Origin of the sequence: Bradyrhizobium sp. SZCCHNS1050 (genome assembly GCF_032484785.1) — a bacterium.
Taxonomy (GTDB): domain Bacteria; phylum Pseudomonadota; class Alphaproteobacteria; order Rhizobiales; family Xanthobacteraceae; genus Bradyrhizobium.
Window position 1 is genome coordinate 626,390 of the sequence record NZ_JAUETR010000001.1, and the last position, 52,040, is coordinate 678,429.

Here is a 52,040-nt window from a genome sequence, read left to right on the forward strand (position 1 = left end):
TACCGGGTGGACGAAGGCCAGCGACATGATCGCCAAGGGCCTCTGCTCGGTGCTGGCCTCCGACTACTACTATCCAGCGCCGCTGCTGGCAGCGTACCGGCTTGCGGCCGACGGCGTTCTTCCGCTGGCGCGCGCCTGGGATCTGATCTCGGGCAGCCCTGCACGCGCAGCCGGGCTGGCGGACCGCGGCACGCTCGCCGAGGGCCGCCGCGCCGATATCATTCTGGTCGACGACCGCGTGCCGTTGCGCCCCCATGTCGTCGCCGTGATCGCGTCCGGCCGGCTGGTCTATCTCACCGAGACCGACCGGCTGAACGCCCGGCCGGCGCGTGCCATGGCGGCGGAGTAGCGAACCATGGCCAATCTTCTGCGCTATGCGATCTATTATGCTCCACCAGCGACGGCGGATCTGGCGGAATTCGGCGCGAGCCTGCTCGGATACGACGCGTGGAGCGGCGATGACCGCAGCTTTCCGAGCGAGATCGTCCGCGCGGTTCCAGACTGGGCTGAGCTGACCGCAGACCCGCGCAAATACGGCTTTCACGCGACCTTGAAGGCTCCGTTCGAGCTGTCCGATGCGGAGAACGAAGCCGCGCTCCGCAGCGCCTGTGCCGCGTTCGCGGCCACGCCGCGAGCCGTCCCGGCCATCCGTCCGATCGTGGACGCGATCAGCGGCTTCATCGCGATGATCCCCGGCGAGCCGTCGCCGGCGCTGCAACAGCTCGCGGCCGATTGTGTCCAGGCCTTTGAGCCATTTCGCGCTCCGATGACGGCCGACGACCGTGCTCGGCGCAAGCCGGATCTGCTGACACCACGGCAGCGCGATCATCTCGATCGTTGGGGTTATCCCTATGTCATGGAGGATTTCCGCTTCCACATGACGCTGACCTGCCGGCTGTCCGACGAACGGCGCCGGCCGATCCTGATGATGCTGCAGGAGAGATTCGCGGCACTGTCACTGACAAAGCTCCGGATCGACAGGATTGTGCTGTTCCGCCAGGCCAATGCCCACGAACGTTTCCGCATCATCGGAGACTGGCCGCTCACGGTCGTCCAGGGGGGATAGCGGCGTCAGTTCGGCATGGCCTGCATAGTGCGGCGGCGCCTCGCGGTCGAAGACCGAGAGTGGCGGCGAGATGTCGGCGCGCTCCCGCGGCAGGGCTCCCCATCCTGCCGCGAGCGCGGCTGAGGTCGCGAGAAATCGTCGATCGATCGACAGGCTCGCGCTTGCATTTGGTGCCGAGACAGTTTCGCTCATGGTGATGAACTCCTCCCAGGCCGATGAAAATCTGCGAGGAGACTATGGTCAGGTCATCGCGCAGCAAGGCGAAATAACAGACGCGATCTGCCGAAAAGCTGACAACACTGTGCGCCGTGCGACACCTTGCACCGTGCCGCGCCGTGATCTGCCGACGGCTTGTCGCCTTCATGCCGCTTAGCGAGTCGCCGTGGTCAAACGTGCATCGCGACGAAGGCGATAATGTCAATTTTGCCACTTCGGCCGCACAAAGAAATTGCACGTCGGGCGTCGTCGAGACCGTCAACACGACGTCGCATGGCGCTTCGACCAAGCGGATATCAACCTCATTTTGCCGTGGCGACGACGCGCGCGCTCCGGCTGTCGTCGCTCGATGTCCGATCGCAATGTCACGAAGCCGACGCTCCAAGCCAGCTCCATCCAAAAGCTCCCCATCGCCACGGCCTCGCACTCGCAGCATGTTGCCGCCACGTGTCGGGTTTTCGACAATCCACTGATACTAAAAACGAATGGCATATCGCTTGCAATGCACAATGCGCCTCGCTATTGCAGCGCAATAATTTTCTTGGAGTGCCCCAATGCTCGGAATCGGAAGCAAGCTGCCATCGTTTGAAATCGTCGGCGTGAAACCCGGCTTTCATCTTCAGGAAGAGAAGGGCGAGAGCGCCTTCGAGACCCTGACCGAGACCAGCTTCCCTGGAAAGTGGAAGATCATCTTCTTCTATCCGAAGGATTTCACCTTCGTCTGCCCGACCGAGATCGCCGAGTTCGCGCGCCTGGCGAAGGATTTCGCGGACCGCGATGCCGTCGTGCTCGGCGGCTCGACCGACAACGAGTTCTGCAAGCTCGCCTGGCGCCGCGACCACAAGGATCTGCACAAGCTGCCGATCTGGCAATTCGCCGACACCAAGGGCGCATTGGTCGACGGCCTCGGCGTCCGCTCGCCCGACGGCGTCGCCTACCGCTACACCTTCATCGTCGATCCCGACAACACCATCCAGCACGTCTATGCGACCAACCTGAATGTCGGCCGCGCTCCGAAGGATACGCTGCGCGTCCTCGACGCGCTGCAGACCGACGAGCTCTGCCCGTGCAACCGCGAAGTCGGCGGCGAGACCCTGAAGGTCGCCTGATCATGTCGATCGAGCAGCTGAAGGACCAGATCCCGGACTTCGCCAAGGACGTCAGGCTCAACCTGTCGTCCATGGCGTCCGACGAGACGCTGTCGCCGCAGGCCAAGTATGGCCTGTTCGTCGCCTGCGCGATTGCGACTCGCAATCCGAGCGTCGTTGCGGCCTTCGAATCGGTTGCGGCCGCGCAGCTGTCGCCCGCCGCTTTGGCGGCGGCGAAATCGGCCGCCGCTATCATGGCCATGAACAACGTCTACTACCGCTTCGTGCACCTTGCCTCGAACAAGGAGTACGCGACGATGCCGGCCCGGCTGCGGATGAACGTCATCGCCAACCCCGGCGTCGCCAAGGCCGATTTCGAGCTGTGGTCGCTCGCGGTGTCCGCCATCAACGGCTGCGGCACGTGCATCGATTCGCACGAGAAGGTCCTGCAGGATGCGGGCGTGCCCGCGGCCACGATCCAGACCGCCGTGCGCTTTGCCGCCATCATCCAGTCGGTTGCCTTTGCGATCGAAGCCGCTGGTGTGTCCGTCGCGCTGGCGGCGGAATAAGAATCGATCGGATATGTGAATGCGGCCGGCATTGTCCGGCCGCATTTGTTTTTCGCCATTCTCGCCTGAGTTGCAGAATTTCCCGGCGCGCCTGCAACTCCTCGGTCCGCTAAGCCCCTGACCTCGCGGCAAAGTCGAGATGGCTGCGGCATCCTGATACTCCAACCGATCTTTCCGCAAAGCGCAGAACTCGCCCCCGGTCTCGCGCATTGCGAGTAGTCACCGATGCGGCGCGCCGGGAAATTTCCATCAAATAGCCTTACCTACTCACCCTTCCCGACAAGAACATTGATCAGCTTAGGGACCAAGCAACATCGATTGTGACCAGGGCGCGCGAAAACAATGGCGTGCATGTCGGAAGGAAACCGGACCTGTCGGTCTCGACGGAAGCGTTGATGCAATGTCCCCGATGTCGCATCGTGTGCGCTTCGGTTGGACCGCGCGCGCCCGACGTCCTGAAGCTATCTCCCACGACCCGTTCGTCGGAGACAGGAGGCTAGTGATGAGTGCTCCAGATCAGAACGATCCGGCGAAACCAGCGCCGCCCTGGGCGAACGAAGAGCTCCGCAGATATGCGCCGCGCCGCCGCCAGACGGAGGCCGGCCCGACGGCATTCGATCCGCCCGCCGACGGCATCCCCCTGCCGCATCATCTGGTCTCCCGGCCAAGCTCCCTGCCGGCGCGGCCAGCGGCCCTTGACCTCGACGATGAGGAGGTGCACCGCGCCTGGAGCGCGAAGCTCGATCCCGTGGTGATGCCCCTGCCGCCGGACGATCCGGACAAATCGTTGCGGCTCAGCAGCATCATCAAGATCGGTGCCGCCGTCGGCATCGCGGCCTCCATCGCCATGATGGTGGTCAACATGGTCTCCTTCGACAACGGCGCAGCGACACCGGGTGGCAAGAGCCCGATCATGCCGACCGCCGTGCTGGAAAGCTTGGCCCAGATCGATCCTGCGGAAGCCAAGGTCGCCCAGGACGACCCGCCGCAGACGGTCGCCGCGCTCGCGGCTCCCAGCGGTACAGAACTGGCGATGCGGCCATGGCCCTCGACGCCGACGTCGCCGGCGCCAGCCGCGGCAGCACCGGCGGTCTCGCCCCCCTCCGCTGCGCTCCCGATGGCCTCGCCTCGCCCGACCGTTCCACTGCCGCGAGACGAGGTCGATGCTCTGATGAAGCGCGGACGCGACCTGCTCGCCGCGGGCGACGTCGCCAGCGCGCGCCTGATCCTGACGCGGCTTTCCGACGCCGGAATTGCGGACGCCTCCCTTCTGCTCGCGCGCACCTATGACCCGGCCGAACTGACGAAATCGCGGTTGCTCGGTGCTGTTCCCGACGCAGCCAAGGCGCGTGCCTGGTATCTCAGGGCTGCGGAGCAAGGATCGCCGGAAGCCAGCCGACGCATCTCGGCTGCGCGCTAACGCATAAATCTCGAAGCGCTCGAGACGCGACCCGGACCGCTCCCTGCGAGACGGGCGGCCGCGATCTGCTGCGCCCGAGAACCAAATATCGATGGGAGGACTGATGATGCACGGCATCCATGCTGCAGTTCGCGCCGGCTTGGCCGCCAGATGGAGCCGACGTCGCAGACCACGGGATGCAAAGATCAGCCCCCCTCGAGCAGCCGCATGCCTCGCCCTGGCTCTGTCCGCTCCGCTGGCGCTGACCGGACATCAAGCGGTCGCCGCGGACAACGAGATCCGCATCGGCAACACCATGCCCTACAGCGGCCCGGCTCTCGCCTATGGCGTCATCGGCAAGACGATCGCGGCCTACTTCAACAAGATCAATGCCGAGGGCGGCATCAACGGCCGGCGCGTCAACTTCATTTCCTACGACGACGGCTATGCGCCGCAGAGGACGGTCGAGATGACCCGCAAGCTCGTCGAGGAGGACAACGTCCTCCTGATGTTCGCCAGTCTGGGCACGGCTCCCAACCTGGCGGTCCGCCCTTATCTCAACGCCAACAAAGTCCCACAATTGTTCGTGGCATCAGGCTCCTCGCAATGGGACCAGCCCCACGACTTTCCGTGGACCATGGGCTTTCAGCCGAGCTACCAGGCCGAGGCGCACGTCTATGCCCAGTACCTGCTGGAGACCCACAGCCGCGGCAAGATCGCGATTCTCTATCAGGACGATGATTTCGGCAAGGATTACGTCAAGGGATTGAAGGACGGCCTGGGTGGCAAGCTTCCGATCGTCGCGGAAGTCACCTACAAGGTGACGGACGCCAACGTCAATCAGCAGATCGCCACGTTGAAGGCCTCCGGCGCCGACATCTTCTTCGACGTGACCACGCCCAAATTCGCCGTGATGGCGATCCGCCGCGCGGCCGAGCTCGGCTGGCGTCCGGACCATATCATCTCGACGGTCTCGGAATCGGTCTCCGCCGTGATGCAGCCGGCCGGCCTGCAGAATGCCGAAGGCATCTTGTCCGCGGGCTACTACTACGAGGGCGAGGAGGCCGCGGCCGCAGGCGATCCATCCTACCGCGAATGGTCCGCATTCATGGACCGCTATTTGCCCGACGTACCGAGAAGCAATGGTCTTGCGACCTTCGGCTACCTCGCGGCAAACGCGATGGTCGCAGTGTTGCGGAATTGCGGCGACGACCTGTCGCGCGACAACATCATGAAGCAGGCGGCATCCCTGAAGAGCCTCAAATTGCCGATGCTGACGCCCGGCATCACCGTCAACACCAGCCCCCATGATCACGCGCCGCTGGAGCAGATGCAGATGATGCAGTTCACCGGCGGCAAGTGGCAGCGCTTCGGTCCGGTCCGGAGCGGTATCGATCCCGGCAGCGTCAGCGATTCCTTCAAGACCATCTTCCGTTACGGCACGGCGAAGCGCGATCTGGCCAACCAGCTGAATGCCAATACCGTCACGCTGATGACCGGCTCGTTCGGCAGCACCTACGCCAATATGGGCGCGGACCTCGCATCCGCGCTCGACAAGGGGACGGAGTTGCGCATCCTTCCCGTGATCGGCCGCGGCTCGGTGCAATCGGTCGCCGACATCCTGCTGCTGCGCGGCGTCGACGCCGGCATCATCCGCAAGGACACCTTGGCCTTTCTCGAGCGCAAGGACTTCGCCAACAACATCCGCGAACAACTGGTCTATGTCACCAAGCTGTTCAACGAGGAGATGCACGTGCTGGCGCCGAGATCGATCGCCAGCCTGAGCGAGCTCGACGGCAAGACGATCGCCGTCGACCTGCCCGACGGCGGCACCTTCGTCACCTCGATCAACGTGTTCGAGCGCCTCGGGATCAGGCCACATCTGCTCTATATCGAGCCGCGGCTGGCGCTGGACATGCTGCGCAAGGGCGACATCGACGCGATCATCACGGTCGAGGGCAAGCCGGTGCAATGGCTGAGCCAGGTCAACGATCCCAATCTGCATCTGGTGCCCGTCGACTACGACAAGGCTCTGCACGACGACTATCTGCCGGCGCAATTGTCCGCCGAGGACTATCCGAACCTCGTCGGCGCCTCGGCGCCGGTGAACACGATCGCGGCCGAGGCCGTGCTGGCGTCGTTCAACTGGCCAGCGGGCAGCGACCGTCACCGCCGGCTGTCTCTGCTGGTCGAAGCCTTCTTCAGCAACATGCAGGCGCTGCAGCGGCCGCCATACCACCCGAAATGGCAGGAGGTGGCGCCGCTGGCGCCGATCGCCGGCTGGACACGGTTCAAGACGGCACAGGACTGGCTCGATCGCAATACGCCGCCTCCCCAGATGCTGGGGGCCAACGCGCAGGCCAATGATCTGCAGGCGAGCGGCGTTTCGGCCGATCCGCGGCTGTTCCGTGAGTTCATGGAATGGCGAGCCAACCGACAGAAGCGCGCCGCTCCGCGGCACCCACAGTAGCCGGGTCGTGCGGTCAAGCCGCGGCCGAGGCAGGGCTGATCCGCACCTGCACGTCGCAGGGACGCGCGAGGTAGGGCGCCGAGGTGACCAGCACGTCCGCCCCCGCCGCAGCATAGGCTGCGGCGTTCTGCGCATTCACGCCACCCGCGGCCGCAATGATCGGCCGCCGCGGCAGCGCCGCGCTGATGGCGATACGCTCCGTCAGCGCAGCGATCTCGGCAGGCGAAAATTTCTCGGCCTGGATGACGTCGAAGCCGGCCACGGCGGCGGCGACGGCCTGCTCGACCGTGGTGACCTCGATCACGAGCCGCTTCTCCGGCGCACTCCGCCGCAACCGCTCGGCGACATCGGCAAGCGGCGCATCGCCGAGAAACGCCCGGTGTTCCGGAAACACCAGCACCGTCTCCGACAGGCCGAGCCGATGCATCACCGCGCCACCCGCCTTCACCGCGGCAACGGCGAACGGCTTGGTTCCGGGGACGTTCTTGCGCGTGCAGGCGACCGCAATGCCAGGCCTGGCCGCACGCGCCGCGCCGACGATCGCAGCCGCCCCGGTGGCGACGCCTGACCAGATCTCGATGAGCGTCTGCGCCACCTTCCAGCTCCGCAACAGGCCTGCCGCCGCGCCCTCTGCACGTAGGATCGGGGCCCCCTCCTCCAGCACCATTCCGCTGCCGGCGAACAATTCGACATGGCAGCCCGTGAGCTCGATCAAGGCCGCCGCGTCCTCGGCTAGGGCCAATACCATGCGGCCGCGCGCAGCGAAGTGCATCAGGCCCGGCTCGGCGCCGATCCCGAGCGTCTCCGTCGTCAGGTCGCCATAGGGGACATCGTCGCGGAGCAGCGCTTCCAGATCATGGTGCGTAGCGGTGGTCGGCGCGCGCGACATCTGCTCTTTCTCCACAGGCTGCATCCTCTATATAAACCCTGGTCGCCGCCCGCCCCCGATCGCCAGGCCCCGCATGATCCCGCACGATCTTCCTGCTTCCGCCGAGCCCAATCAGCCCCGTCTCGCCGCCATTCTCTACGGACCGGGCGACGACGCCGATGCCTTGCTGGACGCCTTTGCCCAGGAGCTGCTGCAACGGGGCGTCCGCGTCGGCGGCATCGTTCAGCGCAATACGAGAGACGAAGTCGGCAAGAAAAGCGGAATGGACGTGATCGATCTCGCCAATGGCGACACGATCTCGATCTGTCAGGACCTCGGCACCGGATCGACGGCCTGCAAGCTCGACACCGCAGGCCTTGCCGAAGCCGGCATGGCCGTTCACCGCGCCATCGCGGCCCATGCCGACCTCATCGTGATCAACAAGTTCTCCAAGCAGGAGGCTTCCGGAAGCGGGTTGCGCGGCGAGCTGGCCGATGCAATCACGTCGGGGATTCCGGTGCTGACGGCCGTGCCGCAGAAATGCATCGACGACTGGCGGACCTTTGCGGGCGATTTCGGCACGCTGCTCCAGCCGTCGCTTTCCGCGATGGAAACCTGGTGGCTCGACCTGCGCGCGCGACAGGCGTCGCGCGGCTGATCGGCGCAGCAATTCGGCGCCACGCTCCTATTTGCCGATCATCACATCCGACGACTTGATGACGGCGGAGACGCTGTCGCCGACGGCAAGCGCGAGTTCGTCCACCGCCTCGTTGGTGATCGCCGAGAAGACTGTCAGTCCCGGGGCGAGCTCCACCTTGACGTGGGCGGTGGTCGTTCCCTTTTCAACCGAGATGATTCGTCCCGGTAAGACATTTCGTGCGCTCAGCTTCACGTGCTGTTCCTCATCCGTTGCAGCCTCGTTGCTGCTGCTCAATGTAAACAGAACGCGTGCCAGAACTCAATGACCTATATCAAACACAATACAGGATTGATGATCCGGCGCTGCGTTTGCGGCACCCCGTCGACCGGCATGATCCGACGGCGTCAGCCGAACTTGAACAGCACGCCGTAGCCGCCGCGCGGATAGCTCCACTCGATGTCGCCGCTGGCCTCGCCGATGACCCGGCAGGTGCCGCATTCGATGCAGCCGTCGACCGTGATCTCGACCTGGCCCTTGTCGTTGAGTTCGTAGCAGCGTGCCGGGCAGGCCTTGAGAAGCGCCTTCAACTGCGGCGTCGGCGTGGTATGCGGACGGACCTTGATATGGGCCCGGCCGGGATCGACCTGATAGCGATTATAGAACAGCTTGTCTTCGACCCTGACTGCGACGTCCGTGCTCATGTCTGATCTCCCTCGCCTGAGCTGTTTCGTTCATTCACCAATCATCGCCACGCCCGAGCAAACCTGAAGGCGTCACCGAACAGGCCGGTCCATGACCTTGCATTCACGAAGGAGCGCACGGTGCTGCTTTCCTTCTCCTTCTTCGGCGTGCCGTCGACGCGCACGAAGTTCTGCATCGCCTTGGAGACGAGCTGCGGATAGGTCAGGAAGAAGTTCTGCGACTGGTTGTGCAGCAGCGCCGGCATGTCCTTGTATTTCTTCAGGTCCTTGATGACGAAGGAGTCCTCCAGCATCTTCTTGTAGAGCGCGAGGTTCTCCTTGGTCATCGGATCGCGGCGCGACTTGACCTGGAAGATCGCCTCGGCCGCGATGCGCCCCGAGGTCATCGCGAGATTGGATCCCTCGCGGTGGACGGCATTGTTGAGCTGGGCGGCATCGCCGACCACCACCCAGCCATCGCCGCAGAGCTGCGGGATCGCGTTGTAGCCGCCCTCGGGAATCAGGTGCGCCGAGTACTCCTTGACTTCCGACCCCTCGATCAGCGGCGCCACCGACGGATGCTGCTTGAACCGCTCGAGCAGGCCGTAGGGCGTCTCGCCGGTCTTCTGGAAGTCGGAGACGAGGCAGCCGATGCCGAGCGAAATGCACTCCTTGTTGGAATAGATGAAGCCCATGCCGGTCATGCCGCGGGAAATCGTGCCGACGGCCTCGATGACGGCCCCTTCGTCGCCCTTCAGGTTGAAGCGCGCCTCGATCGTTTCGCGCGGCAGGAAGTGCATCTCCTTGACCGCGAGAGCGACGTTCTCCGGCTTCGGCCGCTCGCGCAGGCCGGCGCGGGTTCCGAGCAGGCCGTTGACGCCCTCGGCCAGCACGACGACGTCGGCATGGATCTCACCATCGCGCCGATCGGTTCTGACGCCGATCACCTTGCCATAGGCATCCTGCGCGAGCTCGGTCACGGTGGTCTCGCACAGCACGGTGGCGCCAGCCTCCTTGACCTTGGACGAGAACCATTTGTCGAACTGGGCGCGGATGATCGTGTAACGGTTCGGCTTTTCCTCGTTGAAGTCGTCCGACTTGTAGTGCAGGCCGACATGCGACTTGTCGTCGAGCATCCAGAAGCGCTGCTCGACCAGATGGCGTTCCAGCGGCGCTTCCTCGCGGAAGTCCGGAATCAGCTTCTCCAGCATGTCGGCGTAGAGGATCGCGCCCTGCACGTTCTTGGAGCCGGAATACTCGCCGCGCTCGAGCTGCAGCACCTTCATGCCGCGCTTGGCCATGGTCAGCGCAGCCGCATTACCGGCCATGCCGGCACCCACGACGATCGCGTCGAAACGTTCCTCGATCATTGCCCTGCTCCCTCTCTGGTGCCTAGCTTGCGATGCGATCGCGCGAATGCGGCGACAGACGCGCGCGGAATGCCTCCGTCAGCGCGGGCAGCAGCCGGATCGCATCGGTGACGATGCCGACATGCGCGAAGTCGAAGATCGGCGCGTTCTTGTCGGTGTTGATGGCAACGATCAGGTCGGCGCCCTCGACACCGACCCGATGCTGGATCGCGCCGGAGATGCCCGCGGCGATGTAGAGCTTGGGCCGAATGGTCTTGCCGGTCTGGCCGATCTGGCGATCCGAGGTCACCCAGCCCTTCTGCACCAGCGGCCGCGAGCAGCCGAAGTCGGCGCCGAGCACCGCGGCGAGCCCCTTGACGAGCTGGAAGTTCTCCGGCGAGCCAAGCCCGAGCCCGCCCGCCACGACGATGTCGGCATAGGCGAGATTGGACTTGGCGGAATCGCGATCCGGAATGAAGGACAGCACCTTGGTGACGATGTCCTCCTCGACGAGACCGAGCTTGTGCTCGATGATGCGACTGGCGGGTTTCTCGACGCGGTCCGGCATCGGCATCACGCGCGGGCGGACGGTGGCCATCTGCGGCCGATAGTTCAGCGTGTAGATCGTGCAGAGCAGCGAGCCGCCGAAGGTCGGACGCGTCGCGGCCAGCGAGCCGTCGGCATCGACGTCGAGCTCGGTGCAGTCGGCGGTCAGACCCGTGAGCAGCGTTGTCGCGACGGAGCCGGCGAGGTCGCGGCCGAGCGTGGTGGCGCCGAGCAGCAGGATCTCCGGCTTGAAGGTGTTGACGACGTCGGTCAGCGCCTTGGTGTAGGCTTCGTTGCGATAGTCGGTGAGAACGCCGTCCGCGACGATGTAGGCGAGATCGGCGCCATAGCAGAACGACTCCGCGGCAGCGTGCTGCACGGCTTCTCCGGGAGGACCGATCACGACGGCCGCGAGATCGACCTTCAGCTTGTCGGCGAGCTTGCGTCCGGCGCCCATCAGCTCCCAGGATACCGGGTGGACCTGGCCGCGCTCCTGCTCGATGAACACCCAGACGTGCTTGTAGGCCTTGAAATGCTCGGGCAGCTCCTTCTTGGTCGCGGCGCGACCGGCTGCGGCGGGCGGTGCTTTGGTGGGTTCGCTCATGATCGTCGTCCCTTGGTCCGTCAAAAGCCGTCTGGATCAGAAGCCGTGCGCTGACGTCGTCAGCTCGGCTTCGAGCTTCGGCTGCCGCTTGAACAATTCCTCGATCAGGGCGTCGGCCGGCGCGCGACTCGAGAAGTCGACCATGGTTGCCTTCTCCGCCCGGGCCGACGGCGCGAAGACCCGCTTCACGATGGTCGGCGAGCCCTTCAAGCCGCACTTCGAGATGTCCTCGACGCCGGCGTCCTTGGCGCTCCAGGTGACGATCTGAGCGCGCGCCGCACGGAGCGCATCGGCCATGGCGCCGCGGCGGATCTCGTTGGTCGCCTCGAGCATCGTCACCAGGCACGGCAGCTTGGTCTTCAGCACTTGAACGCCCCCCTCGGAGCGGCGCTCGGCTTCGATGGTGCGCGCGACAGGATCGACCTCGCGGATCTTCGCCACGTACGTCAGTTGCAGCAGGCCCAGCCGCTTGGCGATGCCCGGGCCGACCTGGGCGGTGTCGCCGTCGATCGTCTGCTTGCCGGTGAACACGATGTCGGGCGCGCCAAAGGTCTCGCTGACCTTGCGAATGGCTGTCGCCAGCGCATAGGTGGTTGCCAGCGTATCGGCGCCGGCGAAGAAGCGATCGGTCAGCAGCACGGCGCGGTCGGCGCCGTAGGTCAGCGCCCGGCGCAGCGAGTCCTCGGCGGACGGCGGTCCCATGGTCAGCACCGTCACTTCGCCGCCGAACTTGTCGCGCAGTTGCAGCGCCGCCTCGAGCGCAAACAGGTCGTAAGGGTTGATGATGGTCGGCACACCCTGGCGCATGATGGTGTTGGTCACCGGATGAACGCGGATCTGCGCGGAGTCCGGAACCTGCTTGATGCAGACGACGATATGCATGCGATCACTCCGGGTGTGTAGTCCTGCGATCAGGACAGCAATTGTCGTACCAGTTTCGGCCGCGATGATTATCGGCACGGATTCAACATCTTGGCGCATGAACCTGATCTGCTTCTGAGAACTCGCCGACGAGGTCCGACACGTCGCAAGCAACACGCGTCGGGAATGCGACAGGAACTTGAAAGCGCACGGCTCGCTTGAAAGCAGAAGCGCCGCCAGTCGTGCTGGCGACGCTGGTGGGAGCGATCGTCAGTTCATGCGCTACTTGAGCGTCGTCAGCGAAACGAACGGCTTTGGAGCCGGCTTCGGCGGCGCCACCGCCTCCTTGAGCACCTTGAACACCCGCTGATCGAGCGGCGTCGAGACGAGGAAGTCCTGATAGGCCTGCTCCAGGAACGATTTGCAGCGGGCTGCGACGTCCTCACTGGAAACGCCGGAGAAGTCCTCGCTGACGAGGTACTGCCCCATCCGGCGGAGGATATGCAGCCGACAGACGTTGAGCACCTTGGGATCGTAGTCGACACCGAGCAGCTTGAAGAACTCCTCGGCCGCGGAGGTCTTCTTCAGTTCGTCCAGAACGTTCGGCGTTGCCGCAGTCATTGCTTTGCTCCTTGACTCGAAATCGGATCAACCTCGCAGAAGGAGGTCGGCGCCGGAGCCGGCGGTCCCTGGCGTATCTTCTGCCTGATGTGGGCGAGCTGCGCTTCGAGGAACTCGATCCGGTCCAGCATCACGGAAAGGGCCTCACCGACCGGATCAGGCATCAGATGATGATCCAGATCGATCCGTCCGACAGTCCGCCGATGGGTGAACTCAGGCCGCACCACCTTGGCGGGGATCCCGACCACCGTGACGTCGGGCGGCGTGCTCTGGATGACGACGGAGTTGGCACCGACGCGGGTCCGCGGACCGATGGTGATCGGTCCGAGAATCTTGGCGCCGGCGCCGACGACGACACCGCTGTCCAGCGTCGGATGCCGCTTGCCTGGCGACCACGACGTACCGCCCAGGGTGACGCCGTGATACAACGTGACATCGTCGCCGACCTCCGCGGTCTCGCCGATCACGACGCAGGCGCCATGATCGATGAAGAAGCGGCGGCCGATTTCGGCGCCCGGATGAATGTCGACATTCGACAGGAAACGTCCGAGCCACGACAACAAGCGCGCCGGAAAACGCCAGCCGCGGATCCACAGCCGATGCGCCAGGCGGTGCCAGATCAGCGCGTGAATGCCGGGATAGGTCAGCAGTGTCTCGATTTCGCTGCGCGCCGCCGGATCGCGCGAGCGGACACACGCAATGTCCTCGCGGATCAGGCGAAGCAGCGAGGGCCGGCTCGCCTCGACGACGATCGGCTTCGCAATGGGTGTGTCGACGATGTCGCTCATGATCAGGCAAAGCTCGCCAGCGGGTGATCGCAGACTTCGCGCCAGATGGCCTCAACGGCCTCCTTCGGCACCGGCCCCTTGTGAGCGACGGCATGCCTGCGCACCCGCGCCAGGATGCGCTGGGCCTGGTCGGCGCTCGCCGGCAGCCGCAAATCCGACAGCAACGAGGTGATCGCCGACAGCCCGGAATGCTTCCCGATCACGATCCGATTGGAGCGGCCGAACAGTACCGGATCGAGCGCCTGGTAGGTGCGCTGATCCTTCAGCAGGCCGTCGACGTGAATGCCGGATTCATGGGTGAAGACGTGCTCGCCAACGATGGCCTTGTTGAGTGGAATGGCGCGTGCTGCGGCGGCCGCCACGACATTGGCGACGTGATCGAGCTCGGCCAGCACGATGCCGGTCTCGCGCCGGTAGAGCTGCCGCAGCGCGACCGCGACCTCTTCCAGCGGGGCATTGCCGGCACGCTCGCCGAGGCCGATCACGGTGACCGACGCATGGGTCGCGCCCGCCTTGACTGCCGCCAGCGTGTTGGCGGTGGCAAGACCGAGATCGTCATGGCCGTGAAACTCGATCTCCAGGTCCGTGGTCGCACGCAAGGCGCCGACCAGGGCTGACGTCGCGTCGGGATCGAGCACGCTCAGCGTATCGGCGACGCGGAAGCGTCGGGCACCGAGCGACTTCGCGGTCGCGATCACCTCGGCGAGAAAGCCGACATCGGCGCGCGACGAATCCTCACCGCCGACGGCAACGGCCAGTCCGCGGCTTCGCGCATAGCCGACCACGCGCTTGAGCAGCTCTAGCGCGGCGCTGCGGCTGCCGCCGAGCTTGGCGGCGATCTGCACGTCGGATGTCGGGATGGAGACATTCACCATCGAGACGCCGGCCGCGATCGCCGCATCGACATCCGCCTCGCGCATCCGGCACCAGCCGATGATGGTCGCGGGCAGACCGGCCTCGACGATCGCCCTGATCGCCGCGATCTCGTCGGCCCCCATCGCCGGCGTGCCGGCCTCGATCTCGGGAACGCCGGCACGGGCGAGCGCACGGGCGATCGCGACCTTCTCGCCGAGGGCGAAGGCGACGCCCGGCGCCTGTTCGCCGTCGCGGAGCGTGGTATCGTTGAGGATGACCCGGGGCATCGGGCTCCCCGAGGCTGTGCCCCCGTGGGCAGAGCCGGCATCTCGGGCATTCCTGGGCCCGCGCTGTCCGGAGACGTCTGGCATTCACTCGCTCCGTCGCAACCTGTGTGCGGCCGCCAGAAGCACGACGCTCCGTTGCGGCCTGCCATTCACTCAGCAACGGCCATGCCACCGCCGGACACCACGCCAACCAATTGAATATCTGATTGTTTTTCCAACGCCCCGAATTGTCGGATTCGTAACAGCGTCGGACATCGAACGTCGAACGTCGACGCAGAGAGACATGCCCGCGCAGCGCCTGGACCGCGTGGCGACCTGCGCTGCCGTCAGGCGTGACGCCTGCGGCGCAGATGAATGACGATGTCGATCCGCTCCATGCCATAACCCGGCAGCGGCTCGGGCATCTGCTCGAACGCGACCTGTCCGGGCACATCGACGAGCGCGCCTTCGTCCTCGTAGAAGAAGTGCGGGTGCACGGTCGTATTGGTGTCGAAGAACGATTTCGAGCCGTCCACGCCAATTTGGCGCAGCAGGCCCAGCTCCACGAACTGGTTGAGCGTGTTGTAGATGGTGGCCTGCGAGATCTTCATGCCCGAAGCAACGGCTGCGGCATAGAGCGCGTCGGCGGTGATGTGGCGGTCACCGCCGCCGAACAGAATCCGGCTCAGTTGCTGACGCTGCTGGGTGGGGCGCAACCCGGCCCGGCGCAGCGCGTCCTCGCATCGACGCATCAGGATCTCGCCAGCTTCGCAGGTCTCCGCCTGAGGACAACGTCCGCCGTCGGAGTTGCACGGGGATCCAAGCTGGCTGTCCATCAACATCATCACGGTCCTCGAACTCACATCGCGGCGCCCGCCGCCTCCTGCAGCGCCACCTCGCGCCGCCGTTCGGCCATCCGGCTCTCGCCGCTCTCCTCGCCGAAGCAGAGCTGGAAGTCGTTGCACTGGGTACAGACCGGCGTCGTGCACATCACGAAGCCATCATCCTCGCACAGCATGCGGTAGAAGAAGCGCTTCCAGCGCATGTTGCTGGTGTTGCGGCTCGCCAGCGGCGCGAAGTGGCGCATCAGCAGGCGCGACAATTCGGAGCGCTCGCGCAGGCCCAGGTCTTCCCAGAGATGGTTGGGCTCCATCGCGCGACGCGCCACCATGGCCGCGAGCCAGCGGCCGACCTCGCCGGCCGTGGAGCGCTGCGCGGTGAGCAGATCGCGCACCATCGTGATTTCGTCCTCGTCCGGCGCGGCCACGGCCCCGGTGATCGGCAGCCATGAGGAGTCGATCGAGGCTGCCGGAAACAACTGCGCCAGCAGTGCGATCAGTTCGACGGTCGAAAGCCCCGCGCGCTCCGCCAGCGCGCCATGCTCCATCGCTGAAACGGCGAGAACCGATGCGATGACGTGACGATCGAAACCGATGTCACTGTCGATCAGCGCCTCGTCGGGATCGACGCCGGTCAGCAGGCGGTAAATCTGGCGGCCGTGATGCGGCGCGTTCTCTTCGCAGGAGCCGTTGCGCGGCGACGGTTGCAGGCCGGCAGCGACGGACTCCGAGACGCCCACGATTGCGATGGTCATAGCTTGATCCCCTGCCGCGCGCCGACGGGACATGCGATGAGGTACCGGCCTTCCGACGGGAGGAAGGCCGGTACCAAGACTGCTTAAGCCGTTGCGGCGAGTTCGGCGGCAGTCTTTCCGATCTGGGTTTCGTCGACGGCCTTCATGATGCCGTGCTCCATCAGCATGTCCTCGAGCTCGTCCATCGTGATCGGGGTCGGGATGATGCCCTTGCCGCCGTTGTTGTGGATCTTCTGCGCCAGCGAGCGGTAGTGCCCGGCCTGGACCGAATCCGGCGCATATTCCAGCACGGTCATGCGGCGCAGCTCGGCGTGCTGCACGATGTTGTCGCGCGGCACGAAGTAGATCAGCTGGGTGCCGAGCTTCTTGGCGAGAGCCTCCGCCAGCTCCAGCTCCTTGTCGGTCTGACGCTCGTTGCAGACCAGGCCGCCCAGGCGCACGCCGCCGGAATTCGCATATTTCAGGATGCCCTTGGAGATGTTGTTGGCGGCATACATCGCCATCATCTCGCCGGACATCACGATGTAGATCTCCTGCGCCTTGTTCTCGCGGATCGGCATCGCGAAGCCGCCGCACACGACGTCGCCGAGCACGTCGTAGGACACGTAGTCGATGTCCTCGTAGGCGCCGTTCTCTTCCAGGAAGTTGATCGAGGTGATGACGCCGCGGCCGGCGCAGCCGACGCCCGGCTCCGGACCGCCGGACTCGACGCAGCGGATGTCGCGATAGCCGACCTTCATGACCTCCTCGATCTCGAGGTCCTCGACGCTGCCGGCGGCAGCAGCCAGGCTCAGGATCGTGTCCTGCGCCTTGGCGTGCAGGATCAGGCGGGTCGAATCCGCCTTGGGGTCGCAGCCGACGATCAGGATCCGATGACCCATCTCGGCGAGCGCCGCGAGCGTGTTCTGCGACGTCGTCGATTTGCCGATGCCGCCCTTGCCGTAGAATGCGATTTGTCGAAGTGATGACATTCTGCTCTCCATCAACCGATTGCCAATGTCGCGCCCGCGCTGCTCGCGAGGCGTGACCGCGTCCTCTGTGTGTCCGAACCGGCAGACGGGTTGTTGGGAAGGAGAGCATCGCTCGTCCGGAGCGTCGGCGTGCACTCAGCCCTCAACCATTGCCTGAACCCGGTTTTGCAACGGCTGTGCCAGCACGCGCACAGGGCCAAAACGATCATGTTTTAAAGGAGATGCGGAGCAATCCGGGCGCGATTGCGAGTTGTTGCAAACCCGACATCGGAATGCTTCGCAAGATGCGACGACGCGCGGCGCTGTCCGAAACGACACAACAGCGGTAGCTTTTCAGCCGGGCGGTGCCCGGAACGAGATTTGCTAGATCCCCTCTGCAGCCCTGCGGCACAGACGCTGACAACGTTGAGGAGGATGCAATGCAGATCGGAGTGGAGACGGCCAAGGCAGTGGACCAGCGGCGCGTGTTCGTGATCGACGACGACGAGATCACGCGCGCGGCCCTGCAGTTCATGTTGCACGATGAAATCGAGACCCACGAATTGGCGACGCCGGAGGAGGCGTACGAGAAGGGCGTCGACTGGCTGGCACCGAACGTGGTGCTGCTCGGGGTTTCCTTCCTGAAGCAACGCGGCCCCGAGCTCGTCCGCGAGATCCTGGCGAAGTTCAAGGGCGTGCGCATTCTGATCGTGACCGCCAAGGCCGACGAGGCGATCGCGATCGAAGGTCTCAAGGCCGGCGCGCATGGCGCCGTGGTCAAGCCGCTCACGATCGAGGCGGTGCGCAAGAAGGTCGACACCATTCTCGGCCGCGCCGGCGGCGCGCAGCTGGTCCAGCTCGGCGGTGCCTGACGTGACGACCGTCGTCTTCTACGAGAAGCCGGGCTGCGGCACCAACGCCCGGCAGAAGCTGATGCTGACGCGAGCAGGCCACGATGTCATCGCCAGGAACCTCTTGACCGAACCCTGGACGGGCGAGCGGCTGCGCACATATTTCGCCGGGACCCCCGTCTGGGCCTGGTTCAATCCGGCCTCGCCGCGCGTGAGATCGGGAGAGATCGAGCCAGAGACGATCGAAGCCGTCGCGGCCATCGACCTGATGCTCGAGGATCCGCTGCTGATCCGCCGGCCATTGATCGAAGCCGGCGGCCGGTGCTGCGCCGGCTTCGATCGTGAACCCGTCATCTCGCTGCTTCGGCAGGGCGACGGTCTGGAGGATGTCCAGGGCTGCACGCGTCCGGATGGGTCGACACCTTGTCCGGAGCCGCGTTGAGCGGCTCCATTCTGCAAGCTCAGCGCTTCAACACCATGACCAGGCGATCGACACGCTTGCTCTGCTTGAAGTGGGATTCGACGATCTCGTCGATATCCTCCGGCTTGGTCGGTCGATACCAGACGCCGTCCGGATAGACCACCATCATCGGTCCGGCGCTGCAGAAGCCGAAGCAGCCGGCGGCGGTGACGCCGATATCCGTCAACCGCTGCGCCTCGATGGTCTTGGTCAGCCGGTCCCACAGCGGCTGCACGCCGAGCGCGCCGCAGCTGCCGCGCGGATGCCCGGGCGGGCGCTGCGTCAGGCAGACGAAGGCGTGATGTTTGTAGAGCTGCGGAATCTCGAATGCGTCATCCGCCTCGGCGACATCGGCATCGCTCATGACGCAGACGCCTTGATACCCTTGTCGGCGAGCAGGGTCGCGAGCTCACCGGCCTGGAACATCTCGCGCACGATGTCGCAGCCGCCGACGAATTCGCCCTTCACATAGAGCTGCGGAATGGTCGGCCAGTTGGAGAACTCCTTGATGCCCTCGCGGATGAAGGGATCGGCGAGCACGTTGACGCTCTCGTAGGCCACGTCGAGCTTGGCCAGGATCTGTGCCACCGCGGCGGAGAAGCCGCATTGCGGCGCCGCCGGCACGCCCTTCATGAACAGCACGATGTCATTGCTGTCGATCAGCTTCTGAATGCGTTCGGATGTCGACATAGACTGGATCCTTTCCCTGAATGCGACCGATCAGCCCGGCCGCAACGATCATTTCGGCAATGACGTCTCGAGCGCCAGCGCATGCAGCACGCCGCCCATCTGGCCCTTGAGAGCCGAATAGACCATCTGATGCTGTTGCACCCGGCTCTTCCCGGCGAAAGCCTGTGAGGTGACGCGCGCCGAATAATGGTCGCCATCGCCCGCCAGATCCTCGATCAGGACGACGGCATCCGGGAACGCCTCCTTGATCAGACGCTCGATGTCCGTTGCTGCCATCGCCATCGCTGCCACTCCCGCTGGATTGATGAAGGCCTCATGCAAGCTCCGAACCAGTCATTTGCTCGCCGCGATCGCCGTCTCGTCTGCATCTGACGACGCGTCCACGCCAAATCGCCGAGCGTTGCGTCGTCTTTGCGACATCGGCCACGGCGCGGCGAAGAGGTGGCGTTCAAAATCCAACATCGGCCCGCTCTTCCGCCCGCCTCGTGCCGGCTCCGGCGCTGCTGCACCCGCGCGAAAACGGTCCGCATCTTGCAGTGATTTGATCGAGGTCAATGCAGATGCTCGAACTCGTCAGCGAACCCGACACGATCAACTTCGGCGATCTGCCGCAAGAGATCGATGCGCTGTTGCAACAGGGCGTGGCGGCGTATCGCCGCGACCACGCGCAGGCGGATCGGCTGTTTCGCCAGGCGCTGGCGGTGGCTCCGCAGCAGCTTCCGACCTACTTCTGTCTGTACAAGATTCACACCTATCAAGGCCATCTCGACGAGGCAGAGGCGGTCGCCGAGCTGGGCCTTGCCGAAGCGGCGCGCCAGGCCGGCTGGCCACGGGATTGGCGGCACTGGACGCCGCATGATCCGCTGCCGGATGGCGCCGGCCGCTTCGCGCTCTACACGCTGAAGGCCCTCGCCTTCATCCATCTGCGCAAGACTGATTCCGACGGAGCAGCCGAAATGCTCGCGGCGCTGCGGCGACTCGATCCCACCGGCGCCGTCGGATGGCCGGTCGTCGCCGCGCTGGCCGAGGGGCTCGGTTCGGAATGAGGCGACGCCATGCATGAGCGAAACATGACTCGAATTCCAACGACCATCCCCCGGTGCGAACCAGGATCATGAGAGGAACCAACGCATGATGACCATGCACGCCCCGCCCCCTCCTTCCCCGGCGCAGAACGCCGTAGCGACCGGCTCCCAGAGTGCAGCCGAGAGCGTGATTGCAGCGTTGCGAACGGTTTATGACCCGGAGATTCCGGTGAACGTCTACGATCTCGGGCTGGTCTATCGGATCGCGCACGAGGGCGGCGGCGCGGTCGAGATCGACATGACCTTGACGGCGCCCGGCTGTCCGGTCGCAAGCGAGATCGTCCGAATGGTGGAGGACGCCGTACAGGCCGTCGACGGTGTGGTGTCGGTCAGGGTCACCCTTGTCTTCGAGCCGCCATGGGACAAGTCGCGCATGTCCGAAGAGACCGCCCTGGAGCTGGGTTTGTTGTAACGCGCGCCAACCGCGCAAGGGGAGCAGGAGCATCACATGCCTACAGCGAGCACGATCAAGCTGACCGCCAGCGACGGCCATACGTTTCAGGCGTTTCGTGCCGATCCCGCCGACGCGCCGAAGGGGGCGATCGTCGTCCTGCCGGACGGCGCCGACGCTGCCGGCAAGCTACGCAAGGTCGCCGATACTTTCGCCGCGAGCGGCTATGTCGTGATTGCGCCGGAGCTGTCGCCTCCCGCGGAGATCGAAGCGGCAACGGAGGGCGAGCCGGCCGAGAGCGTGCCGGATCCGGCAGCACCGCTGCTCGCCGAGATCCAGTCAACGGTCGACAGCGTCAAGGACTGCGGCAAGGTGGCGGTGGTCGGCTTTGGCGCCGGGGGCGGTCTCGCCTATGACGCCGCCAACCGAGTCTCAGGTGTGGCCTGTGCGGTGAGCTACTACGCGACCGGTGTCGTCAACGCAGCCGGCGCCAAGCGCAGGATTCCGACGCTGCTCCATTTCGGCGAGGCCGACATCGTCGTGCCGTTCGCGGAGGTGACCACGTTCCGCGCCTATCATCCCGAGGTCAGCGCGTTCTCCTATCCGAATGCCGCGCATGCGTTCGACGGTGACGGCGAGACCTATGATGAATCTGCAGCTGCGCTGGCACATGACCGGACCCTGGCGTGGATCTCGCAATATGTCGTCGGGCAGCCGCCGATCACGCTGAAGAACGCCGGCGCCTATGCGCTCGCCAAGACCGACAAGAAAAAGAAGAAGAAAGCCGACGACGACATGGGACCGCCGATGGAGTGAGAGCGCCGCGATGCTGCCGACCACCATCCTGATCGACGAGCGGCCACGTTGCGTCGTGCGCCCCAACGACACCAAGGATCTCAACCGCTTCATCCGCAACGGCAAGCCTTTCCTGCTTGCCGAGCAGCCGGACGGCAAGATCACGCATCGCAATGCCAGCGAGGTCGAGATGATGCAATGGCAGAACGCCCTGGCGCTACACCGCGCCTGGGGCGGCGAGGACGAGACCTTCTTCGGCGTGCCTTTGTATTAGTTGGATTGCGTAAGGTGGGCCAAGGCGCCACGGACGGCAGTGAATTGCACCGTCGAAAGATCGCCGTGCCCACCTTTCTGGTCCATCTTTTTCTGGTCCATCTTGCAGGCGAGACCGCCGGTGGGCGCGTTTCGCTTGGTCCAGCCTACGCGTCACGCCCTCTCCGTCATTGCGAGCGCAGCGAAGCAAGCCAGGGTAACGCGGGCGACTCTGGATTGCTTCGTCGCCTTCGTCTCCTCGCGATGACGTCACCGCAGGCTCACGGCCGCGCGGCCCGAGCATCGTGCGGGTTGCCGGCCTGGTTGCGCATCCAGTCGGCGAGCTTGGTCATGGCGGCGTCGACATCCTGACGGGCCTTGACGTCGCTGACAGTCTCCTCGAGCGCGCCGCGCATGCACAGCAGCCAGGCGTCGCGCTCGGCATTGCCGATGGCAAAGCCCATGTGACGCTGGCGCAGCCGCGGATGGCCCTTCTCTGGCGAGTACAGCTTCGGGCCGCCCAGCCATTCGGAGAGATAGCGCTTCAGGATGTGCTTGATCGGCCCGAGATTGCGGCCGTGCATGTCGCGGATGCCCTTGGCCTCCGGCAGCGTATCCATTCGGTGGTAGAAGGATTCGACGAGACGGTCGACCACGGCGGCACCGCCGATTCGCTCATAGGGGGTCGCGACCGGCCCTGCGTCCGGAGTTCCAGTCTCTGAAGTCCCAGCGTCCGCCATCCGACCAGTCCGCCCTCTACTCATCCAAGCTCGGCTGCAGGATCACCTCGGCCGGAGCGCCCGGGCCCTGCTCGTCCACAAGCTCCAGCGTATCGACACGCGACAATCCACCGCCGCTGTCCATCAGCACGATAGCGTCCTTCGGCATGCTGGCAAGAGCCTCGATCAGCTTGGCGACGGTCACGGGGCCTCCTTCTTAAGCGTCTCGCCCGGCGACGGGTGCGCCGGTCTCGTCGAAATTCAGCGTCGCCGGCTCCTCGTCCAGCATCACGATCTCGGCCCGGCGCAGCGTCCCATTGGCATGATAGCTGTAGCTGTGCGTGAGCTCGATCTCGTCATAGACGATCTTTTCGAATCCGGTCAGCACGCCCGCGGCATCGAAATAGCCGCGGATGAACGTGTTGCGGTTCGACAGCTGCTCCGGCGCAATCGCAGTCACCAGCCGCAGCGGCAGCTTGACGCCCGTGTAGGAGACGAAGAATCGGCACGCCTGTCCCGCATCGGTGCTCATACTGCCGACCGCGTCACGAGACAGCCGCGGTCTTCAGGGCCTCGATCTGCTCACGAGCCACCTTGAACACGCCGCGGCCGCCGGCGAAGGTCTGATAGGCCTTCATGCCGATGGCCTCGCTGAGCTTGTCGAACCACTGCTGCGGCGTCAGCTCGACCGGCCGCTCGCTGATCTCGGCGACCGTGCCATCATTGGCAAAGCGGACATGAAGCGTCAATTTGTCCATGTGATCCTCCTGTTACAGGCCCGAGCCGAAGCCCAGGAGTTCGATCTTGACGTTCTCGGTGCCAAGAATGGTCGCCTGACAGGCGAGGCGAGACTTCGAGCCGACGCCGACGATGGTGTCGAGCTTCTCGTTCTCCAGCTTGGTGACCTTCGACACGCCCTTGCGTCCCTCCTGCAGGAAGATGTGGCAGGAACCGCACTTTGCCTGGCCCTCGCATTTATGCTGGATCTCGACCTCGGCGCCGAGCAGCGCTGCCAGAATGGTGGTGCCCTCGCCCACCTCGATCGTCTTACCGGAGGGCATTACCGTCAATGTCGCCACTTGGATTCTCCTTTTCGGTTTGAACTTAGAACTTCTCAGTAGATCGCGGCGCCCGCCCCGACATTGACCGAGGCGTCCTTCATCGTCGCAACGATGAAGGCGATCTGATCCCTGGTGAGATGCACGTGGAATGGCAGGGCCACCACACGATCGGCGACCTTCTCGGTCACGAGATAATCGCCTCGGCGATATCCCATGTCGAAATAATGCCGCTGCAGATGCAGGGGATTCGAATAGGCCACGGCCTCGACCTGTTCGACCCTGAGATCCTCGACGATCGAATCCCGGCTCGACTTCGAGAACCGCGTGCCCAGATGCACCTGATAGAGAAACCAGTTCACCTCGGTGACATCGGGCCCGACATAGGGGTCCTTGATGCCCTCGAACGACTGCACCTCGCTGTAATAGATCTGCTCGATCAGCTTGCGCCGCTCGAGGATCTCGTCGATCCGCCGCAATTGCGCCAACCCGAGCGCGGCGGTCACGTCGCTCATCACAGCCTGGTGCGACGCGCTGCTGCTGACCACGACCGATGCGCGCTCGTCGAGCCGGTGCGAACGGTGCCGACGCACGGCCACCGCGATGTCGACGTCGTCGGTGACGACCATGCCACCCTCACCACAGGTGAGCGCGAAAGGCTGCGAGAAATCGAACACCGCGGCCGTACCGAATGTACCGACCAGCGCCCCCTTATATTTCGAGCCGATGGCCTCGGTCGAATCCTCGATGACAGGCAGATTGCGGGTCTTCGCGATCGCCTGCAGTTCCGACCATTTGGCCGGATGGCCGTTGGTGTTGCCGACCAGGATCGCCTTTGTCCGCTCCGTGATGCGCGCCTCGATCTTGCTTGGCGCCAGCGTGCCCGAGTAGTAATCTATATCCGCAAACACCGGCTTGGCGCCGACGATGCTGATGGCATGCGCGATCTCGCGGAACGAATAGGACGACGCGATCACCTCGTCGCCCGATCCGATGCCCATCGCTTTCAGGACCAGGACCAGGCCAAGCGTTCCGCTCGGGACGGCAATGGCGTATCTGCGCCCGAGATAGCTTGCGAATGCCGCCTCGAACTCCTCGACCAGCGGACCGCAGGACAGCCGCGGCGAGCGCAACGCGGAGTCCACGGCGGCAATCTCCGCCGTGGTAATGTCGGGATCAGAGAGCGGAATGAAGCTCGCCTCGACCGGCGTAAGCTCCGCTTCATCCTGCTCCTGCCGATCGGCGTCATGCACCAGATAGGGCTTGGTCATGCTCAGCTCCGCTTGGCCAGGATCAGGCCGGTGGCCTTGGCAAGGTCATCGGTCACACCCGCGCAGTGGTCGCTGGCGTCGAGCAGATGCAGGTCGAATGCCGGATAGCTGCGGAACGGCGCTTCCGTGACATCAGACGCGTCACAACGTGTCAGTACCAGCCTTGGAAAGCGGCGGCGCAGCTCGCCGAACGCCGCGCTGCCGGCGTCGGATCGCTCGAGGACCTGCGCGATCTCATTCAATTCCTGTTCGGCCAATGCCATGTCACGCGTCCTCTTCGCTCTACTGCCAGAAGATCCGCTCAGGGTCCGCGTTCAGCTCGTCGACCGCCGCGGTCAACCGCCGATGCAGACTATGCAGCTCCCACGTCCCCTGCGCGTGATCTCTCCAGAACAGCTTCCACATCGCATTCGCGGGATCATGGCGCAGCAGCGCGACGTCGATCACCCCACCGTCCTTGTCGATGTTGCGCGAGCAGCAAGGGCTGCGGACGTGATAACCCTCGTCGACCGGCGACACCGTCGGCTCGACATAGCGATAGCGCTTGCGTGACTTCAGCGCGCGCGCGATCCGCTTGCGATCCAACTCATTGGGATGCGCGGGCAGGACAAAGCTGGGCTTGAGCGCGGTTGCGGCCATCGTGGATCATCGCACCTCAACCGGGACGATCTCCTCTTCGAGACACCCCACGACGAGCTGCTCGCCGAACTCGACGAGATAGATCGGCATGTTCGCTTCCGTGTGGGTGCCGACCTGCACGATCTCACCCATATCGCCGACGCCAACGAGCTTGGCCTCGGCCGGCGCGTTCGGGAACGAGCCGTCATTGACGAGGTCGATCAGCGCCTTGACACGCTGACCCCATTGATATTTCGGCAGGCGCGGCTCGATCATGATCTGTATGCTCCCGGCAGGGGCAACTCGTCCTCGGCCTCCCCGCGGGGGACGGTCGATTCGAGCTCCTTGCGCTTCATGCCGACGCGGTTTCCGCTTTCGAGAAACTCGACGCCGTAGATGTAGAACTGCTGCAGGAAGGTTCCGATCGAGACGACGTAGCCGATCTCGCCCTTCTTCGCGAGGATCTCGCCGATTTCCTTGCCTGCGTAGGTGCCGTCGTTGCGGATCGTGCGCTTGGCCTTCACCTTCTCGCCGAACGTGAAGTACGGCGGCGCCGACAACTCCACGACCTCGCTGTCACGAACGATGTTGCTCATGCCGGTTTCTCCATCGCAGCTCCGGAGCGGTTCGCGAGCCGGTCGCGCGCCATCTCCTGCACCAGCGGATCCTCGTCGCGCGTCAACTCGGTCAGCTCACTGAGCGCGATCCGGCTCGCAACCTCGTGACGCACCCGCCAGTCGGCGTCCTTGCGCATCGCGGTGAGGAGATCAGGCGCGAGGCGCTCGGCGATCTCGAGCCGCACCCGTGGATCGGGGTCGCTGATCATGCCGAGCAGCCAGTCACTCGGAATGCGCCGTGCGACGACGCGGCGGACCTCGGCCTCCGGGTCCCCCATCATGCGGCCGAGCACGGACGGTACGATGCGGCGCGCCACGACCAGGCGGACGTAGTAATCGTCGTCCATCATCATCGGCATCAGGTCTTCCGGATCGAGCACCGTCGCGATCCGGATGCGGACCTCGCGATGCGGATCATGGCGCAGCCGCAACACCAGCCGCTTCGGCAGCCGCCGCGCGGCGTTCCAGCGCACGGTCTCCTCGGGATCATCGAGCAGCGGAGGCAGAAAGAACGGGCTGGCATGCTTCGCCGCGATCGCGCGCACCTCGAAATGCGGATGCTTGACGTAGCCGTTGGCGAGCGCCGGATTCCAGTTGAAGAAGCGGTCGATGCGCCGGGCGTAGCGGTCGTGCACGCAGGCGTGCCGAAGGCGACAGCCGCCGGATGCGTTGAGCTGCGCGTGTTCGCAGCCCGCACAACTGATCTCGTTGCCCTGCCAGTCGATGGCCTCGTCGATGTCGTCATTCATCGTCGAGCTCCACCCGGTCGACCACCTCGAGCAGGACGCGTGCGCCGATCTTGTCGCTGGGATCGAGCTCGAGCAGCTTTTGCACCGCGAGCCGTCCCTCGACGAGATTGCCGAGGCGCATCTGCAAATAGGCGTATCCCTTCAAGGTGAACATGAAGAAACGCGGCAGCATGTTGTCATAGCTGCCGAACTCGGCATGACCGGCGCGAACGTCGCGCCAGTGCGGCGGCAAGCAGTTTTCGGCGGCCGCCTTGGCGAGGCACCGCTTGGCGATGCGCAGCGCGTCGGCGAGCCGTCCCTTGTAGAAATAGAACCGGTAGAAGCCGATCAGGACCGCCGCATGCCCAGGCGCCAGCGCTTCCGCCTCTTTCAGATGCGCCTCCGCAACCTCGTCGAGATGATAGCTCTGGCCCGCCTGCCACAGATGATACTCGGCCTCCTCCGGCAGGCCGCCGCCGAGCAGCGCGTCGGCGAGCAACGCGTCCTCGATGGCGGTCTGAGAGCTGGGCCGGGCATCGGTGGGCATGGCGAGCTGTCCTAGTGCTCCAGCGCCTTCAAGGCGTGGGTCGAGCACGAAACCTGCTTCGGATCGTGAAACACGAGGCCGGTCTGCGTCGCAGTATCCGCGAAGTCGATGGTCACACCGTCGAGCAGCAAGCGGCTTTCCGCCGGCAGAAACAGCCTGACACCGTCGCGCTCGACCACGGCATCACCGGGCTGCGGCGTGGCGAGCACGCTGATATCGGCCGCGAGGCCGGAGCAGCCGCCGGGCGACACCGCGAGACGGAAGCCCGAACCCGCAGTGCCGTCAGCCCGCAGCATCATGCGCATGAATTTCTGCGCGGCTGGCGTGAGAGTGAAATTCATCTGGCTCTCCTCAAGCCGGCGGCTGGTAGCGCGGGAACGAATTGTCGATCACGCAGGTGTTGTCGACCGGGCAGACCGCCGCGCATTGCGGCTCGTCGAAATGGCCGATGCACTCGGTGCACTTCTTCGGATCGATCACGAAGGTGCCGTTCTTCTCCGAGATCGCCACGTTCGGACATTCGGGTTCACAGGCCGAGCAGCTCGTGCACTGCGAGGCAATGATCTTCAAGGTCATCAAAGGCTCCTGTCGAAGGGGCCCGGCGACGCGACGGCGCCGCCGGGGTCTGATGTCACGCCGCCGAGATCAGGGCGCCCTGGCGAATTTCGGCGTCACCGCGCACGACGTGCTGGATCTCGCCACTGTTCACCCTGTCGAGGTAGCTCTTGAACCAGGCGATCGCGGACTTTTCGATGAACTCGTGCGCGAACTGATCGACCGGCTCGATGCCCGCGGCCAGCAGGTCGCTCTTCGGGCAGCCGCCGATCTTGGCCACGAACACCGCATGGCAGTCGTTGATGGCGCGGATGACGGTCTCCAGGCTGTCCTCGTCGCCATAGCCGCCCTGGCAGTACAAGTCGACGCGGCGGTGACCGACGAACTTGGCTCCGGCCGTGGAGAGCTCGTAGACCTGGAACTCCTTGGCGTGGCCGAAATGCTCGTTGATCAGGCCCGAGCCCTTGGTCGCGACCGCGATCAGGAGCTTGATGTCGCTCGACTGGCCGGCGAGCGAGGCGAGCTCCTCCTGCTTCGCCACAACCTTGGCGACACGCTCCTGCTCGACCGCCTCCTGATAGGCCTTGCGACTGTCGATATCGTAGTTCACCTCCATCGCCATGATCTTGTCGGTCGTGAATTCGGCCGAGCGATCCTCACCGAGCAGGCCCACGGCGTCCGCGCGGCACTGGCGGCAATGCCGCATCATGTTCATCTCGCCTTCGCACTCGTCCTGCAGCGCCTTCAGCTCCTGCGCGGTCGGACCGCGCTGGCCGGTCAGGCCGAACACGGTGCCGTGCTCCGGCGACGAGATCAGCGGCATGATGTTGTGCAGGAACGCGCCGCGCGACTTCACCGCCTTGTTGACCTCGACGAGGTGCTTGTCGTTGACCCCTGGGATCATCACCGAGTTGACCTTGCAGAGGATGCCGCGCTCGGTCAGCATCTCCAGGCCCTGCAACTGGCGGTCGGTGAGCAGCTTGGCCGCCTCGACGCCGGTGTAGCGCTTGTGCTTCCAGAAAACCCAGGGATAGATCTTGGCGCCGATCTCGGGATCGACCATGTTGATGGTAATCGTGACGTGGTCGACGTTGAAGCCGGCGATGGTGTCGACGTGGTCGGGCAGCGCGAGACCGTTGGTCGACAGGCAGAGCTTGATGTCGGGGGCGGTGCGCGCGATCAGCTCGAAGGTCTTGAACGTCTTCTCGGGATTGGCGAGCGGATCGCCAGGGCCGGCAATGCCCAGCACGGTCATCTGCGGAATGGTCGAGGCGACGGCGAGCACCTTCTTGGCGGCCTGCTCCGGCGTCAGCTTCTCGCTGACCACGCCCGGACGCGACTCGTTGGCGCAGTCATATTTGCGGTTGCAGTAGTTGCACTGGATGTTGCAGGCGGGCGCGACGGCGACGTGCATGCGCGCGTAGTGATGATGCGCCTCCTCGCTGTAGCAGGGATGGTTCTTCACCTTCTCCCAGATCTCCGGCGGCAGGTCGTTCTCGCCGGCGCCCGAGCCGCAGCTCGCCTTGCCGCTGCCGCCCGAGGTGCCGCAGCCCTTGTGCTCCGCGATGGTCTGCATCACCGAGCTCAGCTTGTCGCCGTCCGGTATCGTCGCCTGTTCGTGCTGCACTGACGCGTCCATGTCCGCTCCTTAACGTTGCTGGCGAGCCGCAAACCGCCTTGGGCTAGGGTTCAGCAACTCGCGTGCCACGCCGCGGACAAGATCATTTCGTCAGACTATCAACGCCTTAGCCAAATCATCGCGCCTGTCGCCTTGCCAACATGCGAAAGGCTCTCGTTTCGGGCGTTGTTAGAAATGTTACAGACTCGAATTGGGACACAGGACGAACGGCAAAGCAGCGCAGCTTGCGGCCGCGCTGTTCGATTTCCGGTGTCGTGGTTTCGCTCAGCCGCCGATGATGATCTCGCTCGCGCGGGCCAGCGGAATCGCGATCGGCGTCAACCGCTCGGCGATGAAGAACTTCAGCTCGTTCTTCGACAATGAGTCGGGCTCGACCAGGACGTAGTGATCGGCGCCGGAGCGCTTGATGACCTGGCGGCCATAGGTGCGCAGCAACTGGTCGTTGAAGCGGCAGCCGATGAACAGGAAGCTGCGGTCGGTGCGCCGGTCCTTGACCGTGTCGGGTATCGGTGTCTGGATGTCGATGTCGGTCAGCACCTCGACATAGTCGGCATCGGTGATCAGGAAGTTCCTGGCCGGTGTGATCCCGCCATGCGGCTTGTAGAGCAGCGTGGTCCAGCTTGCGGCCTTCTCGCGATCGCTCTCGGCGCCCGCGGCGTCGTAGAAGCGATACCAGCGGTCCTCGCCGATTCCGGCCCGCGTGATGCCCTGCACCTCGCCCCAATCGCCGCGCCCGCCGAGCGCGGTTCGCATTGCGCCGTCATACCAACTGTCGACGATCATCGGCAACGGCAGCGACGCCAGATGCTGCTGCAGCGGTGTCGGTGCAACGGGCGCGGCAAAGGCTTCGGCCATCAGCGCGGTCACCGTCGAGCGGTGGCGCGTGCTCTCGATGTGCTGGGCTGAAGCCCACGCATTGCCCTTGGCTCGGCGCGGCAGCGCCACCTTGGTGCCGAAGAACGCAGCCAGCGCTTCAGGATTCATCGGCACCGTGGCGCCGGACTGCTCGGACACGGCGGGACCGAGGAACGGGACGACCTTGCCGGCCTTCAGTCCGGCGACGACGTCCTTGAGCAGGGCCTCGGCATCGGCCTGCTTGACGATGTCGATATGAGGAAGCGGCGCATTCATCACTCGTCCCCTTCGCCACCGCGCTTGCGCGCATTGATCGTGATCGGCAGCCGCGTGTCGGCAGCCATCTGCGGCAGTTCGAGGACCCATCCGTTGGCGATGCGGATCCAGCCGCCCCACAAGGACTCGTGCTCCGACTCGACGATGGGCTCCTCGAGATCCTTCTTGGGGACGTAGATCGACAGGCCCGTTTCCGGCGAGCGGCGGATCATGACTTTCATTGCGTGAGCTCCGTAGGGCGAAGGGCGTCCGCCGATGGCGATTGACGATGCTGCAGCCAGGCCGGCGAGGTCTCGCGGAGCCGGCCGACGATGTCGGGCAGGATCTGCAGCACGCGATCGATGTCGTCGTCCGTGGTGTCGCGCGACAGCGAGAATCGGACAGCCCCGCGCAGCAGATCCGGCGGCGCGTTCATCGCGCGGAGCACGTGCGACGGCTCCATCGAGCCCGAGGCGCAGGCCGAGCCGAGCGAGGCGGCGATACCGGCTTGGTTCAGCCGCATGACGATCGGCTCGCCCTCGAGATGCCGGAAGGCGATGTTGGAGGTGTTCGGCAGCCGCGCAGCGAGGTCGCCGAGCACGACGCAATGGCCGACGCTCTGGAGGATGCCCTGCTCCAGCCGGTCGCGCAGCGCGCGAACGCGGCCCTGCTCGTCCGTGAGATGCTTTGCCGCGAGCTCGGCCGCCTTGCCGAGCCCGATGATGCCCGGCACGTTCTCGGTGCCGCCGCGCCGGCGGCGCTCCTGCGGGCCGCCGCGCAGCAGCGGCGCGAACGGTGTGCCCTTCCGAACATAAAGCGCACCGATGCCCTTGGGGCCGTGCAGCTTGTGGCCGGACAACGACAGCATGTCGACGCCAGCGGATTTCAGATCGATCGCGATCTTGCCGGCCGCCTGCACGGCGTCGGTGTGGAACAACGCGCCGGCCTCATGCGCGAGCCTGGCCAGATCGGACACCGGAAACAGCGTGCCGGTTTCGTTGTTGGCCCACATCACCGAGGCGATCGCCGTGCGCGGGCCGAGCGCGCGCTTGTAAGCCTCGAGATCGAGCCGGCCGGCCGCATCGACGCCGATCAGATGCACCGCGACGCCGCGCTTGTCCATGAGGTATTCGACGAGCGACAGGATCGCGGGGTGCTCCACCGCCGTCGTGACGATCTCGTCGCGGCCCTCCTGCGTCTCCAGCGCCGACAGGATCGCGGTATTGTCGGATTCCGTTCCGCCCGAGGTGAAGACGATTTCGTGATCGAAGACGGCACCGAGCAGCGCCTGCAGGCTCTTGCGCGCCTGCCTCACGGCCCCGGCGACCTCGCTGCCGAAGGCATGCGAGGATGAAGCATTGCCGAACTGGTCCGTAAAGAACGGCAACATCGCCGCGACGACCTCGGGATCGGCTCGTGTCGTCGCGTTGTTGTCGAGATAGACCGGACGCAAGGCCGCTCCTTAATGCCGCGCCTTGGCTGCGCCGGCCACCGGAACGAGGCGGACGAATTCGCCGAGCTTCTCGATCATGCGCGCCTGGATGCCCTCCAGCGTCGCGCTGGCGAGCTTGCAGAAGATGCAGGCGCCGGCGAGCTTGACCATGATCTTGTTGCCGTCAATCTCGACGAGCTCGCAATCGCCGCCGTCGCGCTTGAGGTTCGGACGAACCTCCTCGATCACGGCCCGGATGATCCGCTCGCGCTCGCTCATCTGCGACGGCGCTTCGACGATGCCCTGGGATTCGACCAGCATGGTTTCACTTCTCGCGTGTTGGATGATCGAGCGAAGACTCAAGCGAACGACTTGCCGCAGCCGCAGCTCGACTTGGCATTCGGGTTCTCGAAGGTGAAGCCGGAGCCCTCCAGCGCGATGACGAAATCGATCGTCGTGCCTTCGAGATATTCGAGGCTCTTGTGATCGACGAGCACGCGTACGCCCTCGCGCTCGATCACGGTGTCCTCCGGCTCGCTGCCGCTGACGAGGCCCATGTTGTATTTCAGCCCGGCGCAGCCGCCGGCTTCGACCATGATCCTGAGGCCGTCGACCGGCTTGTCGGAGGTCGTGATCGCGTTGCGGACCGCATTGATGGCGCTGTCGGTCAGGTTGATCATCATCGTCTCGCCTTTCCCATTCGGCTGTTGTGAACGGAATTGGCAAGTCTCATGCCATGCAGCAATCGCCTGAAAGACCTCAACTTTTCATGTTGTCGCTGTGGCGTTTCCGACGCGTGTCGGCTTTCCGACAGGCGCTGTTCACGCCGTGTCGCGCGGGCGTCGGCGCGATGTCGGGGCGCAAACCCGACAATCGACTGGCGCGAGAGGCAAAAGAACCAAGCAAATCAAGCCGCAGCACACACCGGCAGACAATTTGCATCACGCCCCTTTCGACCGCGCCGTGCGGCGAACGGCTGACAAGGACATGCGAGGGGATTGCTGATGACGACATTGGAGAAGACGGTTGCGATCGAGATCACCGCGCTCGCGCAGCTCGACAAGGAAGGGCGGCTGCTGAACGCCGTTCTCAAGGCGCCGACCACCAAGCCGGGACGGTTCGGCTTCCGCGGCGATATCGCGCTGAAGTTCCAGACCCAGGTTGCGGACGAGAAGCGTCCGCCGGACTTCTCGATCGAGCAGGTGCTGACGATCGCGCAGGACGGCGCATCGACGATCCCGGTGCTCGCCGGCTACATCCACTCGCTGGCCTATCTCGAGACCGCGGCCGAGGTGCTCAAGGGCCTGCTGACGCCGGACGGCAAGTACTTCATGTTCTGCAACAACATCGATCTGCTGGCGAAGTACCGCATCAAGATCGACGACATCACCTTCTACGTGCTGCCTTGCGACGAATCCACGGTCTGGAAGGAGATGCTGGAGCTGCTGTCGATCGACAAGAACGACATCAAGAAGCTCGATACCGCCGGCAAGCTCGATTACGTGCTCGACGCCGCCAAGGACTTCAGCGAGAACTACGATCTCGTGCCCTACGCGGATGCACTGGCCAGGATGGAGCCGGTCAAGAACCGCAACGAGAACCGGCCAGTCTGAGACCGTCCGTTTCTTCAAATTCAAGATGAAGTCCCGGCAGTTTCCGTCGGGACTTCACCGCGATCGCCGCCTCAGCCGTCCTCACACTGCAGGCCGGTCTCACCCTCTTCCTCGTCATCCTCGACCAGGGTCACGCCGGTCACGCAGATGTCGCCATCCAGCACGCTCAGCGCGACCGGCGTCAGGCTCTCGCCCCTGCACGGGCCATCGACGCAGAGCCCGGTACCGATCTCGAACAGCGAGCCGTGCTTGCCGCAGAGGATGCGAAGGCCGTTGCCGTCCAGGAACTGATTGCGCTCCCAGTCGAGATTGACCTTGTCGTGCGGGCACATGTTCAGATAGCCGAACACCTGCTTGCCCCAGCGGATCACGAAGATCGGCCACGGGCGGTGGCTGCCGTCCTCCGCGACGATCACGAGCTGGAAGCCCATGGCGCGGCGGCTCGGAATGTCGTTGAAGCTGCAGATGGCGTAGGCGACGTCGGTCGTCATGTCGGGCCTCATCGATGTCTGGCGCATCTCCGACACGGCCGCTTCGGCGCAGCAGGAGCGACGGTCGGCTCGCTTGCGAGCCGCGTTGCAAGATTCGCGCAACTCCGCCTGTCCGCCTCGCCTTCTTTGCTGCTGCGATAGACTGGCACAGAACTTGAAAATTTCTCCTGCAAAGGCGCCTCTTTGTAAGGAGATCGACATGAACGTGGCACTGGAATTCGTCGAGAGCTCGCTCGACGACATCAAGGCGGCATTGGAGGGCGGCACGCTGACGGTCTACTCGGTGGCGCGTCCGATCACCGCGGACAAGCCGGTCGACCGCAGCGGCGTGCTCGCGACCTTCACGTTCGGCTCGCCCGCCTTCGGCGCCGCGGTGGATGGCCTCGAGCAGCCGAACTTCGTCGCGACGTCCGTGCCGGCGGCCACCGTCGGCACGCCCGGCTTTGCGCGGGCGCGCAAGGCGGACGGTACTACCGTCGCCGATTTCTCCGCCGGCCCAGGCGAGCGCGAAATCAAGTTCACCGAAGTGTCGTGCTCGCCCGGCGCGCCGGTCACGGTCGCGACCTTCAAGATCGTCGCCGAAGGCGGCTGGCCGGAGCGTCCGGAATACTACGACACCCATCCACGCCCGGGCTATCCGATGCCGAAGACGCTCTGACGCCCGCAAGCGCGTCAGTCATCCTGTTGGCTCTTCAAACGCGAGCGCATGCATGAGCACGGATCCCTCGAGCACCCTGGTCAGCTCCGACTGGCTGGCACAACATCTTTCCGATCCCGCCACCAAGATCCTCGACTGCACCTGGCACCATCCGAGCACCAACCTGGACGGCCGTACGCAATACCGCGGCCGGCACCTGCCGGGCTCAGTGCATTTCGATATCGACCAGGTCGCCGACAAGTCCAACCCGCTGCCGCACATGCTGCCGTCAGCGGGCGATTTCGCCCACAAGGTCGGGCTGCTCGGCATCAGCAATGCCGATCGCGTCGTCGTCTACGACCGTCATTATGGCGGCTCGGCCGCGGGCCGCGTGTGGTGGATGTTCCGCGTATTCGGGCACGACAACGTCGCGCTGCTCGACGGCGGCTTCGGCAAATGGACCAAGGAGAAGCGGCCTGCGGAGATGACGCCGGTGCGCCCGGAACCCGCGAGCTTCACGGCCAGCTTCCAGCCCGGCCTGGTCGCGACCTCGGCCGACGTGCGTAGCCTGCTGCAGGCCGGCGGCCAACTCATCGATGCGCGCGGGCCCGGCAAGTTCGACGGCACGCAGGCAGACGTGTTCACCTTCAAGCGCCAGGGCCACATTCCAGGTGCCATCAACCTGCCCTGGGCCGATCTGGTCGATCCGGACTCCGGCGTGCTGCTGGCGCCCGACGCGCTCACCGCACGCTTTACGGCCGCGGGCGTCGATCTGAACAAGCCGATCGTTACCACCTGCGCCTCGGGCATCACCTCCTGCATGCTGGCGTTGGCGCTCTACCGGCTCGGCATTCCGAACGCCGCCGTCTACGACGGCGCTTGGGCGGAATGGAGCCAGCTCGACAACACGCCGGTCGCGGCGTGATTTGAGCAAACGAACGACGGGAGCACGAGCATGGCAAAGACTCTGGTCAAGACCACGCAGGACGGCCGCAAGGTCGAGGTGATTGGCCTCGCCATATGCCTCGAAGGCGAGCTCGAGGCGTTCGAGCTGGTCGAGGTCAAGCTGCATCCGAACCGGCGCAAGATCTGGGAGGCCGCGCCCGACGCGACTCACATGGCCGGCCGCATCACCTTGACCAAGGACGAGGCAGCGATCGTCGAGAGCGCGTTCGCCGCCGCCCAGGCCGAGATCCTCGCCAACCCCGCCGCGATCAACGAGCGCTTCCGGATCGCGGCGATGTGGAAGGCCAGGGAACAGGGGATCGAGTAAAAGTCCCCGCTTTCGGCTGGCCCTCATCTCTCGACCGTCATTCCGGGGCGCGCGAAGCGCGAGCCCGGAATCCGTAGCCACAGGCGGTTGTGAGGCGCGAGATGCCTGTGGCGCTCTACTTAGAAGACAATGCCCGTTCGTGGTTATGGATTCCGGGCTCGCGCCTCGCGCGCCCCGGAATGACGAGCGGATAGATCGTGGCCAACACAAGTCTCCGTCATCGCGAACGCAGCGACGCGATCCAGGGCGGCACAAGGAACTCTGGATTGCTTCGTCGCCTGCGGCTCCTCGCAATGACGGCAGTGGCAAGATCTACTGAAAGATCCGCCCGCGGTAGCGATAGCTGCCCTCATCGTCGACATCGAACAGTTCGCCGATATCGGGATGCTTCACCGGCTCGCCCGAGGCATCAGCCACCAGGTTCTGCTCGGGAACGTAGGCGATGTAGCTGCTGTCGCCGCATTCGGCGAGCAGGTAGTAGAACGGCTGCTCCTTGTCGAGCCTGGCGTCCATGGTGATGGCGCGCCAGCCCTCTTCCTCGGAGAACGACAGGTCGACGTCGAACACGACACCGCGCAGATCGTAGACGCGGTGCCGGGTCACCTGGCCGATCGTGAATTTCGCCTCCATCCGCATCATGGCAGCACGCTCGACAATCTCAGGCCGCCGGCGAATGGGTCTGGCAGTTGGTCGGGCAGACGCGCGCGCAGGCGCCGCAGCCGATGCAGGCGCCGGTGTCGTTCATGACCATGATCTTCTTCTCGACCTCATCATCCTCGTCGTCGTCGAGCTCGACGAACTCACCCTCGTCGTTGATGCCCTTCAGGGTCATGACCTCGCGGCCACACACCTTGTAGCAGCGGCCGCAGCCGATGCACTTGGCCGGATCGATGGCGACCAGATAGTCCGGCCGCCAGTCGCGACCGTCACGGGTTGCGTTGGACATGATGACGGATCCTCAAATCGGGCTTACGCGGTTTCGAGCTTCTTCAGCTCGGCCCGCTTCTTCTCCAGCTCGGCGAACGCGTCATGCGCCTTCTGCGCCGTCGGCAGGATCTGGTCCCAGTTGATGGGCAGTTCCTCTGACAGGTCGTGCAGGTTCATCTTGGCATCCATGGCGCGTGCCGACAGCTTCTTGATCTCGGCCTTCAGGGTATCCAGGTCGCTCATCTCTCTCATCCTCGCCGTTCAGTAGTTCGCGACGTCCTTGAACTTCTCGATCATCTCGACGCCGGCCTTGACGAACTTGTCGCCTTCGTCGGCCAGCTTGCCGAGATTGTCGAAGCCGAACCGGTGCACGTCCCGCAGCTGCTTGTTGACGACGATCAGCCGGCCGCCGATCAGCACCATGCGGCCGAAGCCCTCGTGACTCATCTTCAGCATCGGCGAGATCATGACGCCGGTGGCCTTCTCGATCGACAGTGCGACCGCATTGAAGAACAGCTCCAGCCGCCAGATCGTCTCCGGATCGGGATCGCCGATGATCGGCAACGCCCGCCGCTTCTCCTTGTCCAGGATGTAGGGCTCGAGCAGGTCGATGTCCTTCTTGCCTTCCCATGCGCCATGGGTGTCCTGGGCGCGCCACACCTTGATCAGCTCCTTGACGAAGGGCCGCTGCTCGGCGGGGATGGTTTCGACGGCTACCGCGGTATCGGACATGGTGGTTTCCTCATTCCTCGAAATCGAGCGCGCGTTCCTGGCCCTTGGCCAGCGCCTTGCGCAGCCAGGGCGGCGGCGTGCCCTTGAGCACCGCCTGCAGCTTGCCGAGCAGATCGGTGATCTCCTCGGGCTGGGTGACCTTCATCGGATGGATGTTGTTGGCGACGACGCGCGCGGCGCCGGAGCCGCCGATCGCGGCGACATAGAGGATCGCGCAATCCTTGATCGCCTCGATCTTCGGCGCCAGCTTGTCCTCGTTGCCATCCTCCTTGAGATCGCCGTCGAACTCGACCTTCTCGATGAAGCGGTAGCCCTCGGGATCGAGATCGTAGATCGCGATGTTCTTGGCCCAGCCGAAATGGGCGTCGACGCGCTTCAGATCCTGGGTAGCGAATGCGACTTTCATGTCGTCGGTCCTTTCTCCTGAAACGTCAATGCAGTGGCGCCACGACGGCGGTGTCGATCGATGCCTGTTCGAGGTCCTTCCAGGGATCGAGCCAGGTGTCGGGCGTCGGCTGATGGTTGTCCTCGCGATCGGCGATGATCAGATTGGCGAGCGCAAAGATCAGATCGCGCGTGCCGCGATAGCCGACCGTCAGGAGATGCCCTGCCCCGAGCCGGTCGAACATCGGAAAGCCGATCCGGTAGAACGGGATCTTGAGGCGGGCGGCGGCCTGGCGGCCGTGCGAATGCGTGAGCATCAAGCCGCAGTCGCGCTCCTTTGCCAGGTTTTCGAGATCCTCGAGATCGCCGATCAGCACTTCATCGCAGGGCATCCGCTCGAGCACCGGCGACTGCGTCGTGGTGACCGCCACCGACACATGCGCGCCCATGTCGTGCAGCATGCTCGCGACGTCGAACAGCAGATCCGGCTCGGCGCCAACAGCGAGCTTGCGGCCGCCAATGTGGAAATGCGCATCCAGCATCGCGTCCGCGAGCTGGCCGCGCTGCCGTCGATATTTCACCGGCACCGGGCGTCCCGAGATCTTGCTGAGGAACGTCATGAACTCGTCGTTCGGCAGCAGCCCGCAGAGCCGCTCGAACAGCCGATACGGCACGCCGGTCCTGGCCTGCATCGCTTCCGCCGCTCGCTTCATTTGCGCCCCGATCGCGATCGTCCAGGACGCGCTGCCCATGGTCGCAATCTCTTCCAGGCCGATGCCGCCGATCGTTGTCGGCGTGAACTCGTCGGGGATGTGGCCGTCGAGCGAGCCGCCGATATCCGGCAGGAACGATGGCTCCAGACCGAAATCCTCGATGATGGTGCGCAGCTCCTCGATATCCCCCGGCGTCAGATGGCAGCCCGGCAGCACGTTGACCCGCGCCGGGTCGCGACGGGTCGAGGTCGGCTTGTCGACGAGCACCTCGACCATCTTGGCGACGGTCTTGTCCCAACCGTCCTGGAACGCGTCCTTGAAGTCCGGCGTCGAGACGTAGACCAGCGGATAATTCGCGAGATCTGGATGTTTCTCGCGGATCAGCCTGATGTAGCCGTCGACGTCGTCGCCCTTGGTCTCGGTGACGCCGGTCGAGCAGATGCCGATGATCTCCGGCTTTTGTCGCTTGTAGATGTTGAGGATCGCCTGCTCGACATTCTCATAGCCGCCGAGCACGGTGGCGACCTCGCTCATCGCCGTCGTCTGCATCGGCACCGCTTCCTTGAAGTGGCGCACGAACAAGGTCAGGCCGAACGAGGTGCAGCCCTGCGAACCATGCAGCAGCGGCATCGCGCCGCGCAGGCCGAGGAAGGCGAACGAGCCGCCGATCGGCTGGCTCATCTTGAGCGGATTGACCGCGCAGGCCTTCTTTCCAATGGTGACCTTGGCCATGAGCGCCGCCCTACTCCGCCGCCTGCAGCAGCTCGGCCGGCGCCTTCTGCGCCGCCAGGATGTCCTCCACACGGCCGGCGCAGGCGCCGCAGCCGCCCGATGCGTTGGTGTGCTCGCGAACGCCGGCGACATCGGCGAGGCCATGGGCCTTGATCGCGTCCTCGATGGTGCCGAGATCGACCGACTTGCAGTGGCAGATCTTCTTGGCGCGTCGCGCGGCTTCCGCGGCGACCGGATCGGCCGCCAGCGCCGCCGCTTCTGCATTGGCCTGGGCAATCGCCCTGGCCTGCCAGTTGCTGTCGGCCTGCTCCCAGGGCGCCCGCTTGCGCAGCTGCTCCCACATCGGGTTGTAGATCGCCTTGTCGATCTCGGCGACCAGCTTCACCATCCCGATATAGCCCATAAAGGCGTGGGAGCGCTCCTGGTTGATGTCGAGCCAGGGCATCGCCGCCTTCAGCGCCACGAATTGCGACTTGCCGCCCGAGAGCATGATGTCGGCCTTGGCGTCCTTGAGCATCTTGTACATTTCGCGCGGCGCCATATCGTCGATCATGTGCGCGTCCTGGCCCATCAGCTCCTTGATGCGCTCCTTGTCCTCCTTGGTGGACTTCTTGACGGAGGTGCCGACCAGCTCCATGCCGGCCTCCTGCAGCGCCGCCACGACCGACCACGACTTCACGCCGCCGGTGATCAGCAGTACCTTCTTGCCGGTGAGCCGCTTCTTGAACGGCTCGATCGCCGCCCAGGCCTTGGCCTCCTCGCGCGCGATCACCGCCTCGGTGCGGTCCAGCAGATCGGCCGGCGCGCCGCGCTCGACCAGGAGGCGCGCGATCTCGCGCAGCGAGTCCGAGGAGTCTTGGATGCCGTAGAACGATCCCTCGAAGAACGGAATGCCGTAGCGTTCCTCCATCTTGCGGGCGACGTTGATCATCGCCTTGGAGCACACCATCATCGCGGCGCGGGCGCGGTGCGACGAGGCGACGTCCTTGTAGCGGCCGTCGCCGGAGATGCAGGCGGAGATGCGGATGCCGAGTTCGTCGAACAGCGGCTTCACCTGCCAGAGCTCGCCGGAGAGATTGTATTCGCCGATGATGTTGAGGTCGTAGGGCGTTGTGACCTCCGGCTCGACGGTGCCGATGACGTGGTCGAGCAGCGCCTCGCCGGCGAGCTTGTTGCCGAGATTCTTCGGGCCGACGAAGCCGGGCGAGTTGACGGGGATGCAGGGCTTGCCAAATTTGGCCGAGGCCGCCTTGCAGACGGCATTGATGTCGTCGCCGGTCATGGCGGGCACGCAGGTCTGGTAGACGAAGACCGCCGGCGGATCGTACTTCTCGATGATTTCCTTGATCGCCTTGTACAGCCGCTTCTCGCCACCGAACACGACGTCGGTCTCGTTGATGTCGGTCGTGAAACCGGTGCGCCAGATCTGCGAGCCAGACGAGGCCGCGCCGCGGTTGTCCCAGGAATTCCCCTCGCAGGCGATCGGTCCGTGCACGAGGTGCGCGACGTCGGTCAGCGGCTGCAAGGCGACCTTGGCGCCATCGAACGCGCACCCGCCCGCCGCACCGCCCGGCTGCAGCTGCTTGGTGCAGCCCTTCTTGCGCTCGGCCTCGGACTTGTTGGCGTTCTTGCCGCAACCCGGCTCGTTGAAGACGTTCTGGATCGTGGCAGACAGCGAGCTCATCGGCTTCTCCTGTTGGCGGACCTTCTGCGCGTCTTTTGGCCGAGGAGGCTCAGGCTTTCAGTGCCTTCCCCATGAGCCTCGTCGTCCAGATCGAGACGCGGCGGCCCTTGAGGGACCGCCGCGCGCCGTGTCCTAGCGGATGATGTCGAAGCTGTAGTCCGACTTGGCGGGCACGTTGGTGTTGCGGTCGATCTCGTCGAAGATCTTGTCGAGGATCGTGACAAGCACGTTCAGGCCGCCTTGATAGCCCCACACCGGATAGCGGTGCTTGTGGTGACGATCGAAGATCGGAAAGCCGATGCGGATCAGCGGCGTGCCGGTGTCGCGCTCCAGATACTTGCCGTAGGTGTTGCCGATCAGGAAATCGACCGGCTCGGTGAACAGCAGCGAGCGCATGTGCCAGAGATCCTTGCCGGGATACACTTGGCAGTTCTTGCCGAACGGCGAGGAGTCGAACACCGCCTGGACCTTCTCGGCCCAGTCCTTGTTGCCGTTGGTGGCGAGCACGTGGGTCGGCTCGGCGCCGAGCTCGAGCAGGAACGCTGCGAGGCCGAGGCAGAGATCCGGATCGCCGTAGATCGCGAACTTCTTGCCGTGGATGTGAGCGCTGGAGTCGGCGATCGCGTCGACCAGGCGGCCACGCTCGAGCGCGAGCTGCTCCGGAATCTCCTTGCCGGTGATGCGTGACAGCGCCATCACAAAGGCGTCGGTGCCGGTCACGCCGACCGGATGGTTGAAGGAGACGACCTCCTGGCCGTGGTTCTTGATGAACGGCAGGGTCTTCTCGGTGCAGAAGTGCTGCATCGAGATCGTCGCCTTGGCGTGAATCGCGTTGGCCGCGTCCTCCAGCGTGGTGCCGCCATCATACATACGGAACTCGCCGTCGGTCGGCGTGTCGAACACGTTCGAATTGTCGCCGAGGATCGTGTACTCGATCCCCATCGCCTCGAAGATGTGCTTCACTTCCTTGATGTTGCCGACGGTGTAGCCATCGAAACCGCCGATGAAGTTGATCTTCTCGTTGGGAACGCGCTCCAGCTTCGGCGCGGTGCCGGCCTTGCCGTCCCAGAAGTGCTCGAGAATGCCCTTCATTGCATTGTCGTAGCCGGTGACATGGCTGCCGACGAAGGCAGGCGTATGGGCGAAAGGCACATCGAACTCGGCGGGAACCGAGCCCTTCTCCTTGGAGGTCTTGATGAAGGCGTTGAGGTCGTCGCCGATGACTTCCGCCATGCAGGTGGTGGAGACCGCGATCATCGACGGCTTGTACATGTTGTAGGCGTTGGCGAGGCCGTCGATCATGTTGTTGAGGCCGCCGAAGACGGCTGCGTCCTCGGTCATCGACGACGACACGCAGGAGCTCGGTTCCTTGAAGTGGCGCGACAGATGGCTGCGATAATAGGCAACGCAGCCCTGCGAGCCGTGCACGAACGGCAGCGTCTTTTCGAAGCCGACGGCAACGAACACGGCGCCGAGCGGCTGGCAGGCCTTCGCCGGGTTGACGGTCAGCGCCTCGCGGGCGAAATTCTTCTCGCGATATTCGGGTGTCTTGGCCCATTCGCGGATGCGCTCGACCTCGGCGGGATCGCGCGGATTCTCGAACATCTTCTTCTTGTTCGCCAGCATCTGCTGGTATTCGGGACCACGGAAAAGCTCGAAGTGATCGAGCACATGTTCGGCACTCTGCGTCATGGGATAACCCTCTCTATGTTCCTGTGTCGATCAGGGAGCACTGGCTCTCCGTCGAAGGAGAGCCAGGCCGTGGGCGGTGGTGCTTACTCGGCTGCCTGAAGCAACGGCTTGGGCGCCTGCTTCCAGGGCGCCTTGGCCATCTTCCAGACCGGCGAGTTGATGGCCATGTCCATGTCGCGGGCGAAGATCGCGAACCCGTCATAGCCATGGTAGGGACCCGAGTAGTCCCAGGAATGCATCTGGCGGAACGGTACGCCCATCTTCTGGAACACGTACTTTTCCTTGATGCCCGAGCCGACCAGGTCCGGCTGGACCTTCTCGACGAACTTCTCGAACTCGTAGCCGGTGACGTCGTCGTAGATCAGCGTGCCGTCCTTGACGTAGTGCTGAGCGGTGCGCTGATAGTCGTCGTTGTGGCCGAACTCATAGCCTGTGCCGACGACCTCCATGCCGAGATCCTCGTAGGCGCCGATCACGTGGCGCGGACGCAGACCGCCGACGAACAGCATCACGGTCTTGCCTTCTAGGCGCGGCCGGTACTTGGCGATCACGGCGTCCATCAGGGGCTGGTACTTGGCGATGACTCGCTCGGCACCTTCCTTGATCTTGTCGTCGAAATAGCTGGCGATCTTACGCAGCGATTCGGCGATCTTGCTCGGTCCGAAGAAGTTGTATTCGCACCACGGAATACCGTACTTCTCTTCCATGTGGCGCGAGATGTAGTTCATCGAGCGGTAGCAATGCAGCACGTTGAGCTTCGCCTTCGGCGTCGCCTCGAGCTCTGCCAGCGAGCCGTCGCCCGACCACTGGGCGATCACGCGCAGGCCCATCTCCTCGAGCAGGATGCGGGACGACCAGGCGTCGCCACCGATGTTGTAGTCGCCGATGATCGCGACGTCGTAGGCCGACGGCTCGAAGCGCGGCGCGGCATCGGCCGGGAGCTTGTCGAACACCCAGTCCCGGATCGCGTCGTTGGCGATATGGTGACCCAAGGACTGGGAGACGCCGCGGAAGCCTTCGCAACGCACGGGGACGATGGTCTTGCCGTCATACTCCTTCGACTTGACCTTGGAGACGGCCTCGATGTCGTCGCCGATCAGGCCGATCGGGCATTCCGACTGCACGGTGATGCCGTTGTTCAGCGGGAACAGCTCCTGGATCTCGTCCATGATCTTGGCGAGCTTCTTGTCACCGCCGAAGACGATGTCCTTCTCCTGGAAGTCGGAGGTGAACTGCATCGTCACGAAGGTGTCGATGCCGGTCGTCCCGATGTAGTAGTTGCGGCGCGCCGCCCAGGAGTACTGGCCGCAGCCGACCGGGCCATGGCTGATGTGGATCATGTCCTTGATTGGGCCCCACACCACGCCCTTCGAGCCGGCGTAGGCGCAACCGCGGATGGTCATGACGCCGGGGATCGACTTGATGTTCGACTTGACGCCGCAATCCGACTTGCCGTTCTCATGCACGTTGAGATGCTTGGCGCGGCGCTTGGCGGTCTTTTCCGGATAGACCTTCAGGACCTCGGCGATCAGTTCCTTGTTGCGCGCCTTGATCTCGGCGACGCTTTGTTTCTCGGTGACGCTCATCTGGCTTTCCTCGATGATCGGTTGCGGAGGTGATCCGGCCCTTGGAGATGAAGGGCCGGAGCACCGGTGGCGGTTACGCCGTTGCGGCGAGTTCGGCGGCAGTCTTTCCGATCTGGGTTTCGTCGACGGCCTTCATGATGCCGTGCTCCATCAGCATGTCCTCGAGCTCGTCCATCGTGATCGGGGTCGGGATGATGCCCTTGCCGCCGTTGTTGTGGATCTTCTGCGCCAGCGAGCGGTAGTGCCCGGCCTGGACCGAATCCGGCGCATATTCCAGCACGGTCATGCGGCGCAGCTCGGCGTGCTGCACGATGTTGTCGCGCGGCACGAAGTAGATCAGCTGGGTGCCGAGCTTCTTGGCGAGAGCCTCCGCCAGCTCCAGCTCCTTGTCGGTCTGACGCTCGTTGCAGACCAGGCCGCCCAGGCGCACGCCGCCGGAATTCGCATATTTCAGGATGCCCTTGGAGATGTTGTTGGCGGCATACATCGCCATCATCTCGCCGGACATCACGATGTAGATCTCCTGCGCCTTGTTCTCGCGGATCGGCATCGCGAAGCCGCCGCACACGACGTCGCCGAGCACGTCGTAGGACACGTAGTCGATGTCCTCGTAGGCGCCGTTCTCTTCCAGGAAGTTGATCGAGGTGATGACGCCGCGGCCGGCGCAGCCGACGCCCGGCTCCGGACCGCCGGACTCGACGCAGCGGATGTCGCGATAGCCGACCTTCATGACCTCCTCGATCTCGAGGTCCTCGACGCTGCCGGCGGCAGCAGCCAGGCTCAGGATCGTGTCCTGCGCCTTGGCGTGCAGGATCAGGCGGGTCGAATCCGCCTTGGGGTCGCAGCCGACGATCAGGATCCGATGACCCATCTCGGCGAGCGCCGCGAGCGTGTTCTGCGACGTCGTCGATTTGCCGATGCCGCCCTTGCCGTAGAATGCGATTTGTCGAAGTGATGACATTCTGCTCTCCATCAACCGATTGCCAATGTCCCGCATGCGCCTTGCATCGCGAGACCGCGTCCTCTCTCCAGAACCGGCAGACGGGTTATTGGGAAGGAGAGCATCGCTCGTCCGAAGCGTCGGCGTGCACTCAGCCCTCAACCATTGCCTGAGCCCAGTTTTGCAACGGCTGTGCCAGAGCTTTGGAATCGTTAAAAAGGCCATGTTTTGAAAGAGATGCGGCCAAGCTCGGCGCTAGGATGGACTTGTTGCAAATCCGACATCGGGGGTTTTCACCCGACGCTCCCGCGCCGTGCTGTCCGAAACGACACATGCCGCCGCGGCTCCGAGCGGCGCTTCCGTAGAGAACACCGCGGAGCGCTCGCGGGGGGCCGGTCAGGAGCGGCGGTACGGAGTTTGCTTGATGCAGATCAAACCCGCTTTCGAACGGGCCAGCAGGAGTACTTTTGATGGCGAGCAAGGCGCGCGTCTTTGTCATTGAAGCCGATCAGGTGATCCGCTCGGCGCTCGGCTACATTCTCAGTGAGCGTCACGAGACCTTCACCTTCGCGGAGACCGCCGATGCTTTGACCAAGGCGGCACGGACCTCGCCCGACGCCGTCCTCATCGGGATGAGCATCTTGGAGGACGACGGCGCCGAGACGGTCGGCATGCTCGCCCGGAAGATGCATCAGGCCGGCATCATCGTGGTCGCGGGATCGACCCGGTCGCCGCTCGCGCTGGCCGGCCTGCGGCATGGCGCGGAAGCCATCATCGCCAAGCCAATCACCTTCGACGGCGTCACGCACGCGGTCGATTCCGTGCTGGCGCGGCGCGGCAGCGAGCCGGACATGACGGCATAGCTGGCCCCGCATCTACGGAGATCGGCCGATGACGAGGAGAGGATGATGTTGAGGATGACCCAGACTGCGACGCCGGGGATACCGGACATCGAGGACATCGTCGAGAATTTCGCGCTGCTCGACGACTGGGACGACCGCTACCGCTACGTGATCGAGCTCGGCCGCGGCCTGCCGCCGCTGCCTGACATCGACCGCAATGATGGCAACAAGGTGCAAGGCTGCACCAGCCAGGTCTGGCTCGCCACCACCGTGCGGCACGACGCCGCAACGCCGGTGCTGCATTTCGTCGGCGACAGCGACGCGCACATCGTGCGTGGCCTGGTCGCGATCCTCCTGGCGATGGTCTCCGGCCGCACCGCGCCGGACGTTCTCGCCGCCGATCCGATCGCCCTGTTCGAGAAGCTGGGCCTGCGCGAGCATCTCACGCCCCAGCGCTCCAACGGCTTCCGCTCGATGGTCAGCCGCATCAAGGCCGATGCGCAGGCGGCGATGGCTGCGGCGGCGTAGGTTTTGATTTGTTGCTTTGATGAAGCCGCTATAGCGCGGCACACTCAGTCTTCGCCTCTCCCCGCGTGCGGGGAGAGGCCGGATTGCATCGAAGATGCAATCCGGGTGAGGGGGACTCTCCGCGAGTCTGGTGCGTGTGGAGAGTCCCCCTCACCCCAACCCTCTCCCCGCAAGCGGGGCGAGGGAGCGCACCGCCAGCTTGGCGAATGCTCGATTCCAACTCGCCAGATGCGAGTCAGTAGGAACTCTGCCAGGACAGAGCGAGTGCTCTTAAGAGAAAAACTCCTGTGCCTTCTTCAGCGCACGGACCAGCACATCCACCTCTTCGCGCGTGTTGTACATCGCGAACGACGCGCGGCAGGTTGCGGTGACGCCAAAACGCTCCAGCAGCGGCATGGCGCAATGGGTGCCGGCGCGGACCGCGACGCCGGAGCGGTCGATGACGGTGGCGAAGTCGTGGGCGTGGGCGCCCTGCATCTCGAACGAGACGATCGCGCCCTTGTCGGCGGCGTTGCCGATGATGCGCAGCGAGTTGATTTCGCGCAGCTGCTCGGTGGCGTAGGTGACGAGATCATGCTCATGCGCCGCGATGCGCTGCTTGCCGATCGAGGCAACGTAGTCGATCGCGGCGCCGAGCCCGGCGGCCTCCACGATCGGCGGCGTGCCCGCCTCGAAGCGGTGCGGCGGATCGCCATAGGTGACCCGGTCCCGCGACACCTCGCGGATCATCTCGCCGCCGCCGTTGAACGGCGGCATCGCCGCCAGCAGCTCACGCTTGCCGTAGAGCGCGCCGATGCCGGTCGGGCCATAGATCTTGTGCCCGGTGATGCAGTAGAAGTCCGCGTCGAGATCCCTGACGTCGACCTCCATGTGCACGGCGGCCTGGGAGCCGTCGATCAGCACCGGAATGCCGCGGTCATGCGCGATGCGGATGACCTCCTTGACCGGGACCACCGTGCCGAGCACGTTCGACATCTGCGTCATCGCCACCATCCTGGTGCGCGGCGTCAGCAGCTTCTCGAATTCGTCGAGCAGGAAGTTGCCGTCGCCGTCGACGGGAGCCCATTTGATCACGGCGCCCTGCCGCTCCCGGAGGAAATGCCAGGGGATGATGTTGGCGTGGTGCTCCATGATCGACAGCACGATCTCGTCGCCCGGCCCGATCCGCTCGCGCCCGAAGGTCTGCGCCACCAGATTGACCGCCTCGGTGGCGCCGCGCGTGAAGATGATCTGCTCCGGACTTTCGGCATTGAGGAACGCCGCGACCTTGGCGCGGGCGCCCTCGTAGGCCTCGGTGGCGGCGTTCGCGAGATAATGCAGGCCGCGATGCACGTTGGCGTATTCGGACGTGTAGACCTGGTTCATCCGGTCAAGCACCGCCTGCGGCTTCTGCGCTGACGCGGCGTTGTCGAGATAGACCAGCGGCTTGCCGTGGACCTGCATGCCGAGGATCGGGAAATCCGCGCGGATGCGGCCAACGTCGTAGCCGCTTCCCTGCACCGCTGCATGCATCACCTACTCCCGTTGTCCGAGCCAGCCCAGCATCGCCTCCGTCAGCGCCGCCCGCACGCTCTCATTGGCAGCGCCCTCGATGATCTCGCCGACGAAGGCCTGGATCAGCAGCGCCTTGGCTTCCTTCGGCGGAATGCCGCGCGCCATCAGATAGAACAGCAGCTCGTCATCGATCGCGCCGGTCGTGGTGCCGTGGCCGCATTGCACATCGTCGGCGAAGATTTCGAGCTCCGGCTTGCTGTCGGCTTCGGCCTCGTCGGACAACAGCAGCGCCCGTGACATCATCTTGGCGTCGGTCTTCTGCGCGCCGGGGCTGACCGTGATCTTGCCCTGGAACACCGCGCGCGCGGTGTCGCCGACGACAGCCTTGAAGGTCTCGCGGCTCTGGCAGTTCTCGGCGGCATGCTCGATCGCCAAGGTCGTGTCGGCATGCTGGGCGCCGGACAGCAGCGATCCGCCGCGGATGTCGGCTACGGTGCCCTCGCCCGCGATGTGCACGAACAGCTGGCTGCGCACCAGGCTGCCACCGGCGACGAAGCCGAGCTGATTGAAGGTCGCGCGCGCGCCGATATTGGCGAGCAGCGAGGAGATGTGCAGCGCGCTGTTGCCCTCCCGGGTCACCTTGACATGGTCGATCCGCGCCTCGTCGCCGACGACGAGCTGCATCGCGGTGTTGACCTGATATTCGCTGCCGTCGGGCCCCTGATGCGACTCGACGATGGTGGCGCTGGCCCCAGTTCCGATATTGACCAGCGACCGCGTGTACATCGAGGTTGCGACCCAGTTCGTCGTGACGAACGCGACGTGGATTGGCCGGCTCAGCGCCGTGCCCGGCGCCACCAGGATCACGACGCCATTGGCAGCCAGCGCGGTGTTGAGCGCCAGCGCCGGATCGTCGTCCGGCACGACCGGACCGAGCCGCTGCGACAGCAGCGGCTTGTCGGCCGCGAGCGCGTCGGCCATCGGCTGGATGGTGAGGCCGGGCCCGAGATCGGCGAGGTCGGACAGCTCGGGCACGAAGGCACCGTCAACGATCATCAGCTTGCGGAAGCCAGTGCCCGCGAACAGGTCGCTCGCCTCGCGCGCCTTGGTCTTGGCGGCGTCATCGGGCAGCGAGGCCAGCCGCTTGGCCTCCTTCATCTGCGTGCGCAGATCGGTGTAGCGCCACGCCTCGACGCGCCGATGCGGCAGGCCGACCGCGTTGAAGCGGTCAAAAGCGGCGGCGCGCACCGCCGTGATCTCCTCGCCGCCCGGCAGATAACGGCGGGCGCCCTGGTACAGATCGGCCAGCCCGAGCTCGGCCTTGGTCTTGCGGATCGCGACGCCCATGCTCGTGCTCCGCCCTACGCCGCTTCGCTCTGATACTGGGCGTAACCGGTCGCCTCGAGCTCGCGCGCGAGGTCCGCGGTCCCGGTGCGGACGATGCGGCCCGCCGCGAAGACGTGAACGATGTCGGGCACGATGTAGTCGAGCAGCCGCTGATAGTGGGTGATGACGATCATGCCCCGCTCGGCCGAGCGCAGCGCATTGACGCCGCTGGCGACGACCTTCAGCGCGTCGATGTCGAGACCGGAATCGGTCTCGTCGAGCACGCAGAGCGAGGGCTGCAGCAGCGCCATCTGCAGGGTCTCGTTGCGCTTCTTCTCGCCGCCGGAGAAGCCGACATTGAGCGGCCGCTTCAGCATGTCGGCGTCGATGTTGAGCGTCTTGGCGATCTCGCGCACGCGCTTGATAAGATCCGGCGACGACAGCTCCTCTTCGCCGCGCGCCTTGCGCTGGGCGTTGAAGGCGGCCCGCAGGAACGTCAAGGTCGCGACACCCGGGATCTCCAGCGGATATTGGAACGCCAGGAACACGCCCTTGGCGGCGCGCTCATCGGCCTCCATTGCCAAGAGGTCCTCGCCGTTGAGATAGACCTCACCGGCGGTGACCTCGTAGCCGGGCTTGCCGGCGAGCACGTAGGACAGCGTCGACTTGCCGGCACCGTTCGGCCCCATGATGGCGTGGATCTCGCCCTTGTTCACGGTCAGGTCCAGGCCCTGGATGATCTTCCGTCCGCCGGCGATCTCGGCATGGAGCCCCTTGATTTCGAGCAAGGCCGTCATCGAACACTCCTTGTGATGTTGTCGCCGCGCGACGCCGTCATCCAACCGAACCTTCCAGCGAGATCGAGATCAGCTTCTGCGCCTCGACCGCGAACTCCATCGGCAGCTGCTGCAGCACGTCCTTGACGAAGCCGTTGACGACGAGCCCAACCGCCTCTTCCTGCGACAGACCGCGCTGGATGCAGTAGAACAGCACGTCCTCAGAGATCTTGGACGTCGTCGCCTCGTGCTCGAACACCGCCGACGAGTTCTTGGCCTCGATGTAGGGTACGGTGTGCGCGCCGCATTTGTCGCCGATCAGCAGCGAATCGCAGGCGGTGAAGTTGCGGGCGCCAGAGGCCTTGCGATGGGCGCTGACGAGGCCGCGATAGGTGTTCTGCGACTTTCCGGCGGCGATGCCCTTGGAGATGATCCGGCTCGACGTGTTCTTGCCGAGATGGATCATTTTGGTGCCGCTGTCGACCTGCTGGAAGCCGTTGGAGATCGCGATCGAGTAGAACTCGCCGCTGGAATTGTCGCCGCGCAGGATGCAGCTCGGATATTTCCACGTGATCGCCGATCCCGTCTCGACCTGGGTCCAGGAGATCTTGGAATTGGTGCCGCGGCAGTCGCCGCGCTTGGTGACGAAATTATAGATGCCGCCGACGCCCTCCGAATTGCCAGGGTACCAGTTCTGCACCGTCGAGTACTTGATCTCGGCATCATCCAGCGCGACCAGCTCGACCACGGCGGCGTGCAGCTGGTTCTCGTCGCGCTGGGGTGCCGTGCAGCCCTCGAGATAGGAGACGTAGGCACCCTTGTCGGCGATGATCAGCGTGCGCTCGAACTGGCCGGTGTTGCGCTCGTTGATGCGGAAATACGTGGACAGCTCCATCGGGCAGCGCACGCCCGGCGGGATGTAGACGAACGAACCGTCGGAGAACACCGCCGAGTTGAGCGTCGCGAAATAATTGTCGGTCGTCGGCACGACCGTTCCGAGATATTTCTGCACCAGGTCCGGATGCTCGCGCAGCGCCTCGGAGATTGGCATGAAGATCACGCCGGCCTTCTTCAGCTCCTCCTTGAAGGTCGTCGCCACCGAGACCGAATCGAACACGGCATCGACCGCGATCTTGCTGCGCGGCGTGGCCGCCTCGCCATCGGCGTCGGCTTCCGCGCCTCCAGCCGGGCGCTCGACGCCTTCGAGGATCTCGACCTCGCGCAGGGGAATGCCGAGCTTCTCGTAGGTCTTGAGGATCTCCGGGTCGATCTCGTCGAGCGAGGCCACCTTCTTCTTCGGCTTCGGCGCCGCGTAGTAATAGAGATCCTGATAGTCGATCTTCGGGTATCCGACACGCGCCCAGCTCGGCTCCGTCATGGTCAGCCAGCGGCGATACGCCTCCAGCCGCCATTCCAGCATCC

70 protein-coding genes (2 of these 70 running past the window's edge) are annotated in these 52,040 nt (G+C 64.7%); 19 read left to right on the top strand and 51 right to left on the bottom strand.

Features of this window, described 5'->3' with window-relative positions; all coding sequences use genetic code 11:
* From QX094_RS02865 to QX094_RS02890, 6 genes are all read left to right on the top strand, one after another.
* On the top strand, positions 1-349 hold the 3' end of the coding sequence (locus QX094_RS02865) for an alpha-D-ribose 1-methylphosphonate 5-triphosphate diphosphatase (protein ID WP_315810539.1). It extends 836 nt beyond the left edge of the window; only the last 349 of its 1,185 coding nucleotides appear in the window; the start codon falls outside the window, past its left edge; the stop codon is at positions 347-349.
* A 6-nt stretch (positions 350-355) separates the two neighbouring features.
* Entirely contained in the window at positions 356-1,066 is a 711-nt protein-coding gene (locus QX094_RS02870; protein ID WP_315752871.1) for a DUF1045 domain-containing protein, read from the top strand.
* Between the two features lie 770 nt (positions 1,067-1,836).
* On the top strand, positions 1,837-2,391 hold the full coding sequence (locus QX094_RS02875) for a peroxiredoxin (RefSeq protein ID WP_315713058.1): 555 nt from the start codon (positions 1,837-1,839) through the stop codon (positions 2,389-2,391).
* A 2-nt stretch (positions 2,392-2,393) separates the two neighbouring features.
* Complete coding sequence (locus QX094_RS02880; RefSeq protein ID WP_316166096.1) at positions 2,394-2,939, top strand: carboxymuconolactone decarboxylase family protein; 546 nt, start codon at positions 2,394-2,396, stop codon at positions 2,937-2,939.
* Between the two features lie 502 nt (positions 2,940-3,441).
* The gene (locus QX094_RS02885) at positions 3,442-4,359 is read left to right on the top strand and encodes a sel1 repeat family protein (protein WP_316166095.1); all 918 of its coding nucleotides are present in this window, start codon (positions 3,442-3,444) and stop codon (positions 4,357-4,359) included.
* Positions 4,360-4,462: 103 nt separating this feature from the next.
* Positions 4,463-6,808 (top strand): ABC transporter substrate-binding protein, encoded by a 2,346-nt coding sequence (locus tag QX094_RS02890; protein WP_315768816.1) that lies wholly within the window; start codon positions 4,463-4,465, stop codon positions 6,806-6,808.
* A 13-nt stretch (positions 6,809-6,821) separates the two neighbouring features.
* On the opposite strand, the gene modD is transcribed toward QX094_RS02890, so the two are convergent.
* On the bottom strand, positions 6,822-7,697 hold the full coding sequence (gene modD / locus QX094_RS02895) for a ModD protein (RefSeq protein WP_315768818.1): 876 nt from the start codon (positions 7,695-7,697) through the stop codon (positions 6,822-6,824).
* Positions 7,698-7,770: 73 nt separating this feature from the next.
* On the opposite strand from modD, the gene QX094_RS02900 reads away from it, so the two are divergent.
* Positions 7,771-8,334 (top strand): DUF2478 domain-containing protein, encoded by a 564-nt coding sequence (locus QX094_RS02900; protein ID WP_315768941.1) that lies wholly within the window; start codon positions 7,771-7,773, stop codon positions 8,332-8,334.
* 27 nt (positions 8,335-8,361) lie between these two features.
* Here the strand turns inward: QX094_RS02900 and QX094_RS02905 are convergent, their stop codons facing one another.
* The 11 genes from QX094_RS02905 to nifH (QX094_RS02955) all read right to left on the bottom strand — a co-directional run bounded on the left by QX094_RS02905 (position 8,362) and on the right by nifH (QX094_RS02955) (position 17,451).
* Complete coding sequence (locus QX094_RS02905; RefSeq protein WP_315713067.1) at positions 8,362-8,568, bottom strand: molybdopterin-binding protein; 207 nt, start codon at positions 8,566-8,568, stop codon at positions 8,362-8,364.
* A gap of 152 nt (positions 8,569-8,720) precedes the next feature.
* A complete protein-coding gene (locus QX094_RS02910) occupies positions 8,721-9,017 on the bottom strand; it encodes a ferredoxin family protein (RefSeq protein ID WP_172112536.1) in 297 nt (98 codons plus the stop codon).
* 41 nt (positions 9,018-9,058) lie between these two features.
* A complete protein-coding gene (locus tag QX094_RS02915) occupies positions 9,059-10,366 on the bottom strand; it encodes an FAD-dependent monooxygenase (protein ID WP_315768820.1) in 1,308 nt (435 codons plus the stop codon).
* Positions 10,367-10,388: 22 nt separating this feature from the next.
* Positions 10,389-11,495 (bottom strand): electron transfer flavoprotein subunit alpha/FixB family protein, encoded by a 1,107-nt coding sequence (locus QX094_RS02920; RefSeq protein ID WP_315713073.1) that lies wholly within the window; start codon positions 11,493-11,495, stop codon positions 10,389-10,391.
* A 36-nt stretch (positions 11,496-11,531) separates the two neighbouring features.
* On the bottom strand, positions 11,532-12,377 hold the full coding sequence (locus QX094_RS02925; RefSeq protein WP_315713075.1) for an electron transfer flavoprotein subunit beta/FixA family protein: 846 nt from the start codon (positions 12,375-12,377) through the stop codon (positions 11,532-11,534).
* A 261-nt stretch (positions 12,378-12,638) separates the two neighbouring features.
* Positions 12,639-12,977, bottom strand: a complete 339-nt coding sequence (gene nifW, locus QX094_RS02930; protein ID WP_315713078.1) for a nitrogenase stabilizing/protective protein NifW — start codon at positions 12,975-12,977, stop codon at positions 12,639-12,641.
* Positions 12,974-13,765 (bottom strand): serine O-acetyltransferase, encoded by a 792-nt coding sequence (gene cysE, locus QX094_RS02935; RefSeq protein ID WP_316166094.1) that lies wholly within the window; start codon positions 13,763-13,765, stop codon positions 12,974-12,976. The genes nifW and cysE overlap by 4 nt, the downstream gene beginning before the upstream one ends.
* Before the next feature lie 2 nt (positions 13,766-13,767).
* A complete protein-coding gene (nifV, locus tag QX094_RS02940; RefSeq protein ID WP_316166093.1) occupies positions 13,768-14,907 on the bottom strand; it encodes a homocitrate synthase in 1,140 nt (379 codons plus the stop codon).
* A gap of 326 nt (positions 14,908-15,233) precedes the next feature.
* Positions 15,234-15,728, bottom strand: coding sequence for an iron response transcriptional regulator IrrA (irrA, locus tag QX094_RS02945; RefSeq protein WP_315713082.1), 495 nt, complete (start codon positions 15,726-15,728; stop codon positions 15,234-15,236).
* A gap of 17 nt (positions 15,729-15,745) precedes the next feature.
* Positions 15,746-16,480, bottom strand: coding sequence for a nitrogen fixation protein NifQ (locus tag QX094_RS02950; RefSeq protein ID WP_316166091.1), 735 nt, complete (start codon positions 16,478-16,480; stop codon positions 15,746-15,748).
* A gap of 83 nt (positions 16,481-16,563) precedes the next feature.
* Complete coding sequence (gene nifH / locus QX094_RS02955; protein ID WP_315713086.1) at positions 16,564-17,451, bottom strand: nitrogenase iron protein; 888 nt, start codon at positions 17,449-17,451, stop codon at positions 16,564-16,566.
* Between the two features lie 419 nt (positions 17,452-17,870).
* Here nifH (QX094_RS02955) and QX094_RS02960 point away from each other — a divergent pair, with 419 nt between their 5' ends.
* Entirely contained in the window at positions 17,871-18,302 is a 432-nt protein-coding gene (locus QX094_RS02960) for a response regulator transcription factor (protein ID WP_315713088.1), read from the top strand.
* 1 nt (position 18,303) lies between these two features.
* The gene (locus tag QX094_RS02965) at positions 18,304-18,723 is read left to right on the top strand and encodes an ArsC/Spx/MgsR family protein (protein ID WP_315825162.1); all 420 of its coding nucleotides are present in this window, start codon (positions 18,304-18,306) and stop codon (positions 18,721-18,723) included.
* A gap of 19 nt (positions 18,724-18,742) precedes the next feature.
* On the opposite strand, the gene QX094_RS02970 is transcribed toward QX094_RS02965, so the two are convergent.
* The 4 genes from QX094_RS02970 to QX094_RS02985 are packed head-to-tail and all read right to left on the bottom strand — an operon-like array spanning position 18,743 to position 19,986.
* Entirely contained in the window at positions 18,743-19,105 is a 363-nt protein-coding gene (locus QX094_RS02970) for a (2Fe-2S) ferredoxin domain-containing protein (protein WP_316166090.1), read from the bottom strand.
* Positions 19,102-19,431, bottom strand: a complete 330-nt coding sequence (gene grxD / locus QX094_RS02975) for a Grx4 family monothiol glutaredoxin (protein ID WP_315752861.1) — start codon at positions 19,429-19,431, stop codon at positions 19,102-19,104. Before grxD ends, QX094_RS02970 begins: the two co-directional genes overlap by 4 nt.
* 48 nt (positions 19,432-19,479) lie before the next feature.
* Complete coding sequence (locus QX094_RS02980) at positions 19,480-19,713, bottom strand: BolA family transcriptional regulator (RefSeq protein ID WP_315768831.1); 234 nt, start codon at positions 19,711-19,713, stop codon at positions 19,480-19,482.
* A gap of 51 nt (positions 19,714-19,764) precedes the next feature.
* Complete coding sequence (locus QX094_RS02985) at positions 19,765-19,986, bottom strand: hypothetical protein (protein ID WP_315713098.1); 222 nt, start codon at positions 19,984-19,986, stop codon at positions 19,765-19,767.
* On the opposite strand from QX094_RS02985, the gene QX094_RS02990 reads away from it, so the two are divergent.
* The 4 genes from QX094_RS02990 (at position 19,986) to QX094_RS03005 (ending at position 21,976) form a co-directional block, all read left to right on the top strand.
* The gene (locus QX094_RS02990) at positions 19,986-20,477 is read left to right on the top strand and encodes a hypothetical protein (protein ID WP_315713099.1); all 492 of its coding nucleotides are present in this window, start codon (positions 19,986-19,988) and stop codon (positions 20,475-20,477) included. The two genes, QX094_RS02985 and QX094_RS02990, sit on opposite strands and share 1 nt — an antisense overlap.
* An 88-nt stretch (positions 20,478-20,565) precedes the next feature.
* Positions 20,566-20,928 (top strand): iron-sulfur cluster assembly protein, encoded by a 363-nt coding sequence (locus QX094_RS02995; RefSeq protein ID WP_315713640.1) that lies wholly within the window; start codon positions 20,566-20,568, stop codon positions 20,926-20,928.
* Between the two features lie 36 nt (positions 20,929-20,964).
* On the top strand, positions 20,965-21,723 hold the full coding sequence (locus tag QX094_RS03000; protein ID WP_315768835.1) for a dienelactone hydrolase family protein: 759 nt from the start codon (positions 20,965-20,967) through the stop codon (positions 21,721-21,723).
* A gap of 10 nt (positions 21,724-21,733) precedes the next feature.
* Positions 21,734-21,976 carry a hypothetical protein gene (locus QX094_RS03005; RefSeq protein WP_315713103.1) on the top strand — a complete coding sequence of 81 codons (243 nt, stop codon included), beginning with the start codon at positions 21,734-21,736 and terminating at the stop codon, positions 21,974-21,976.
* A 259-nt stretch (positions 21,977-22,235) separates the two neighbouring features.
* Here the strand turns inward: QX094_RS03005 and QX094_RS03010 are convergent, their stop codons facing one another.
* The 20 genes from QX094_RS03010 to QX094_RS03105 all read right to left on the bottom strand — a co-directional run bounded on the left by QX094_RS03010 (position 22,236) and on the right by QX094_RS03105 (position 32,928).
* Complete coding sequence (locus tag QX094_RS03010; RefSeq protein ID WP_315713105.1) at positions 22,236-22,694, bottom strand: group II truncated hemoglobin; 459 nt, start codon at positions 22,692-22,694, stop codon at positions 22,236-22,238.
* Positions 22,695-22,710: 16 nt separating this feature from the next.
* Complete coding sequence (locus QX094_RS03015; RefSeq protein WP_315713107.1) at positions 22,711-22,878, bottom strand: hypothetical protein; 168 nt, start codon at positions 22,876-22,878, stop codon at positions 22,711-22,713.
* Between the two features lie 12 nt (positions 22,879-22,890).
* Positions 22,891-23,205, bottom strand: coding sequence for a DUF6156 family protein (locus tag QX094_RS03020; RefSeq protein WP_316166088.1), 315 nt, complete (start codon positions 23,203-23,205; stop codon positions 22,891-22,893).
* A 13-nt stretch (positions 23,206-23,218) separates the two neighbouring features.
* Entirely contained in the window at positions 23,219-23,431 is a 213-nt protein-coding gene (locus QX094_RS03025; protein WP_315752854.1) for a hypothetical protein, read from the bottom strand.
* A 12-nt stretch (positions 23,432-23,443) separates the two neighbouring features.
* Positions 23,444-23,752: a 2Fe-2S iron-sulfur cluster-binding protein gene (locus QX094_RS03030; RefSeq protein ID WP_315713113.1), complete on the bottom strand. Its 309-nt coding sequence runs from the start codon at positions 23,750-23,752 to the stop codon at positions 23,444-23,446.
* 35 nt (positions 23,753-23,787) lie between these two features.
* The gene (locus QX094_RS03035; RefSeq protein ID WP_316166086.1) at positions 23,788-25,002 is read right to left on the bottom strand and encodes a DegT/DnrJ/EryC1/StrS family aminotransferase; all 1,215 of its coding nucleotides are present in this window, start codon (positions 25,000-25,002) and stop codon (positions 23,788-23,790) included.
* A gap of 2 nt (positions 25,003-25,004) precedes the next feature.
* Positions 25,005-25,265 (bottom strand): hypothetical protein, encoded by a 261-nt coding sequence (locus QX094_RS03040; RefSeq protein ID WP_316166084.1) that lies wholly within the window; start codon positions 25,263-25,265, stop codon positions 25,005-25,007.
* 19 nt (positions 25,266-25,284) lie between these two features.
* The gene (locus tag QX094_RS03045; RefSeq protein WP_315713117.1) at positions 25,285-25,641 is read right to left on the bottom strand and encodes a DUF3024 domain-containing protein; all 357 of its coding nucleotides are present in this window, start codon (positions 25,639-25,641) and stop codon (positions 25,285-25,287) included.
* Between the two features lie 6 nt (positions 25,642-25,647).
* Complete coding sequence (locus tag QX094_RS03050; protein WP_315752850.1) at positions 25,648-25,896, bottom strand: nitrogen fixation protein NifZ; 249 nt, start codon at positions 25,894-25,896, stop codon at positions 25,648-25,650.
* Positions 25,893-26,216, bottom strand: a complete 324-nt coding sequence (locus tag QX094_RS03055) for a nitrogen fixation protein NifZ (protein ID WP_009032133.1) — start codon at positions 26,214-26,216, stop codon at positions 25,893-25,895. The genes QX094_RS03050 and QX094_RS03055 overlap by 4 nt, the downstream gene beginning before the upstream one ends.
* Entirely contained in the window at positions 26,213-26,986 is a 774-nt protein-coding gene (locus QX094_RS03060) for a 4Fe4S-binding leucine-rich repeat protein (RefSeq protein WP_315713122.1), read from the bottom strand. The genes QX094_RS03055 and QX094_RS03060 overlap by 4 nt, the downstream gene beginning before the upstream one ends.
* Positions 26,979-27,512 (bottom strand): hypothetical protein, encoded by a 534-nt coding sequence (locus QX094_RS03065; protein ID WP_315713124.1) that lies wholly within the window; start codon positions 27,510-27,512, stop codon positions 26,979-26,981. The genes QX094_RS03060 and QX094_RS03065 overlap by 8 nt, the downstream gene beginning before the upstream one ends.
* A gap of 11 nt (positions 27,513-27,523) precedes the next feature.
* Entirely contained in the window at positions 27,524-27,853 is a 330-nt protein-coding gene (locus QX094_RS03070; RefSeq protein ID WP_315756220.1) for an iron-sulfur cluster assembly accessory protein, read from the bottom strand.
* A gap of 10 nt (positions 27,854-27,863) precedes the next feature.
* On the bottom strand, positions 27,864-28,088 hold the full coding sequence (locus QX094_RS03075; protein ID WP_006609676.1) for a YfhL family 4Fe-4S dicluster ferredoxin: 225 nt from the start codon (positions 28,086-28,088) through the stop codon (positions 27,864-27,866).
* 55 nt (positions 28,089-28,143) lie between these two features.
* Entirely contained in the window at positions 28,144-29,706 is a 1,563-nt protein-coding gene (gene nifB, locus QX094_RS03080) for a nitrogenase cofactor biosynthesis protein NifB (protein ID WP_316187639.1), read from the bottom strand.
* A 264-nt stretch (positions 29,707-29,970) separates the two neighbouring features.
* Positions 29,971-30,837, bottom strand: a complete 867-nt coding sequence (locus QX094_RS03085; protein ID WP_316166081.1) for an SIR2 family protein — start codon at positions 30,835-30,837, stop codon at positions 29,971-29,973.
* Positions 30,837-31,058: a putative nitrogen fixation protein NifT gene (nifT, locus tag QX094_RS03090; RefSeq protein WP_315713133.1), complete on the bottom strand. Its 222-nt coding sequence runs from the start codon at positions 31,056-31,058 to the stop codon at positions 30,837-30,839. Before nifT ends, QX094_RS03085 begins: the two co-directional genes overlap by 1 nt.
* Complete coding sequence (nifS, locus tag QX094_RS03095) at positions 31,055-32,269, bottom strand: cysteine desulfurase NifS (RefSeq protein ID WP_316183901.1); 1,215 nt, start codon at positions 32,267-32,269, stop codon at positions 31,055-31,057. Before nifS ends, nifT begins: the two co-directional genes overlap by 4 nt.
* A gap of 9 nt (positions 32,270-32,278) precedes the next feature.
* Positions 32,279-32,569, bottom strand: a complete 291-nt coding sequence (locus tag QX094_RS03100) for a NifU family protein (protein ID WP_315713137.1) — start codon at positions 32,567-32,569, stop codon at positions 32,279-32,281.
* Between the two features lie 38 nt (positions 32,570-32,607).
* Positions 32,608-32,928, bottom strand: a complete 321-nt coding sequence (locus QX094_RS03105) for a HesB/IscA family protein (RefSeq protein ID WP_257170758.1) — start codon at positions 32,926-32,928, stop codon at positions 32,608-32,610.
* A 324-nt stretch (positions 32,929-33,252) separates the two neighbouring features.
* On the opposite strand from QX094_RS03105, the gene QX094_RS03110 reads away from it, so the two are divergent.
* Positions 33,253-33,861 carry a hypothetical protein gene (locus tag QX094_RS03110; protein WP_316183902.1) on the top strand — a complete coding sequence of 203 codons (609 nt, stop codon included), beginning with the start codon at positions 33,253-33,255 and terminating at the stop codon, positions 33,859-33,861.
* 71 nt (positions 33,862-33,932) lie between these two features.
* Here the strand turns inward: QX094_RS03110 and QX094_RS03115 are convergent, their stop codons facing one another.
* Positions 33,933-34,352 carry a Rieske (2Fe-2S) protein gene (locus QX094_RS03115; protein WP_316166078.1) on the bottom strand — a complete coding sequence of 140 codons (420 nt, stop codon included), beginning with the start codon at positions 34,350-34,352 and terminating at the stop codon, positions 33,933-33,935.
* Between the two features lie 199 nt (positions 34,353-34,551).
* On the opposite strand from QX094_RS03115, the gene QX094_RS03120 reads away from it, so the two are divergent.
* Genes QX094_RS03120 through QX094_RS03130 form a run of 3 tightly spaced genes read left to right on the top strand, consistent with a single transcriptional unit; the run spans position 34,552 to position 36,262 of the window.
* Positions 34,552-35,010, top strand: coding sequence for a hypothetical protein (locus tag QX094_RS03120; protein ID WP_315768856.1), 459 nt, complete (start codon positions 34,552-34,554; stop codon positions 35,008-35,010).
* A gap of 52 nt (positions 35,011-35,062) precedes the next feature.
* Positions 35,063-35,914 (top strand): sulfurtransferase, encoded by an 852-nt coding sequence (locus QX094_RS03125; protein WP_316183905.1) that lies wholly within the window; start codon positions 35,063-35,065, stop codon positions 35,912-35,914.
* Between the two features lie 30 nt (positions 35,915-35,944).
* The gene (locus tag QX094_RS03130; protein WP_315713146.1) at positions 35,945-36,262 is read left to right on the top strand and encodes a hypothetical protein; all 318 of its coding nucleotides are present in this window, start codon (positions 35,945-35,947) and stop codon (positions 36,260-36,262) included.
* Between the two features lie 312 nt (positions 36,263-36,574).
* Here the strand turns inward: QX094_RS03130 and hspQ are convergent, their stop codons facing one another.
* The 10 genes from hspQ to nifH (QX094_RS03180) form a co-directional block, all read right to left on the bottom strand.
* A complete protein-coding gene (hspQ, locus tag QX094_RS03135) occupies positions 36,575-36,901 on the bottom strand; it encodes a heat shock protein HspQ (protein WP_316183906.1) in 327 nt (108 codons plus the stop codon).
* A gap of 19 nt (positions 36,902-36,920) precedes the next feature.
* A complete protein-coding gene (gene fdxB, locus QX094_RS03140; RefSeq protein WP_315713149.1) occupies positions 36,921-37,208 on the bottom strand; it encodes a ferredoxin III, nif-specific in 288 nt (95 codons plus the stop codon).
* Positions 37,209-37,231: 23 nt separating this feature from the next.
* On the bottom strand, positions 37,232-37,432 hold the full coding sequence (locus tag QX094_RS03145; RefSeq protein WP_315713150.1) for a CCE_0567 family metalloprotein: 201 nt from the start codon (positions 37,430-37,432) through the stop codon (positions 37,232-37,234).
* 18 nt (positions 37,433-37,450) lie between these two features.
* A complete protein-coding gene (locus QX094_RS03150; RefSeq protein ID WP_315752838.1) occupies positions 37,451-37,921 on the bottom strand; it encodes a NifX-associated nitrogen fixation protein in 471 nt (156 codons plus the stop codon).
* A gap of 10 nt (positions 37,922-37,931) precedes the next feature.
* Positions 37,932-38,327: a nitrogen fixation protein NifX gene (nifX, locus tag QX094_RS03155; protein ID WP_315713153.1), complete on the bottom strand. Its 396-nt coding sequence runs from the start codon at positions 38,325-38,327 to the stop codon at positions 37,932-37,934.
* 25 nt (positions 38,328-38,352) lie between these two features.
* Complete coding sequence (gene nifN, locus QX094_RS03160) at positions 38,353-39,750, bottom strand: nitrogenase iron-molybdenum cofactor biosynthesis protein NifN (protein ID WP_315752837.1); 1,398 nt, start codon at positions 39,748-39,750, stop codon at positions 38,353-38,355.
* A 10-nt stretch (positions 39,751-39,760) separates the two neighbouring features.
* The gene (nifE, locus tag QX094_RS03165) at positions 39,761-41,434 is read right to left on the bottom strand and encodes a nitrogenase iron-molybdenum cofactor biosynthesis protein NifE (RefSeq protein ID WP_316166074.1); all 1,674 of its coding nucleotides are present in this window, start codon (positions 41,432-41,434) and stop codon (positions 39,761-39,763) included.
* 132 nt (positions 41,435-41,566) lie between these two features.
* Positions 41,567-43,126, bottom strand: coding sequence for a nitrogenase molybdenum-iron protein subunit beta (gene nifK, locus QX094_RS03170; protein ID WP_315713159.1), 1,560 nt, complete (start codon positions 43,124-43,126; stop codon positions 41,567-41,569).
* Positions 43,127-43,209: 83 nt separating this feature from the next.
* Complete coding sequence (gene nifD, locus QX094_RS03175; protein ID WP_315713160.1) at positions 43,210-44,712, bottom strand: nitrogenase molybdenum-iron protein alpha chain; 1,503 nt, start codon at positions 44,710-44,712, stop codon at positions 43,210-43,212.
* A gap of 73 nt (positions 44,713-44,785) precedes the next feature.
* Positions 44,786-45,673, bottom strand: a complete 888-nt coding sequence (gene nifH / locus QX094_RS03180; RefSeq protein ID WP_315713086.1) for a nitrogenase iron protein — start codon at positions 45,671-45,673, stop codon at positions 44,786-44,788.
* Positions 45,674-46,122: 449 nt separating this feature from the next.
* Here nifH (QX094_RS03180) and QX094_RS03185 point away from each other — a divergent pair, with 449 nt between their 5' ends.
* Both QX094_RS03185 and QX094_RS03190 read left to right on the top strand, forming a co-directional pair.
* Positions 46,123-46,515 (top strand): response regulator, encoded by a 393-nt coding sequence (locus QX094_RS03185; protein WP_316169749.1) that lies wholly within the window; start codon positions 46,123-46,125, stop codon positions 46,513-46,515.
* Between the two features lie 45 nt (positions 46,516-46,560).
* Positions 46,561-47,022, top strand: coding sequence for a SufE family protein (locus tag QX094_RS03190; RefSeq protein WP_316169750.1), 462 nt, complete (start codon positions 46,561-46,563; stop codon positions 47,020-47,022).
* Between the two features lie 270 nt (positions 47,023-47,292).
* On the opposite strand, the gene QX094_RS03195 is transcribed toward QX094_RS03190, so the two are convergent.
* The 4 genes in view from QX094_RS03195 to sufB are tightly spaced (at most 37 nt apart) and all read right to left on the bottom strand, a layout consistent with a single transcriptional unit that may run on beyond the window.
* Positions 47,293-48,534, bottom strand: a complete 1,242-nt coding sequence (locus QX094_RS03195; protein WP_316183908.1) for a cysteine desulfurase — start codon at positions 48,532-48,534, stop codon at positions 47,293-47,295.
* 3 nt (positions 48,535-48,537) lie between these two features.
* The gene (sufD, locus tag QX094_RS03200) at positions 48,538-49,863 is read right to left on the bottom strand and encodes a Fe-S cluster assembly protein SufD (protein ID WP_316183909.1); all 1,326 of its coding nucleotides are present in this window, start codon (positions 49,861-49,863) and stop codon (positions 48,538-48,540) included.
* A 14-nt stretch (positions 49,864-49,877) separates the two neighbouring features.
* Positions 49,878-50,639 (bottom strand): Fe-S cluster assembly ATPase SufC, encoded by a 762-nt coding sequence (gene sufC / locus QX094_RS03205; protein ID WP_315752830.1) that lies wholly within the window; start codon positions 50,637-50,639, stop codon positions 49,878-49,880.
* A gap of 37 nt (positions 50,640-50,676) precedes the next feature.
* On the bottom strand, positions 50,677-52,040 hold the 3' portion of the coding sequence (gene sufB, locus QX094_RS03210; protein ID WP_315768880.1) for a Fe-S cluster assembly protein SufB. Its footprint extends 157 nt past the window's final position; 1,364 of the gene's 1,521 nt are visible here — the last part of the coding sequence; the start codon falls outside the window, past its right edge; its stop codon occupies positions 50,677-50,679.

What these genes read in the sequence shown, in the direction of transcription:
- QX094_RS03070 (WP_315756220.1), bottom strand. Translation starts at nt 27,853, where the DNA reads ATGAATTTCACTCTCACGCCAGCCGCGCAGAAATTCATGCGCATGATG.
- QX094_RS03195 (WP_316183908.1), bottom strand. Translation starts at nt 48,534, where the DNA reads ATGCATGCAGCGGTGCAGGGAAGCGGCTACGACGTTGGCCGCATCCGC.
- QX094_RS02925 (WP_315713075.1), bottom strand. Translation starts at nt 12,377, where the DNA reads ATGCATATCGTCGTCTGCATCAAGCAGGTTCCGGACTCCGCGCAGATC.
- QX094_RS03005 (WP_315713103.1), top strand. Translation starts at nt 21,734, where the DNA reads ATGCTGCCGACCACCATCCTGATCGACGAGCGGCCACGTTGCGTCGTG.
- nifW (WP_315713078.1), bottom strand. Translation starts at nt 12,977, where the DNA reads ATGACTGCGGCAACGCCGAACGTTCTGGACGAACTGAAGAAGACCTCC.
- QX094_RS02870 (WP_315752871.1), top strand. Translation starts at nt 356, where the DNA reads ATGGCCAATCTTCTGCGCTATGCGATCTATTATGCTCCACCAGCGACG.
- QX094_RS03020 (WP_316166088.1), bottom strand. Translation starts at nt 23,205, where the DNA reads ATGAGCACCGATGCGGGACAGGCGTGCCGATTCTTCGTCTCCTACACG.
- QX094_RS03190 (WP_316169750.1), top strand. Translation starts at nt 46,561, where the DNA reads ATGTTGAGGATGACCCAGACTGCGACGCCGGGGATACCGGACATCGAG.
- QX094_RS03055 (WP_009032133.1), bottom strand. Translation starts at nt 26,216, where the DNA reads ATGAGCAACATCGTTCGTGACAGCGAGGTCGTGGAGTTGTCGGCGCCG.
- nifX (WP_315713153.1), bottom strand. Translation starts at nt 38,327, where the DNA reads ATGAAAGTCGCATTCGCTACCCAGGATCTGAAGCGCGTCGACGCCCAT.
- QX094_RS03185 (WP_316169749.1), top strand. Translation starts at nt 46,123, where the DNA reads ATGGCGAGCAAGGCGCGCGTCTTTGTCATTGAAGCCGATCAGGTGATC.
- nifV (WP_316166093.1), bottom strand. Translation starts at nt 14,907, where the DNA reads ATGCCCCGGGTCATCCTCAACGATACCACGCTCCGCGACGGCGAACAG.
- sufC (WP_315752830.1), bottom strand. Translation starts at nt 50,639, where the DNA reads ATGACGGCCTTGCTCGAAATCAAGGGGCTCCATGCCGAGATCGCCGGC.
- QX094_RS03035 (WP_316166086.1), bottom strand. Translation starts at nt 25,002, where the DNA reads ATGACCAAGCCCTATCTGGTGCATGACGCCGATCGGCAGGAGCAGGAT.
- QX094_RS02950 (WP_316166091.1), bottom strand. Translation starts at nt 16,480, where the DNA reads ATGACCATCGCAATCGTGGGCGTCTCGGAGTCCGTCGCTGCCGGCCTG.
- QX094_RS03105 (WP_257170758.1), bottom strand. Translation starts at nt 32,928, where the DNA reads ATGATCAACCTGACCGACAGCGCCATCAATGCGGTCCGCAACGCGATC.
- nifN (WP_315752837.1), bottom strand. Translation starts at nt 39,750, where the DNA reads ATGGCCAAGGTCACCATTGGAAAGAAGGCCTGCGCGGTCAATCCGCTC.
- nifH (WP_315713086.1), bottom strand. Translation starts at nt 45,673, where the DNA reads ATGTCATCACTTCGACAAATCGCATTCTACGGCAAGGGCGGCATCGGC.
- QX094_RS02910 (WP_172112536.1), bottom strand. Translation starts at nt 9,017, where the DNA reads ATGAGCACGGACGTCGCAGTCAGGGTCGAAGACAAGCTGTTCTATAAT.
- QX094_RS02890 (WP_315768816.1), top strand. Translation starts at nt 4,463, where the DNA reads ATGATGCACGGCATCCATGCTGCAGTTCGCGCCGGCTTGGCCGCCAGA.
- QX094_RS02990 (WP_315713099.1), top strand. Translation starts at nt 19,986, where the DNA reads ATGCAGATGCTCGAACTCGTCAGCGAACCCGACACGATCAACTTCGGC.
- QX094_RS02920 (WP_315713073.1), bottom strand. Translation starts at nt 11,495, where the DNA reads ATGAGCGAACCCACCAAAGCACCGCCCGCCGCAGCCGGTCGCGCCGCG.
- QX094_RS02970 (WP_316166090.1), bottom strand. Translation starts at nt 19,105, where the DNA reads ATGAGCGATGCCGATGTCGCCGAGGCGGATGACGCATTCGAGATTCCG.
- nifD (WP_315713160.1), bottom strand. Translation starts at nt 44,712, where the DNA reads ATGAGCGTCACCGAGAAACAAAGCGTCGCCGAGATCAAGGCGCGCAAC.
- QX094_RS03125 (WP_316183905.1), top strand. Translation starts at nt 35,063, where the DNA reads ATGAGCACGGATCCCTCGAGCACCCTGGTCAGCTCCGACTGGCTGGCA.
- QX094_RS03130 (WP_315713146.1), top strand. Translation starts at nt 35,945, where the DNA reads ATGGCAAAGACTCTGGTCAAGACCACGCAGGACGGCCGCAAGGTCGAG.
- grxD (WP_315752861.1), bottom strand. Translation starts at nt 19,431, where the DNA reads ATGTCGACATCCGAACGCATTCAGAAGCTGATCGACAGCAATGACATC.
- QX094_RS03060 (WP_315713122.1), bottom strand. Translation starts at nt 26,986, where the DNA reads ATGAATGACGACATCGACGAGGCCATCGACTGGCAGGGCAACGAGATC.
- cysE (WP_316166094.1), bottom strand. Translation starts at nt 13,765, where the DNA reads ATGAGCGACATCGTCGACACACCCATTGCGAAGCCGATCGTCGTCGAG.
- QX094_RS02915 (WP_315768820.1), bottom strand. Translation starts at nt 10,366, where the DNA reads ATGATCGAGGAACGTTTCGACGCGATCGTCGTGGGTGCCGGCATGGCC.
- QX094_RS03145 (WP_315713150.1), bottom strand. Translation starts at nt 37,432, where the DNA reads ATGAGCGACCTGGATACCCTGAAGGCCGAGATCAAGAAGCTGTCGGCA.
- nifT (WP_315713133.1), bottom strand. Translation starts at nt 31,058, where the DNA reads ATGAAAGTCATGATCCGCCGCTCGCCGGAAACGGGCCTGTCGATCTAC.
- QX094_RS02885 (WP_316166095.1), top strand. Translation starts at nt 3,442, where the DNA reads ATGAGTGCTCCAGATCAGAACGATCCGGCGAAACCAGCGCCGCCCTGG.
- QX094_RS03065 (WP_315713124.1), bottom strand. Translation starts at nt 27,512, where the DNA reads ATGCCCACCGATGCCCGGCCCAGCTCTCAGACCGCCATCGAGGACGCG.
- nifB (WP_316187639.1), bottom strand. Translation starts at nt 29,706, where the DNA reads ATGGACGCGTCAGTGCAGCACGAACAGGCGACGATACCGGACGGCGAC.
- QX094_RS02960 (WP_315713088.1), top strand. Translation starts at nt 17,871, where the DNA reads ATGCAGATCGGAGTGGAGACGGCCAAGGCAGTGGACCAGCGGCGCGTG.
- QX094_RS03100 (WP_315713137.1), bottom strand. Translation starts at nt 32,569, where the DNA reads ATGCTGGTCGAATCCCAGGGCATCGTCGAAGCGCCGTCGCAGATGAGC.
- QX094_RS03150 (WP_315752838.1), bottom strand. Translation starts at nt 37,921, where the DNA reads ATGTCCGATACCGCGGTAGCCGTCGAAACCATCCCCGCCGAGCAGCGG.
- QX094_RS03010 (WP_315713105.1), bottom strand. Translation starts at nt 22,694, where the DNA reads ATGGCGGACGCTGGGACTTCAGAGACTGGAACTCCGGACGCAGGGCCG.
- QX094_RS02880 (WP_316166096.1), top strand. Translation starts at nt 2,394, where the DNA reads ATGTCGATCGAGCAGCTGAAGGACCAGATCCCGGACTTCGCCAAGGAC.
- QX094_RS03085 (WP_316166081.1), bottom strand. Translation starts at nt 30,837, where the DNA reads ATGAATGCGCCGCTTCCTCATATCGACATCGTCAAGCAGGCCGATGCC.
- sufD (WP_316183909.1), bottom strand. Translation starts at nt 49,863, where the DNA reads ATGGGCGTCGCGATCCGCAAGACCAAGGCCGAGCTCGGGCTGGCCGAT.
- QX094_RS03045 (WP_315713117.1), bottom strand. Translation starts at nt 25,641, where the DNA reads ATGGCCGCAACCGCGCTCAAGCCCAGCTTTGTCCTGCCCGCGCATCCC.
- nifE (WP_316166074.1), bottom strand. Translation starts at nt 41,434, where the DNA reads ATGAGCTCGCTGTCTGCCACGATCCAGAACGTCTTCAACGAGCCGGGT.
- irrA (WP_315713082.1), bottom strand. Translation starts at nt 15,728, where the DNA reads ATGTTGATGGACAGCCAGCTTGGATCCCCGTGCAACTCCGACGGCGGA.
- QX094_RS03075 (WP_006609676.1), bottom strand. Translation starts at nt 28,088, where the DNA reads ATGACCTTGAAGATCATTGCCTCGCAGTGCACGAGCTGCTCGGCCTGT.
- QX094_RS02980 (WP_315768831.1), bottom strand. Translation starts at nt 19,713, where the DNA reads ATGGCGATGGCAGCAACGGACATCGAGCGTCTGATCAAGGAGGCGTTC.
- QX094_RS03110 (WP_316183902.1), top strand. Translation starts at nt 33,253, where the DNA reads ATGACGACATTGGAGAAGACGGTTGCGATCGAGATCACCGCGCTCGCG.
- QX094_RS02900 (WP_315768941.1), top strand. Translation starts at nt 7,771, where the DNA reads ATGATCCCGCACGATCTTCCTGCTTCCGCCGAGCCCAATCAGCCCCGT.
- QX094_RS03025 (WP_315752854.1), bottom strand. Translation starts at nt 23,431, where the DNA reads ATGGACAAATTGACGCTTCATGTCCGCTTTGCCAATGATGGCACGGTC.
- modD (WP_315768818.1), bottom strand. Translation starts at nt 7,697, where the DNA reads ATGTCGCGCGCGCCGACCACCGCTACGCACCATGATCTGGAAGCGCTG.
- hspQ (WP_316183906.1), bottom strand. Translation starts at nt 36,901, where the DNA reads ATGATGCGGATGGAGGCGAAATTCACGATCGGCCAGGTGACCCGGCAC.
- QX094_RS02875 (WP_315713058.1), top strand. Translation starts at nt 1,837, where the DNA reads ATGCTCGGAATCGGAAGCAAGCTGCCATCGTTTGAAATCGTCGGCGTG.
- nifH (WP_315713086.1), bottom strand. Translation starts at nt 17,451, where the DNA reads ATGTCATCACTTCGACAAATCGCATTCTACGGCAAGGGCGGCATCGGC.
- QX094_RS03050 (WP_315752850.1), bottom strand. Translation starts at nt 25,896, where the DNA reads ATGATCGAGCCGCGCCTGCCGAAATATCAATGGGGTCAGCGTGTCAAG.
- nifK (WP_315713159.1), bottom strand. Translation starts at nt 43,126, where the DNA reads ATGACGCAGAGTGCCGAACATGTGCTCGATCACTTCGAGCTTTTCCGT.
- QX094_RS03040 (WP_316166084.1), bottom strand. Translation starts at nt 25,265, where the DNA reads ATGGCATTGGCCGAACAGGAATTGAATGAGATCGCGCAGGTCCTCGAG.
- fdxB (WP_315713149.1), bottom strand. Translation starts at nt 37,208, where the DNA reads ATGTCCAACGCAACCCGTGACGGTCGCGACTGGCGGCCGGACTATCTG.
- QX094_RS03115 (WP_316166078.1), bottom strand. Translation starts at nt 34,352, where the DNA reads ATGACGACCGACGTCGCCTACGCCATCTGCAGCTTCAACGACATTCCG.
- QX094_RS03120 (WP_315768856.1), top strand. Translation starts at nt 34,552, where the DNA reads ATGAACGTGGCACTGGAATTCGTCGAGAGCTCGCTCGACGACATCAAG.
- QX094_RS03000 (WP_315768835.1), top strand. Translation starts at nt 20,965, where the DNA reads ATGCCTACAGCGAGCACGATCAAGCTGACCGCCAGCGACGGCCATACG.
- QX094_RS02995 (WP_315713640.1), top strand. Translation starts at nt 20,566, where the DNA reads ATGACCATGCACGCCCCGCCCCCTCCTTCCCCGGCGCAGAACGCCGTA.